The following is a 56,043-nucleotide window of genomic DNA, read 5'->3' as shown; positions in this document are numbered from 1 at the left end:
CGGCCAGGCCGCGTCGACGTTCGCCATCCTGAACCTGGCGGAGGCGGGCGACCACATCGTGTCGAGCCCGCGTCTGTACGGCGGCACGTACAACCTCTTCCACTACACGCTGCCCAAGCTCGGCATCACCGTCGAGTTCGTCGAGGACCCGGACGACCTCGACCAGTGGCGGTCGGCGATCAAGCCGAACACCAAGGCGTTCTTCGGCGAAACCATCTCCAACCCGCGCAACGACGTGCTCGACATTCCCGGTATCTCGGCGCTCGCGCACGAGCACGGCATTCCGTTGATCGTCGACAACACGGTCGCGACGCCCTACCTGATCCAGCCGCTCTCGCACGGGGCCGACATCGTGGTGCACTCGGCCACGAAGTACCTCGGTGGCCACGGCACCGCGATCGCGGGCGTCATCGTCGACGGCGGGTCGTTCGACTGGACACAGGGCCGGCACTCGGGCTTCACCACCCCGGACGCCAGCTACCACGGCGTCGTGTTCGCGGACCTCGGCGCGCCCGCTTATGCGCTCAAGGCACGCGTGCAGCTGCTCCGCGACGTCGGGGCCGCTGTCTCCCCGTTCAACGCGTTCCTCATCAGTCAGGGCATCGAGACCCTGAGTCTGCGTGTCGAGCGGCACGTGGCGAATGCGCAGCGGGTCGCCGAGTTCCTCGAGGCACGGCCGGACGTCACGGCGGTGGCCTACGCCGGGCTGCCGAGTTCGCCGTGGCACGAGCGTGCGCGCCAGATCGCACCCAAGGGCGCCGGCGCGATCGTGGCCTTCGAGCTGGCGGGCGGCGCCGAGGCGGGAAAAAAGTTCGTCAACGCCCTGACCCTGCACAGTCACGTCGCTAACATCGGCGATGTGCGTTCTCTCGTGATCCACCCCGCTTCGACCACCCACGCGCAGCTGTCCCCCGAAGAACAGCTCGCGTCCGGCGTCACGCCCGGACTCGTCCGGCTGGCAGTCGGCATCGAGGGAATCGACGACATCCTGGCCGACCTCGAGACCGGCTTCGCGGCGGCTGCGTCTTGACCCTCAGCTCCGTATCGGGCGCCCGTCCGGCAGGGTCTCCAAAAGGATTCCCGACGCCGGACGGGCGGCTGACGAGCGTCCCGGTCGGCCCCGTGACGCTCGAGAGCGGCGCCGTCATCGACGACGTCGTCCTCGCCGTGCAGTCCTGGGGCGAGCTCAGTCCCACCCGGGACAACGTCGTGCTCGTCGAGCACGCACTGACCGGGGACTCCCACGTCACCGGTCCCGCCGACAGCGACCATCCCTCCCCCGGCTGGTGGGACGGAATGGTCGGTCCTGGTGCACCGATCGACACCAACGAGTGGTGCGTGCTCGCCACCAACGTGCTCGGCGGGTGCCGCGGCAGCACCGGGCCCGCCTCCCTGGACGCGGAGGGACGTCCGTGGGGTTCACGGTTCCCCGAGATCTCCATCCGCGACCAGGTCGCGGCCGAGGTCGCGCTCGCCGACACCCTCGGTATCGAGCGGATCGCCTCGGTGATCGGCGGATCGATGGGCGGCATGCGTGCACTCGAGTGGATCGTCGAACATCCCGACCGAGTCGGCTCGGCCCTGATCCTGGCTGTCGGCGCGCGGGCCACGGCCGATCAGATCGGCACCCAGACCACTCAGATCGCCGCGATCGAGGCCGACCCGGACTGGCAGGGCGGCGACTACCACGGCACCGGGCGAGTACCCCGGACGGGGCTGGCCATCGCCCGCCGGATCGCGCACCTGACCTATCGCACCGAGGACGAGCTCGACGCGCGATTCGCGAACTCCTCGCAGCGCGGCGAAGACCCGTGGCAGGGCGGCCGGTACGCCGTGCAGAGCTACCTCGAGCACCAGGCCGACAAGCTGGTCGCGCGCTTCGATCCGGGCACCTACGTTCTGCTCACCGAGGCGATGAATCGGCACGACGTCGGTCGCGGACGGGGCGGGGTCGAGGCCGCGCTGGCGTCGACCCCGGTCCCGGTGATCGTCGGCGGCGTCGACTCCGACCGCCTGTACCCACTGTGGCAACAGGACGAGTTGGCGACTCATCTCGCGGGCTCGGGCCCGGTCCGAGTGGTGCACTCGAAGGACGGCCACGACGGTTTCCTCACCGAGGCCGACTGGGTCACCAGCCTGCTCGGCGAGACCATGGCGCTGGCCAGGGCCGGTCGCTCGGGGCCCGCGGCGGCGTTCCGCTCGGCGTAGGAACGGCGCTGATTCGTCGACCGTTTCGACCTCGCCCGGTACGCCGGTCGGAGGCTTCCGTTCGTCCGACGCCGGGTCGGTAAACTCTGCGGCGTGCAGTCGCCCGCGATCCGTCCCGCCGCAACACTCGATCCTCGACGCGACGGCAGGTGCTCGGCGGACGTACACCCGTTCCCGCCGACCGACGGGCGCCGGACTCGGATCGACATCGGGGACCTCCGACTGGAGAGCGGCGAGGTGCTGCCCGATGTCACCCTCGCCGTGCAGTGTTGGGGCACCCCCACCCCGGAGATGGACAACATCGTGCTCGTCGAGCACGCGCTGACCGGCGACTCGCACGTCACCGGACCGGCCGGACCCGACCACCTCTCCCCCGGCTGGTGGAACGGGATGGTGGGTCCCGGCGCACCCATCGACACCGACGAGTGGTGTGTGCTCGCGGCCAACGTGCTCGGCGGCTGCAGCGGCACCACCGGGCCCACCTCCCCGGCTCCGGACGGGCGCCCGTGGGGTTCGCGATTCCCCGCCATCTCGGTCCGCGACCAGGTCGAGGCGGAGGTTGCGCTGGCCGATGCGCTCGGAATCGCGCGGTTCGCGTCGGTGGTCGGCGGGTCGATGGGCGGCATGCGCACCCTCGAGTGGATCGTCGGCCACCCGGACCGGGTTCGCTCGGCCCTGGTCCTGGCCGTCGGTGCCTGCGCGACAGCGGACCAGATCGGCGCCCAGACGACTCAGGTCGCCGCCATCACCGCCGACCCGCACTGGCAGGGCGGCGACTACCACGACACCGACAGGACCCCGGACGACGGTCTGCGCATAGCCCGCCGGATCGCGCACCTGTCCTACCGCGCCGAGTCCGGCCTGGACGCCAGCTTCCGGAACTCCCCCCAGTCGGGCGAGGATCCGCGACGAGGCGGCCGCTACGCAGTGCAGAGCTACCTCGAGTACCAGGCGGACAAGCTGGTGTCACGCTTCGACCCTGGCACGTACGTGGTGCTGACCGAGGCCATCAACCGGCACGACGTCGGTCGCGGCCGTGGCGGCGTAGCGGTCGCCCTGGCGTCCACACCGGTCCCGGTGATCGTCGGTGCCGTCGATTCGGATCGACTGTTCCCCCTGCGCCAACTCGAGGAAGTCGCGCAGCACCTGCCGGGCTGTGACGGGCTGCGGTTGGTCCGGTCCACCGACGGACACGACGGCTTCCTCACCGAGGTCGCATGGGTCACCTCACTCCTCGGAGAGACCATGGCCCTGGCCAGGTCGGCCGGTGCGGTGCGTGAGTCGGCACCGGTGTATCCCAACTAGCGGGCAGCTGTTTCCAAATCCGACCGGTCGGTTCGATGAGATGCCGAGCTGACCTTGATATGCAATTAGGTAACTTTTCGATTAACCTCCGCGACTATGTCGGCGCGCTCTAACATCCTGGACATGCGTTCGTCTCTGAACCACCCCACCAAGCAGCTTTCCCGCCAGCAGATCACGACGGCGTCACACAGGGGCACCGTCGACGCGTTTCCGCCGACCGACGGGCGCCTGACTCGGATCGACATCGGGGACCTCCGACTGGAGAGCGGCGAGGTGCTGCCCGATGTCACCGTCGCCCTGCAATGTTGGGGCACCCCCACCCCGGAGATGGACAACATCGTGCTCGTCGAGCACGCTCTGACCGGCGACTCGCACGTCTTCGGCCCTGCCGACGACGAACACATCACCGCCGGATGGTGGAACGGCATGGTCGGCCCGGGTGAGCCGCTCGACACCAACGAATGGTGCGTACTCGCGACCAACGTGCTCGGCGGGTGCCGCGGCACCACCGGCCCCAGCTCGCCGGCCCCCGACGGAAAGGCCTGGGGGTCGCGTTTCCCGACGATCTCCATCCGCGACCAGGTCGAGGCGGAGGCCGCGGTCGCCGACAAGCTGGGCATCGCCCGGTTCGCATCCGTCGTCGGCGGTTCGTTGGGAGGCATGCGTGTCCTCGAGTGGATGGTCAGCCATCCGGAGCGGGTCGCGTCGGCCCTCGCGCTGGCGGTGGGCCCCCGCTCGACCGCGGACCAGATCGGCGGCCAGACCACGCAGATCGACGCCATCACCGCCGATCCGAACTGGCAGGGTGGGGATTACTACGGCACCGGCCGGAGCCCCGACACCGGATTGAGCATCGCCCGTCGGTTCGCGCACCTGTCCTACCGCGGGGAGGTGGCCCTGGACACGCAGTTCCAGAACGTCCCGCAGAAGGGCGAGGACGTGTGGCGCGGCGGTCGGTTCGCCGTGCAGAGCTACCTCGAGTACCACGCGAACAAGCTGGTCTCGATCTTCGATGCGGGTAGCTACGTGGCCCTCAGCGAGGCGGTCACCCTCTACGACGTCGGCCGCGGTCGCGGCGGGCTCGAGGCCGCGCTGACCTCGACCCACGTCCCGGTGGTCGTCGGTGCCATCGACTCCGACCGGATCATGCCGCTGCGTCACCTCGAGGAGATGGCCGAACTGCTGCCCGGCTGCGACGGTCTACGAGTGGTGCACTCCGCGGCCGGGCACGACGGCTTCCTCACCGAGGTCGCCTGGGTGACCTCGGTGCTCGGCGAAACCCTGGACCTGGCCCGGGCGAGCCGCATGAGTTCCGTCACGATGTGAGACTCCGGTGCTGCCGCCTCGGCGGCAGCACCGGAACCAGCAACTCGGCCCGAGGCTTCGCCCGAGGAGTCTCGGCTCAGTCGGTACCGAGCGGGTCGATCGAGACGGCGAGCCACACGATCGCCCCGCCCACCGCCGTCAGGGCCGCCACGTCGAAGGCCTGCCCGCGGACCGCGAGGAGCCCGACCTCCTCCTCGGGCAGGCACAGCCGGAACCCGGCTGCCAGCAGCGTCGCGAGACCGAAGACGAAGGCGCCGCGACGCCACCGCTCGGCCAACACGAAGATCACCGCGACCAGCACGACCGCGGCGACCGCCAGCAGCGGCAGATTCCGGCGGGCGAGGCGAACCCAGCGGTTCGCCGTGACGGCCGTCATCGGGGCTATTCCGCGTCCGCGGCGAGCTGCTCGGCGCGCTCGACCACGTTGCTCAGCAGGAACGCCCGCGTCAGCGGACCGACGCCGCCGGGGTTCGGCGAGACGAAACCCGCGACCTCGCGAACGTCGTCGGCGACGTCACCGCGCAGGCCTTCTGCCGTACGGCTCACGCCAACGTCGATCACGGCGGCGCCCGGCTTGACCATGTCCGCGGTGATCAGGCCCGCGACGCCGGCGGCGGCGACCACGATGTCGGCGCGGCTCACCTCGGCGGCCAGGTCCTTGGTCCCGGTGTGGCAGAGCGTGACGGTGGCGTTCTCACTGCGCCGGGTCAGCAGCAACCCGATCGGGCGCCCGATCGTGACGCCGCGGCCGACCACGGTGACACGCGCGCCGTCGATCGGGATGTCGTAGCGACGCAGCAGGTGAACCACGCCGCGCGGGGTGCACGGCAGGGTGGACTCCTTGCCGAGCACCAGCCGGCCCAGGTTGACCGGGTGCAGGCCGTCGGCGTCCTTGGCGGGGTCGATCCGCTCGAGCGCGGCGTTCTCGTCGAGATGCTTGGGCAACGGCAGCTGCACGATGTAGCCGGTGCACTCGGGGTTCGCGTTGAGCTCGTCGATCGTGGCCTCGAGCTCGGCCTGGGTGATGTCGGCGGGCAGGTCGCGTCGGATCGAGGTGATGCCGAGGCGGGCGCAGTCGTTGTGCTTGCCCCGCACGTAGGAGGCCGATCCTGGGTCGTCCCCGACCAGGACGGTACCCAGTCCGGGTGTGATGCCGTTGGCCCTGAGTGCGTCCACCCGAGCCTTCAGGTCGGTGAAGATCTCGTCACGGGTCGCTTTGCCATCAAGGATCGTTGCAGTCACGACCGTCATTGTTTCAGGTCAGACTGAGGACATGGCACCGACTCCGGAACTTGCACCCGAACTTCGCGGCCCGAGGGTGTTGTTGACGCCGTTGCGGCCCGAGCACCGCGCCCGACTCCGGGAGATCCACCGTGAGCCCGAGGTGCGCAGGTGGTGGCAGATGCCCGACGACGACTGGCCCGAGGTCGAGGAGCCGGACACCACCAAGTACACCGTGCTGGCCGGAGATCGGATCGTCGGGTTCGCGCAGTGGTACTTCGAGCCCGACCCCGACTACCGGCACGCGGGCCTCGACCTGTTCCTCGCCGCGGAGACGCAGGGCTGCGGCCTGGGCACCGAGGTGGTGCGGGTGCTGTGTGCACACCTGATCGACGACCACCACTTCCATCGTCTCGTCATCGACCCCAAGGCCGCCAACACCCCGGCGATCGCGTGCTACCGCAAGGTCGGCTTCAAGGACGTCGGGGTGATGCGGGAGTACGAGATGAACCACGACGGCAGCTGGGCCGACGGGCTGCTGATGGACCTGCTGGCGCGGGAGTTCGTGCGCTGACCCGTCCCGGCGACAGCGGTCGGTGCGGGGCTGCCGGTCACGGGTCGACGATCAACCCGTGCGCGCTGGCCATCGCGATCGCCTGGGTCATCTCGATCTTCGCCTGGTCGAGCTTGGCGGTGGTCCACAGCGCCGCGTCGACGTGCGCGCCGCGCAGGTCCGCGCCCTCGAGCCGCAGGTCGGAGGTCCGGGCGCCGCGCATGTCGACCGACCGCAGCACCGCCTTGCGCAGGTCCGCACCGACCAGGTTGGCCTCGCGCAGCCGGCTGTCGGTGAAGTCCACGCCGCGCAGGTCTGCCTTGCCGAGCGACGCCAGGGTGAAGTCCACCTCGTCGAACTCGATGGGCCGCAGACGACAGTCCTCGAACGTCGAGCCGAGCAGGCTGGAGCCGCGGAAGGCGCTGTGCCACAGCCGAGTCCGATTGAAAGTGCAGGACCGGAAGGCCGTCACCAGGTGACGGGAGTCGGTGAGATCGGCACCGGTGAAGTCGCAGTCGGTGAACACCACCTGCTCGGTGTGCAGCTCGCTCAGGTCCGCGTCCCGGAACGAGCACCCCGTGTAGTGGCGGTTGGTCCACTGCTGGCGTGGCAGCCCGGCGTCCGAGAAGTCCTCACCGATGAATTCCTGGATGTCGTCCTCAGCCATGCCTCGATCCTGCCCTCCACGACCGACAGCCCGGTCCATGGGGACCGCGCGGGTGGCGACGGCAGGTCTGCTACTCGGTCCTGGCAAGCTGACAGGTGTGTTCCGACTGATGTTCCACGAGCCACGTATCCCTCCCAACACGGGCAACGCGATCCGCCTGGTCGCGGGCACCGGATGCGAGCTGCACCTGGTCGGCCCGCTGGGGTTCGACCTGTCCGAACCGAAGCTGCGGCGCGCGGGACTCGACTACCACGACCTCGCCTCGGTCTCCGTGCACGAGGACCTGCCCGCGGCCTGGGCGGCGCTGGCCCCGCAGCGGGTCTACGCGTTCACCGCACACGCGGACACCTCGTTCACGGACATCGCCTACCAGCCCGGCGACGTGCTGCTGTTCGGCCCCGAGCCGACCGGACTGTCCGAGGAGGTCCTCGCGGACCGCCACGTCACCGCCCGGGTGCGGATTCCGATGATCCCCGGCCGGCGGTCACTGAACCTGTCGAACGCGGCGGCGGTGGCCGTCTACGAGGCGTGGCGCCAGCACGGGTTCGCAGGCGCGCAGTAGTCACGGCGACGGCTACCGTTCGGGCGCCTGGGATTTGGCGAGTTCGGCCCGCATCTGGGTGAACCGGAACAGCCCCGGCCTGCCGACGACGGTCTCGTAGTCGCGGACGACCTGGTCGACGAACTCCGCGCCCCGGCCGTCGTCGAGCCGGCCCGTCCAGGCCGTCGCACCGACCGCGAACCACTGCGCGAACGCCGCGCGGGAGCCGAAGTCCCAGTCCAGGTCGGCGACGCGCAGGCCGGCGACGGTCAGTCCCGCTGAGGACGCGAGGTCGGGGTAGCCCGCCGGGTCGACGTGCAGGAAGGGCGCCTCGAACCCCGTGAACTCGCCGGACCATTCGGGCCTGTGACACACCCGCATGGCCATCGCCTCGAGGCTGGGACGCTCACTCGCGCACACCACCTGGATCGTCGCCCGACCGCTCGCCCGCAGCGCCCGGGCGATCCCGGCGAGCGCGCTCCCCGGTTCGGTCACCCAGTGCAGCGCATTGAAGGAGACCACCACGTCGAACTCGTCGGCGAACGGAAGGTCGCGGGCATCGGCGACAAGGAACTCGAGGGCGGTCCCACCGGGCACCGTCCGCGCCCGCGCCGCGTCGATCATGCTCGGGGACGCGTCCACGCCGACCACCGAACCGCCGGGCAAGCGGGCAGCGAGCGCCGCTGTCACGAACCCGTCGCCGCATCCGACGTCGAGGAGGCGTTCGGCGCCACTGAGGTCGAGGCCGGACAGCGACCGCGCGGCGAGGGTGCGCTGCAGACCGCTCACCCTCGCGTAGCCCTCACCGTCCCAACCGGACATCCGTCAATCCTGCACCTCGAAGCGCTTGTGGCGCGAGGTTGCGCCGGAAATCAACCGCACCGCGCTCTTCGACAGCCCGAGATGACGTGCCAGTAGTTCCTCGGCGGCCTTGTTGGCCTTGCCCTCCACCGCCGGCGCGCGCACGTAGAGCAGCAGGGTGCCGTCGTCGAGCGTCTCGACCAGCGGGCCCTTCTTGCTGTTGGGCTTGATCTGCGCCGCCACCGTTCGCGTCATCGGCGCGCTCACCCCGCCGCGATGTCCAGGAACTCGCGGGCCGAGCCTCGCAGTCCGCGGTCTCGGTCCCACACCGCGAGCAGCCGGCGCGGGAGTCGCAGGTCCTGCAGCTCGACCGCGACCAGCCGACCGTCGACGAGGTCTGCGGCCACGGCCAGCGAGGACACCACCGCGGGCGCGTTGCCCGCGACCACCGCGGCCTTGACCGCCGTGCAGGAGGTGAGCTCGAGCAACGGGGCCACGCAGCCGGGCACGGCCTGCTCGAGCGTGGTCCTGGTGCCGGAGCCGAACTCGCGCTGGATCAGCGGGGTCCGGGCGAGCTCGGCGGGGGCGATCGGACCGGACCGCGCCCACGCGTGGCCGGGCGGGACGATCACGATCAGCTCGTCCCGGGCGACCTCCCGAGCGTCGAGCCCGGCGGGCACCTCCGGCCCCTCCACGAAGCCGAGATCCGCCTCACCGGCGAGCACCTGCGCGGCGACGTCGGTGGAGTTGAGCAGGCGGACCGAGGTGACCACGGTGGGATGCTTGCGGCGCATCGCCACGGTCCACCCGGGCACCAGGTACTCGGCGATGGTCATGCTGGCCGCGACCGTCAGGTTCGCCGCCCGCTCGCCGCGGAGCGCCGAGATTCCCGACGCGAGATGCTCCGCGGCGGTCAGGGTGCCTGCCGCCCACTCGAGCACCAGCCCGCCCTCGTAGGTCGGCGTCACGCCGGTGGTGGCGCGGTCGAACACCTTGATACCGAGCTGGCGTTCTGCGGACCGCACGCGGGCACTGATCGCCTGCTGGCTGAGGCCGTGTTCGCGACCGGCAGCGCCCATGCTGCCCAGCCGGGCGACGGAGACCAGCACATCGAGTGCGGCCAACTCGGGGACGCGGGGCGAGATCGGCATGCCCCCAGCCTAGCCGCGTCACAATCAACGGTTGTGGCCGGGCAAGGGCAACGCCTCTACCGGCAACGATCCGGTCGGGCGATGGTGGACACATGCTCACCACCGCCGCACCCCCGTCCACCGAGCCGACGCCGCACCGGGCGCTGGCACACGTGACGCCGAACTGGTTCGGCGTGGTGATGGGCACCGGCATCATCGCGGTGGGCGCCGCGTCGCTCCCCGTGGACCTACCCGGACGCGAGTCGCTCGCGCGGGTGTTCTGGCTGCTCGCGAGCGCGGCACTCGTGGTCGTGTCGGTGGCGTTCGCCGCACATTGGATTCGGCATCGTGAACACGCGCTCGGCTACGCCCGCAACCCCGCGACGACCCCCTTCTACGGCGCCTTGCCGATGGCGTTGCTCACCGTCGGCGCCGGGACGTTGGCGGTCGGGTCCGACCTGCTCGGCCCGTTCGCGATCGGCGTCTCCGCCTCGCTCTGGGTCGTCGGCACCGTCGCCGGAATCGCGGCGGCGGTCGCGGTTCCGCCCCGGATGCGCTGCGGCGGAACGCCGTCCCCGAGCTGGTTGATGCCCGTGGTGCCGCCGATGGTCTCGGCCACCACCGGCGCCGCGCTGATCCCGCACCTGCCCGAGGGCGCGCCCCGGCTCGCACTGCTGCTCGCCTGCTACGCCCTGTTCGGCATGGCACTGGCAGCCGCGCTCGCGACGGTGACGGTGGTCGCGACCCACACCTACCGCAACGGCCTGCCCGCGCTGCAGGCGTTGCCCACCTTCTGGATTCCACTCGGCGTGATCGGTCAGTCGGTCGCGGCGGCGAACCTGCTCGGGCGGGTCTCGGCGGGGGCGGTGGACCCGTCGGTGGCCGTCAACCTGCGCACCTTCGGTGTCGCGTACGGGATCGTGACGGGCGGGGTCGGGGTGTTGGCCTTCTGCTGCGCCTGCCTGCTCACCGCCCACGCGACCGGTCGTGGCCTGCAGTTCTCGATGACGTGGTGGAGCTTCACCTTCCCCGTCGGTGCCTGCGCAGTCGGTGCGGCGGCACTCGGTACCGCAACCGAATCGATTGCAGTGCAAAGGCTTTCCGCCGCGCTGCTGGTTTTGTTGATCGGCGCGTGGCTGGTGGTCGCCGCGCACACCGCCCGTGGAGTGTGGACGCGGGCACTGTTCGCCGGCTGAGGCGGCGGACGCTTCCCCTCCCGCCGCCGTCAGAGCAGCGCGAACGCGACCCCGGCGCCGATCAGGACCAGCACCGCCACGACCGCGGCCAGCGCGACGAGCACACTGCGCACGCGGTGCCCGGCCGGCTCGACGACGACCTCACCTTCCACCACCGACTCGGCATCGCCGGGAGTCGTCGTCACGAGAGTTGCACCCGCGCTGACGGACTCGGGTACAGCCACGACCTCCGCCGCGTCGGGCACCGGACGGATCCGCCCGATGGCCGTGAGTACCTCGGTGACGTCGTAGGAGGGCGGCAGTCCGATCGGCTTGTTCTTGCCGTGCGTCGAGGTCCGATACCCCGCCGCGAGGATGGCCGCACCGAGGGCGGCGGCCTGCTCCGGCCCCGGACCGACCACGCAGTGCACACCGAACTTCTCGGCGAGGGCGTTCGCCACACCGCGCAGCGCGGCGTCGTCCCGTGCGACCAGTCCGTCCGCGGTCACCACGACGGCGTCGAGGTTGGACGGCAGCCATCCGAATGCGCCGAGCGCACTGGACAACTGCGCGGTCGGTGAGGCGCCGCGACCGGCCGCGAATCGAAACGACCGCCCGCTGGAGACTCCGGAGCGCACCAGCGTGACCGTCGCCCCGGCGTCGTCCACGTGATAGCTGCCGATCAACTGACCGGGCTTCTCTGCCACCTCCGACTCGAACCAGGCGCAGGCCGCCTCCGCGTCCGAGACCAGCGACACCTCGGACAGCCCCGAGTAGTTCAGCGAATTGCGCAGCTCCGCCACCGTCTCCGAATCCCAGGACGACGGGTGGGTGGCCACCACCTTGGGAGCGCCGCCGTCCCGGCCACCGAAGGTGGGCAACGGCTCGCACTCGCGAACCAGGCTCCGCATCGCGGTGGCCACGACGTCCTCGGCCCGGTAGCGGGTGCCGTCGCTGGTCGCGACCCCCTCTGGATCACCTACCCGCGCAACGAAACCCGACAGGGTGCTGACGAACTCCGCATCCCCGCCCGGATCCGCACCGCCGAGCACGGCCTCACCGTCCGAGCACAGGTACAGCACTGTGTCGCGGACGATGACGATCGGGTCGGGAGTGCCCGGCTCGTTCGACGCCACCACCAGGGTGGACACCAGACTGCCGATCCGGATCCCAATTCCCACGGACATGCACGTTCCCCATTCGGTGTCGAACAGCTCGCAACCGCATGCCGCCGAGCGCGAATCGTTCGGCGGGATGCAGGGTTACATATTGCTATGCCGACGATCCCGCACGCACCACGCCCCGCCGGGGACCGGGCTGTTGTTTCAGTCGGCGAGCGAGTCGATCGCGTTCCGAAGTCGCGTCGTCGCCTCGTCGGCGACGACCGCGAGCTCGGCGTCGTCGGCGACCTCGACCATGAGCTGCGGGTTCATCGCCTCGACGACCACCGCCTCGCCGTCCTCCCGGACCACCACGTTGCAGGGCAGCAGCAGGCCGATCTGCCGGTTCAAACCCACCGCACGATGGGCGAGTTGCGGGTTGCAGGCACCGAGAATCAGGTACCGGTCGATGTCCTCACCGATCTTCGCCCGCAGCGTGGCCTGCATGTCGATCTCGGTGAGCACACCGAAGCCCTGCTGCTGCAGGGCGGCCCGGGTGCGTTCGACCGCGTCGTCGAAGGTGGTGGTCAGCGTGGTGGCGATGCCGAGTTCCATGATCTGTGTCCTCGTTTCGTGTTCGGTGTTTCTCACCGGTGCGGGGCGAGTCCCCACGGCCGCGCGTCGAGCAGGATGTCGACCGCGGTGCCGGCGTCGACGGTCCGGCACACGTGCTCGAGCGCATCGACGCGCAGCCCGTCGGCCGCTCGGGCGAGGTCGGCAATGGTGGGCAGGATCGCGGGGTCCGGCGGGCCGCCGACGCCGCGGTGGTAGTTCTCCAGCGAGTGCCCGAGGTAGAGCAGGCGGCCACCGGGTGCGAGCCAGCTCGCCGCGCGGGCGATCTGGGCCTGCAACTGCTCGATCGGCAGGTGCAGGAAGCTCAGCAGGACCAGGTCCACCGGACCGTCCGGCGACCATTCGGTGACGTCACCGACCTGCCAGTCGATCCGCCGCTCGGGATCACGCCCGCGGGCCTGCTCGATCGCCACCGCCGAGTAGTCGACGGCGGTGACGGTCCAGCCGGCGCGGTCGAGCCACCGGGCGTGCCGGCCGTCACCACAGGCGAGGTCGACGGCCCGCCCCGGCATCGCGTCGGCGAGCCGTTCGCGGATGGTCTCGGCGGGTTCGGCCCCCCACGGGTCCGGGCGGTCGCGGTACCGGTCGTCCCAGGCGCTCGCGTCCATTCCCGTCATGCCAGGGCGAGGAAGAGCTTCTCGAGCTCCGCCTCGGTCATCGGGGCCTGGTTGTCGCGGTCCTTGCCCTCGAGGCAGTCCCGCAACCCGGTCGCGACGATCTTGAAGCCGGCCCGGTCGAGGGCCCGCGACACCGCGGCGAGCTGGGTGACGACGTCCTTGCAGTCGCGACCGCTCTCGATCATCGAGATGACCCCGGCCAGCTGGCCCTGCGCGCGCCGGAGCCGGTTCAGCACCAGCGCAATGCTCTCCTCGTCACCGGTCATGGCGACACCACCTCTTCCCTTGGACATTTCGTCGATCTACCAGACCCCAGGGTACCCCGTGGGGTATCTTGCGAGTCGCCTCCTGGCGCCGGTGCGGTACCGCGGCCACACTGGAGGCACGGCCAGTTCACTTTCGACACCAGCGCAGGAGACATCATGAGCGAGAACGGGCCCTTCGGCTTCGACCCGGAGGATCTCGACCGGGTGGCCCGCGAGGTGGGCGAAGGTCTCAAGGACGCCCTGGGCAAGGTCGGCAGCTTCCTCGGCGAGGCCGGCATCGGCACGGTGTGGTCGAGCGGCCTGGGCGAGCACACCGTGCACCGGACGTGGCCGGCGGCGCGCCCCACGACCGCCGGCGACACCGGGGACGGGGTCTGGGCGATCTACCTCGTCGACGACGCCGGCGCCGCCCGAGTCGAACAGGTCTTCGCGAGCGAACTCGATGCCCTGCGTGCCAACAAGAGCAACACCGACCCACGCCGCCTGGTCCGCTTCCTGCCCTACGGCGTCACCGTGGGCGTCCTGGACGAGAACCCGACCCGCGAGCCGACGGACCAGCGGCCCGAGGACCGGCCCGACACCCCCGACTCCGACGCCTGACCCGCCGCTACACGGGGTCACCGACCCGGGCCTGCCCCGACTGCCAGGTGCGGTAGCCGCCGTCGAGGTTGCGGACCGAGCGCCCGAGCTGACGCAGCAGACGCGCCGCCGTGTGGCCGCGCTGGCCGACCTGGCAGTGCACGACCAGTTCCCCGTCCGGCAGCTCGTGCGCCCGCGCCCGCAGCTCGTCGAGTTCGACGTTCACCGCACCGGGAACGTTCCCGGCGGCGAACTCCTCGGGCGTGCGGACGTCGACCAGGACCGCACCCGCGGCCTGCAGGTCGGGCAGCTCGTGCCACTGCACGGTCGCGGCGGTGCCCGCGCGCAGGTTGTCTGCGATGTAGCCGAGCATGTTCACCGGGTCCTTCGCGGAGCCGAACTGCGGCGCATAGGCCAGTTCCAGGTCCGCGAGTTCGGAGGCGGTGATGCCGCCGACCATCGCGGTGGCGATCACGTCGATGCGCTTGTCGACGCCCTCGCCGCCGACCCCCTGGGCACCCAGGATCGCGTCGGTGTCCGGATCGACGAGCAGCTTGAGCGACATGCCCTCGGCCCCCGGGTAGTACCCCGCGTGCGATTGCGGGTGCGTATGGATCGCCCGGTAGGGCCGACCCGCCGCGCGCAGCCGCTTCTCGTTCCAACCCACCGCCGCCGCCAGCAGTGAGAACACGCCGACGATCGCGGTGCCGACCACTCGGCGCGGCCGCACCGGCAACCCGGCGATGACGTCGGCGACGAGCCGGCCCTGACGGTTCGCCGGGTTCGCCAGCGGAACCAGTCCGGGCTCGCCGGCGACTGCGTCGACCTTCTCGACCGCGTCGCCGACCGCGTAGACGTGTGCGGCGGAGGTGCGCATCAACTCGTCCACCGAGATGCCGCCGCGCGGACCGATCTCGATACCGGCGGCGACCGCCAGCGCGGTCTCGGGTCGCACGCCGATGGCCATCACGACGACGTCGGCGGGCAGCGTCCGGCCGTCGGCGAGCGTCGCGGTGTCCGCGTCGATCGACACCACCTGGGTGCCGAGTTCGAGCCGAACACCGTTGCCGCGCAACTCTTCCGCGACCGGTGCCGCCATCTCCGGATCGAGGGGCGCGAGCACCTGGTCGGCGAGCTCGACGACCGAGACCGCAAGTCCGCGCCGGCGCAGGTTCTCGGCGAGCTCGACGCCGATGAAGCCGGCGCCGACGATCACCGCGGAACGCGCCGCGCCCTCGATCGCGCCGACCAGCCGGTCCACGTCGTCCACGTCGCGCAACACCAGCGCGCGGCCGACGCCCTCGACATCGGGGACGATCGGACTCGCGCCGGGGCTCAGGACCAGGGAGTCGTAGGACTCGGTGAACTCGACGCCGGTGAGCAGGTCACGTGCGGTGACGGTGCGGGCCGCGGTGTCGATCGCCGTCACCTCGGTGCGCACCCGCACGTCCAGCCGGAACCGGGCGGCGAGGCTCTCGGGTGTCTGCAGCAGCAGGGCGTCGCGATCCTCGATCACACCACCCGCGTAGTACGGCAGGCCGCAGTTCGCGAACGAGACGTGTCCGCCCCGCTCGAAGACCACGATCTCCGCCGCCTCGTCCAGCCGGCGCAACCTGGTCGCGGCGGACATACCGCCCGCGACCCCACCCACGATGACGACCTTCACGTCGACTCCTTCCGTTCCCGGGGGACTATACCCCCTGGGGTATAGGAACCGGCCGGACGAGCCCGATGTTCCCGGTGTGACGCGGGTCGCCACCGTTCAGCGGAAGTCCCGCGACTTGCCCGTCATCCGCAGGTCCATTCGCTGCAACCGGTCGGCGACCACCGTCACCGCCCCCTCCGCGTTCTGCACCTTCCCGCGGACCAGCAGTGCCGGGGCGGTGTGCGCGAGGGTGCGATAGCGGGCCCACAACCCCACCGAGCAGACCACGTTCACCATCCCCGTCTCGTCCTCGAGGTTGATGAAAGTGACCCCGGCCGCGGTCGCCGGGCGCTGCCGATGGGTCACCGCCCCGCCGACGAGCACCCGGTCGCCGTCGGGCACGGCCAGCAGACCGGACGCCGGGATCACACCCAGCGCATCCAACTGCGGGCGCAGGAACTGGGTGGGATAGGTGTCCGGGGACACCCCGGTCGCCCACACGTCTGCCGCGGCCAGTTCCACGTCGCTCATGCCTGGCAGGGTCGGCGAGGTCACCGAGGTTCCCATGCCCGGCAGCCGGTCCGGTCGCTCCCCCGCCGCCGCACCCGCCGCCCACAGGGCCTGTCGCCGCGAACCGGAGAAGCAGGCCAGCGCGCCCGCGGTGGCCAGCGACTCCGCCTGCGCGGTGGTCAGTTCCACCCGACCGGTCAGGTCGAGCAGCGACGCGAAGCGCCCACCCTCGCACCGTGCGGCGACGATCTTCTCGGCCAGCGCCGACCCGACATGCCGGACTTCCCCGAGCCCGAGTCGCACCTCGGCACCGCCGCACTCGAGGCTCGCGTAGGCCAGGCTCGCGTTCACGTCCGGCCCGTGCACCGTCACCCCGTGCCTGCGGGCGTCCGCGACCAGTGACTGTGGCGAGTAGAACCCCATCGGCTGGGCCCGCAGCAGACCGGCGCAGAAGGCTGCCGGATGGTGCAGCTTGAACCACGCCGAGTAGAACACCAGCGAGGCGAAGGACTGCGAATGACTCTCGGGGAAACCGAAGTTCGCGAAGGCGTACAGCTTCTCGTAGATACGGTCCGCGACCTCACCGGTGATGCCGTGCAGTTCCCGCATGCCGTCGTAGAGCCTGCCCCGCAGCCGCTCCATCCGCTCCGGGGAACGCTTGGAGCCCATCGCGCGGCGCAACTGGTCGGCCTCCGCCGCGGTGAACCCGGCGACGTCCACCGCCATCTGCATCAACTGCTCCTGGAAAAGCGGTACCCCGAGGGTGCGCTCGAGGGAGTTCTCCAGTGCGGGATGGTCGTAGGTGACGGGCTCGATCTCGTTGCGGCGCCGAATGTACGGGTGCACCGACCCGCCCTGGATGGGCCCGGGCCGGATCAACGCAACCTCCACCACCAGGTCGTAGAAGGTGCGGGGCTTCAGCCTCGGCAGGGTTGCCATCTGCGCCCGGGACTCCACCTGGAACACCCCGACCGAGTCTGCGCGGCAGAGCATCTCGTAGACCGCGGCCTCGGACAGGTCCAGTGCCGCCAGGTCCACCTCGACGGCCTTGTGCTCGGCGACCAGGTCGATCATGTAGTGCAGCGCGGAGAGCATGCCGAGCCCGAGCAGGTCGAACTTGACCAGGCCCACCGCGGCGCAGTCGTCCTTGTCCCACTGCAGGACGCTGCGGTTCTCCATCCGCGCCCACTCCACCGGGCACACGTCCGCGATCGGGCGGTCGCAGATCACCATGCCACCGGAGTGGATGCCGAGATGTCGTGGAAAACCCTCGATCTCGCCGGCGAGATCGAGCACCGCGGGTGGAATATCCGTTCCCTGCTCGCCCTTCACGCCCGTCCACCGGCTGACCTGCTTGCTCCAGGCGTCCTGCTGGCCCTGCGAGTAGCCCAGGGCGCGGGCCATGTCCCGGACCGCCATCTTGCCGCGGTAGGTGACGACGTTGGCGACCTGAGCGGCGTAGTCACGGCCGTATCGGTTGTAGACGTACTGGATCGCCTCCTCACGTCGGTCGGACTCGATGTCCACGTCGATGTCCGGCGGCCCGTCTCGCTCCGGGGACAGGAAGCGCTCGAAGAGGAGCTTGTTGCCGACCGGGTCCACGTTCGTGATGCCGATGGCGTAGCAGATCGCCGAGTTGGCCGCCGAGCCACGCCCCTGGCAGAGGATGTCGTTGCGGCGACAGAAGGACACGATGTCGTGCACCACCAGGAAGTAGCCCGGAAAGCTCAGCTGCGCAACGACGGCCAGTTCGTGTTCGATCTGCCGGTAGGCGTCGGGTCGGCGCTCGGGGGTGCCGTAACGGCGGCGTGCGCCTGCCATCGCCAGCTCGCGCAGCCAACTGTCCTCGGTGTGCCCGTCCGGGACGTCGAAGGGCGGCAGCTTGGGCGCGATCAACCGCAGGTCGAACGCGCACTCACGGCCGAGTTCCGCCGCGCCCGGCACCGCAGTGGGATGCGCGGCGAACAGTCGCGTCATCTCCGCCCCCGAGCGCAGATGCGCTCCCCCGGTCGGCGCCAACCAACCCGCCGCCTCGTCCAGACTCCGCCTGGCCCGGACCGCGGCCATCGCCATCGCCAGCCGCCGCCGCTGTGGATCGGCGAAGTGCGCGGCGGTGGTCGCGACGACCGGTAGCCCGCATCGGAACGCGAGGTCGGCCAGCGCGGTATTGCGTTCGTCGTCCTCCGCGATCCCGTGGTGAGTGAGTTCGACGCTGACCCGATCGGCGCCGAATCGTTCGACGAGCCTGCGCAACTCGTCCTCCGCGGCCGCGACGCCGCCGTCCGCCAGCGCGCCGCGCACATGCCCCTTGCGGCAGCCGGTGAGGATCTGCCAGTGCCCGCCGGCCGCGTCGGTCAGCGAATCGAGATCGTAACGCGGTTTGCCCTTCTCGCCGCCGACCAGGTGCGCGGCCGCGATCTGCCGGGACAGTCGACGGTAGCCCTCGTGCCCGCGCGCCAGAACGAGCAGGTGCGTGCCGTCCGGATCCGGCACCCCCGCCCTCGAATTCGTTGAACCGAGCGACAACTCGGCACCGAACACGGTGCGCATGCTGAGCTCCTTGGCCGCCTCCGCGAACCTGACCACCCCGTAGAGTCCGTCGTGATCGGTCAGCGCGATCGCGTCGAGCCCCAACCGGACGGCCTCCTCGACCAGTTCCTCGGGCGAGGAGGCGCCGTCGAGGAAGCTGAAGGCCGAGTGCGCGTGCAGTTCCGCGTAGGGCACGACCGGGCCCTCGACCGGTCCCACGTGTCCCGCACGGTACTCGCCGCGCTTGCGAGACCAGGCCGGACTGTCGCTCCCGTCGCCGGGATACATCGCCTCCGGCGGGTTCCTCCCCGGACGCCCCGAGAGCACCCGCTCCATCTCCGACCACGTCGGCGGCCCGTTGCCCCAGCCCATTGCCCACACCTTCCCTGTCGCGACCGCCGCCGTGAGCCGGCGGCGATGCCCGAGCGGGGAAGTCGCATCGAACGTGTGTTCTAGAGTGCCGCGCAGCGCCGGCCGTGTCAACCGGAGCGAGCGTCGTCCGCCGTCGCCTCGTTCCCCAGTTCGCGACCCGCGGCCCGAATCCCCCGGCCCGATCAATGTGACTCGAATTCCTACCGACAGGTAGACAATTTCCCTACTCGAAAGTAAGTGGAATTGTTACCGGGAAGTAGAAAATGAATAGGTTCCGATAGTGAACCTATCGCAATTATTGCAAATGCCCAGCACGCGCCGACCGACCGGAGCCCGAAGGGGGCAAATCGGGAACCAAAGAGCTGCGACCTGGACATATGTCAAGCATTGGCGCGTTGGCGACAATTTCTTTTGTCGGTATATGCTGCGCCCGATCTGCCCCCCGGGCGGGAAATTCACGTGAATGCAGGTAACCGAAATCTGCCATTTGTATGCAATCCCGAACCCGGCGGCCGGATCGCCGCACAAGCAGCCGAAACAGATTCGACGAGCACTCGAATCCGCACACAGGGGGTCCACGAACATCAACACCACCGACAGCCAGGTCGCGCGCCGCGTCACCATGGCCGAACTTCCCGGGCTCGCAGGCAAGAGCCTCGGCGCGTCGTCCCGAGTTCTGATCACGCAGGAACAGATCAACCTGTTCGCCGACGCGACCAACGACCACCAGTGGATCCACGTCGACCCGGACCGCGCCCGCAGCGGCCCGTTCGGCGCACCGATCGCACACGGCTACCTCACCCTGTCTCTCGCCGTCGACCTCTTCTCGCACCTGCTCGACGTGACCGACTGCGCCCAGGTGATCAACTACGGGCTGGACAAGGTCCGCTTCCCAGCCCCGGTGCCGGTCGGCTCGTCAGTGGGCGCGGTCGCCGACGTGACGTCGGTCGAGCCGTGCGCCGGCGGTTACCAACTCGCGGTGACCCTCACCTTCGACGCACTGGGCGTCGACCGTCCGGTGTGCGTCGCGCAGATGATCGTGCGCTACCTCGGTGACGCCGCGGGCGCGGGTGCAACGGGAGGCGACCGTGCTTGAGCAGCTGAGGCAGCAACTGTCCGCCAAGGTCGATCCGGTCGGCTGGTTCTCCGCGAGCGCATCCGTCGCCAGGAGCGCGGCGCGCAATCCGGCGGCCGTCGCCGCCGCCACCGGCAAGCTCGCGATCGGGTTGGCGCAGATCCCGCCCGACACGGTGCGGGTGGCCGTCGGCGCGGACACCGAGCCGCCCGCCCCGGACGACTGCCGGTTCCGTGACCCCGCCTGGCGGGACAATCCGGCGTACTTCGCCGTGCTCCGCGCCTACCTGTGCGCGCGCTCGTACGCCGATCGCCTGGTCGACGCGGGTGCCGACGACGCCTTCAAGGCCGCCAAGGCCCGCCAGTTCGTCCACCTGCTGTTCGACGCCGCCGCGCCGACCAACAACCCCGTCACCAACCCGGAGGTGCTGACCCGCGCGATCGCGACGGGCGGCAAGAACCTGGCCCGCGGCGCCTCGTACCTGGTCGAGGACATCGTCAAGCGCGGCGGCCGACCGCAGCGGATCGACGAGAGCGCCTTCACCCTCGGCGAGAACATGGCCGCCACCCCCGGCAAGGTGGTATTCCGGAACGATCTGATCGAGGTGATCCAGTACGCGCCACAGACCGACCAGGTGCACGCGACGCCGCTGCTGGCCTGCCCGCCGTGGATCAACAAGTACTACATCATGGACATCGCCCCGGGCCGCAGCTTCGTCGAATGGGCGATCGCACACCGCCGGACCGTCTTCCTCATCTCCTACCGCAATCCCGACGAGTCGATGCGCGAGGTCGGGTTCGACGACTACCTCGTCGACGGCGTGAAGGCGGCGATGGACGTCGTCGAGGAGATCACCGGGGCGCCGAAGATCGACGTCGTGGGACTCTGCCTGGGCGGGGCGATGGCCTCGATCGCGGCCGGTTACCTGTCCGGCACGAACGATTCCCGACTGGGCACGTTGACGTTGGCAAACACCCTGCTCGACTACAGCAACCCCGGCGACCTCGGCCTGCTGACCGATTCCGACACCCTCGGCAAGTTGGACGTCCTGATGGCCAGGGAGGGTTACCTGGCGGGCGAGGACATGGCCCTGACCTTCGACCTGCTGCGGGCGAACGATCTGATCTTCCGGTACTGGGTCAGCCGCTGGATGCTCGGGGACAAGCCGCAGGCGTTCGACCTGCTGGCGTGGAACGAGGACTCGACCCGGATGCCCGCCGCGATGCACAGCACCTACCTGCGCACGCTCTACGGCGAGAACCAGTTGGCACAGGGCGCGTTCACGATTGCCGGACAACCGATCTCGCTGGCCGACGTAGACAGTGACGTGTACATCGTGGGCGCGATCGACGACCACATCGTGCCCTGGGAGTCGTCGTACGCCGGCGCCCTGCTGTTCGGCGGCAAGGCGCGCTTCGTCCTCTCGAACGGCGGACACATCGCCGGCATCGTCAACCCGCCGGGGAAGAAGAGCTGGGTCGAAACGCTCGGCGCACCCGAGGACGCGGACACCCCCGCGTTGCCGACGGATTCGGCGACCTGGCGGACGTCGGCGCAGCGCCGCACCGTCTCGTGGTGGGACGACTGGGCCGCATGGGCAGGGCCTCGGGCCGGCGAGCTGCAGGCGCCGCCGCCGATGGGAAGCGTTGAGCACCCGGCTGCCGGAAATGCGCCCGGCACATACGTTTTCAGCTGACCAAGCCGCAAACACTGGACCGTTAGCAGTCATCGTGCTAACTTGCTAACAGAAGTCCGAACCACACGAGGAGACACCACATGGCCGCACAGGCAACGTCCACCACCGGCGCCACCGCCGGCACCAAGAACGTCGTCGCCGAGGGCGTCGAGTCCATCACCAAGTCCTTCGACGAGAACCTCGAGCGCGTGCAGGGACTCAACGAGAAGTTCGTCGATGCCGCGAAGCTGAGCGGCAACCTGTCGCTCGACACCTACGAGAAGGCGATCTCCTCCGTCCTCGACTTCCAGAAGTCGATCGCCGGCGCCGCCAAGCTGGACTGGCTGACCGCCGTCGTGGACGCGCAGACCTCACTGGTCATGGGCGTCAGCACCGCCGCCACCACGGCCGCCCGCGAGATCCTCAAGTAGCCCGACCGCGTCACCGATCGGCCCTCGGACGGTTCCTCGAACCGACCGAGGGCCGATCGTCGTCACCACGAGAACCGGGGGGTACGGGTTGATGTTCGGAACTCACGAATTATTCTGGGCCGCAACAGAAATACCGAGGAAGTTGGTGGCGTCGACGGCGGCCGGCTGGAACGGATACCTGCGCTCGGCCGCCCGGCGCGGCGCCACCCCCGCCGGGATGGCGCTCGACTGCGTCGAGTTCTGGCGGGCCGCGACGCGACGCCGGCCGACCCGATTCGCGCATCCGAACACCGTCAGGCGCGTGTGGCCACTGGCCCGGTTGCGAGAGTTCTCGCCGATCGCGGACGGTTCTGTCGCCACCCTGGTGCTGCCACCGATGTCGGGACACGCATCGACCGTCGTCGACCTGACCGCCGACCGCAGCCTGATCGCGACCGTCCGCGATGCGGGCCTGACCGGAGCACACTGCCTGGAATGGCTGTCGACCGGAGCACAATCCTCGCCCACCGGCATCGACGACGTCGTTGCGGTGATCTCCGCCGCGATCGAGGATCTCGGCGGCACGGTAAACCTGGTCGGCTACTCGCAGGGCGGTTGGCTCGCGACTGTGTACGCCGCGCTGCACCCGGCACAGGTGCACACGCTCACCGTGGCTGCGGCACCGATCGACTTCGCACTCGGCATTCCGGGGACGCGCAACATGCCCGGCGGCCGACCCGACACCGAGCTGCCCGGCCTCGCGACCGCGTGCCGCGCGACGGGCGTCCCACCCGCGAGCGCCGCTGCGACCGCGCTCCGGCTGGCCGAATGGCCCGAGGAGTGGGCCCGGTTGATGGACCTGTGGGCACACATCGGCGACCCGGCGCGAGTAGCGGCGCACGTCGCGTTCGAGAGCTGGCTCGATGCGCCGCAGAAGGTCCCACCGGACTTCTACCGGTGGACTGCGCTACACCTGTTCCTGCGCAACGAGCTGGTGCGCGGTGAGCTGGAGGTGAGCGGCCGGGTCGTCGATCTCGGTGCCATCGCCTGTCCCCTGTTCCTGCTCGCCGGAACCCGCGATCGAATCGTCCACGCCCGGCAGTTGTGGGTGCTGGCCGACCACGTCTCGACCTCGCGGAACCGGATCACCCGCCGGGCGATCGACACCGGCCACCTCGAGATGATCACGGACCCGGGCGTGCTCCGAGAGCACTGGCTGCCGATCCTTCGCGAGGTCGCGGAACTGTCCGGGACGTGACTCACGCACCGTCGCCGGGCTGGTCCGGGTCCGAGGACGCGGACCGGTCGCGGGGCGACACTCCCCCGCGTCGCCGTTTCGCGACAGTCACCTCGCGGAACGTCTCGTACATCTCCTCGAGCGTCGCCCGCTGCGCCTTGGTCAGATCCGAGTCGCGGCGGATCGCGGCCACCACGTCCGGCAGCTGCAGCGCATCGGCCCGTTGCACCTGGGCTGCGAGTATGTCGGCGGAGGTGTGCAGGTGCTCGGCGATCGCCTCCAGCACCTGCTCACTCGGTTCCCTCAGGTTTCGCTCGATCTGCGAGAGATAGGGATTCGAGATCCCGACCAGCTCGGCGAACTTGCGCATCGGAACCGCCGCCAGCTCGCGCTGTTGCCGGATGATTTCGCCGAGTGTCGAGGGCCGGGCGTCGTCGTCCACCATGCTCGCAAGCCTACTGAACCGGGCGCCTCCGGCCGTCCCGCGCAGCACCCGCCGCGCGCGGGGAACCGGGAGAGTCAGCGAATGTCGCGCCTGTCGAAGGCGATCAACGTGGCGACGAGGAGCAGCCCGGTCGTCGCGAGCAGCACCGTGAGGGAAAGCCACGACAAGCCCTCGTCGAGCTGGTTGTCGCCGACCGCGTAGTAGAACAGCGACGCGTACTTCGCCGAGTGCAGCCAGGCGATCGCCGGCGCGAGGGAACTGACCAGATAGGACGCGGCGGCGACCGCGCTGGCAACACCGATCGCCGCTCCCCGGCTCGCCCCGGCCGCGGCGACGACCATCGCGAGCATGCCGAAGGCCAGGCCCAGCAGCACCACGCCGAGGGTGGTGCCCACCAGGTTCCACAGGTCGACGTCCAGGCTGAAGCCGCGCCCGACCAGGACACACAGTCCCGTGACGATCGGCACCGGCAGACTCAGCGCGACCATGGCGGCGGCCTTCTGCAGTGCGATCCACCGGCGCTCGACCGGCAGTGTCGCAATCAGCGCCAGCGTCCCGTCCTCGTCCTGCCCGGCGATGCAGGACGCCCCGTAACCGACGGTCACCATCAGCACGATCAGCGGGAGGAAGTTCGCGTACAGGTTCGCGTTCAACCACCCGGAGGGAGAGGTCAACGAACCGGCGATGCCGAACAGCGCGCCGAAGGTCGAGTTGCTCGAGAACAATTCGTCGAGGCCGGTGTCGTTCTTGAACGACGGGTACAGGACCACGATGATCAGCGCGTAGAGGGCCATGCCCAGCGCGTAGAAGAAGATGGACCGCCTGCGCAGCCGAAGATCGAGGCCGGCCAGGTCAATCGACATGCGCATCCTCCTGCGGCGAGTCGTCCCGGTAGTACCCGAGGAACAGTTCGTCGAGATCGGCGCCCCGCGCGCTCATCTCCACGGGTTCGAGCTCGGCGGCGACCCGCAACAGCGGCGCCACCGAGCCCGCCACGGACAGCACCACGCCGTCCGCGGTGGAGCTCACCACGCGCACCCCGTCCAGGTCCGCGAAGCTCCCCGCGTCGACCGCGCGATCGAAGCGGAACTCGACCGTGCTCGGCGCGCTGCGCCGCAGGTCGGCCACGGTGTCGGTGACCACCAGCCGGCCCTCCTTGATGATCGACACCCGGTCGGCGAGCCGCTGGACCTCGTCCAGATCGTGCGAGGACAGGAACACCGTCCGACCCTCGGCCGTCGTCTCACGGACCAGCGTGACGAACTCGTCCTGCAGCAGCGGGTCGAGCCCGGACGTCGGCTCGTCCAACACGAGCAGATCGGGGCGGTGACCGAACGCCAGCACCACACCGATCTTCTGCGCATTGCCCTTGGACAGCATGTGGACCGGCCGATCGAGTTCGACGCCGAACCGTTCGACCAGCTCGTCGCGGTAACGGCGGTCCCGCGCCCCTTGGAGCTTGCCGAACCGGTCCAGGTGTTCGCGGCCGGTGAGTTTCGGGAAGAGGGTGAGTTCACCGGGCAGGTACCCGGTCCGGCGATGGATCCGCGCCGCCTGGGTCGCCGTGTCCAGACCGAACACGGTCGCCGTCCCCGACGTGCGCCGGTAGAGCCCGAGCAGCATGCGGATGGTGGTCGACTTGCCCGCACCGTTGGGGCCGAGGAATCCGAAGATCTCCCCCTCGTCGACCTCGAACGAGACGTCCTCGACGCCCCGTCGAGGACCGAACCGGCGAGTCAGCCGATCCACCGCAATCACCGTCGTCATCGGCGCTCCCAGTCTGCGAGGATCCCGTGTGCCCGCGACGTCCGTCACCGGCGGGGACGACGCGCATCCCGATGGTGCCCGCCCGGGTCGAGCCCTGCATCACCTGCCACGGGTGACACGCGCGGGAACCACGTCAACCGAGGATCAGCACCGCGGCGCCGGTCACCCGGCCCTCCTTCAGGTCGGTGAGCGCGCGGTCGGCCTCGTCCAGCGTGTATCCCTTCGCGGTCACCAGTAGGCGATGCGTTCCCGCGAAGTCCAGGAACGCACGGGCGTCGGCGCGCGTGTTGGCGGTGACCGAGCGGAGCCGGCGCTCCTCGAAGAGGTGTCGCTGGTAGTTCAGCCGTGGGATGTCGGACAGGTGGATGCCCGCGACCGCCAGCGTCCCCCCGCGGTCGAGCGCCTCGAGCGCGGGCGGGACGAGCGTGCCCACCGGGGCGAACAGAATCGCCGAATCCAACGGCACCGGGGGCGGATCCGTCGGCCCCTGCACCGAGGCGGCGCCGAGTTCGAGCGCCAGCGCCCGAGCGTGGTCGCCGCGGGTCATCACATGCACCTCCGCACCGCGAGCGATCGCCACCTGGGCGGCCAGATGGGCGCTGCCACCGAACCCGTAGATCCCCAGTCGCCCACCCTCGGGCACGTCCGCGCAGGCGAGCGCCCGATAGCCGATGATGCCCGCGCACAGTAGCGGCGCCAGTTCCTCGTCGAGGTACCCGTCGGGCAGCCGGTGCGCGAACGCCGCAGGCACCACGGCGTACTCGGCGTACCCGCCGTCCTCGTCCCACCCGGTGTATCGCGAACCGGGGCAGAGGTTTTCCCGCCCGCGTCGGCAGTAGCGGCACTCGCCGCAGGTCTGGCGCAGCCAGCCGATGCCGACCCGGTCACCGAGCCCGAAGCCGGTTCCCACCGCGTCGCCCCACCCGACCACCTCACCGACCACCTCGTGACCGGGCACCACGAACTGCCGGTGTACGGGCAGGTCCCCCTCGGCCACGTGCAGGTCGGTCCTGCACACACCACACACCAGGACGCGGACGAGAAGCTCGGCGGGACCCGGCTCTGGAACCGACATCGACACCGACCGGAGCGGCCGGCCGCGGATCGGTCCGGGCTGACTCACCTGCCATCCCGTCATCACGCTCGGAATGCCCATGGGTCAACTGTCCGCGCTCGGCCGGCCGCACGCCAGGGATCGGGCTACTTCACGGTGACCTCACCCGACTCGGTGGCGTCCACCGACTCCCTCGTCAGCGGATCGGACTTGCACTGGAAGTTCCGGTACATGTCCATCTGGTCGCTGTAGTGCGGTGACCGGGTGCCGTCCGGTGCGATGAACCCGCTCTGCCCGGGCGGCGCCACCGTGCACAGATCGGCGATGCCGGGACCGAGGACGATCCGGTCGTTCTGGGTGCCCCGATTCATGTACGGGGACAGGCTCAGCACCTCCCCCGCGCCCGCCTGCGGAACGCCCAGGTAGTTCTTGTAGTCGAACTTGTTGGCGCTCACCGGCATCTTCCAGTTCGCCGGGTCGGGACCCTGCTCGGTTCCGAGCTTGGCCAGCGCCTGTCCGAACGTGTCGCGCAGCACCGTCATCGGGTCGGCGCCGTTGAAGAAGTCGGTGGTCTGCGGCACCCCGGCCTTCGCCCCGAGCAGGGCGTTGTAGATCAGCTTCGTGGCCTCGGCGGGGCGTGCGGTTCCGGCCGCGGGGTAGATCCTCGCGGCGTAGTCGGCGTACACGTCCGGCGGAAGATCGTCCGCGAGCACGGTCTGGAACAGGATCGGCAGCCAGGTCCGCATGATCGCGGCCTGCGGCCCGTCGTAGTTGCCGTCCGAGTCGTTGTCGGTGGCCTGACCGCTCCAGTTGCGGAGCAACGCGACACCGCCTGCGACGGGATCGGTGGCCGGGAGCTGCGCGGTGGCCTTCTCCAGGTACGGCAGCAGGTAGTCGATGTTCAGATCGGCGAAGGACGCCTGCCTGTTGATGTCCCAGATCTCGCCCGGGGTCAACTTGTCCTTCGCCTCGAGGCGACTGGTCAGCGCCCGCACCCGGTCGACCGGCGACCAGTTGTAGCCGTCGGCGAGCGCGCCCGGTGCGGACTGGTTGTTCCAGTTGGCGAGGTATCCCTGCTCGGGGTTGTACGCCTGCGGGTTGTCCGAGAAGGGTCGGATGCCCGACCACTCCATGGTGCCGTCGCCGATCGCGGGCAGCCGCAGGTCCTGACCCGCGGGCCGGACGGGCAGCCGGCCGGGCGAGACGTAGCCGATGTTCCCCTTGTCGTCGGCGTAGTACCAGTTGATGGTGATGGCGACCTTCCGCGCCTGGGCGAGGAACTCGTCCCAACTGGTGGCCTTCATGATGTCGATCCACGCGACCAGGGACTGGATCTCGTACCCGGCCCAGCTCTCCTTCAGCGAGTAGGCGCTGCCGTTCGCGGTGTCGAAGCTGGTGACCCGCCCGTGCACGGTCGAGTAGATCGGGTAGTCGACGTCCGAACCGCCTCGCACCTTGATGGTTTCGGGCCGAACGTCCATCGGCTTGTACGTGCCGTCGAACTTGTACTCGTGCTCGTTCGCGGGGTTGAGGACCTCCTGGTAGACGTCGTTGACGTCGAGCGGGCCTGCGGTTGCACCCCAGGAGATCGTCTTGTTGGTACCGAACAGCACCGTGGGAGCCGCGAACGGCGTGTTGCCCGCGACGTCGAACCCGGCGCCGTGCAGGCCGACGCCGTACACGTAGGACGGGTTGAACCAACCGAACTGCGGTCCGTTCATCAGGATCGAGGTTCCGTTGGTGGTCCTGTCCGCGCCGACCATCCAGAGGTTGCTGGCCTCGGGCTTCATGTGCGGCCAGTCGCCACCGCCCGCTTGCTTCATCCGGGTCAGGTTCGCGTCCGGCAGCGCCTGGGTCACGCCGGAGAGGCCGGCTTCCTGGGACATGGCCTGCGGCAGCTCACTTGCCGAGTGGCCGGCGCGGGGCACGGTGGTGGGGGCCGTCGGGTCCTCCTGCGGCCACACCAGCTGGTCGAACAGCTCGCGGCCCTTCCGGTCACCGTTCGCGGCCTGCAGGCTCCTGAGCACCTTCAGGTTGGCCAGTTCGCTGCTCGACTGGGAGAACCGGTTCGCCATCGTCTGCACCCAGACCATGGCGACGTCGTAGCCGGTCCAGTGCTCTGGCTCGAAGCCGTTGTCCAGGAACTGCTTCGGCATCAGCGCCGACGGATTCGCCCGCACCTCGTCGATCCGCCGGTTGCACCCGTCCGCGTACCCGTCGAAGATGTCGCGGTCCTGCTGCGGCAGCTTCGCGAGCTGATCGCGAATCGACTGCGGGTCGATGCTGTTGCGCGCTGTCTTGTCGGTCTCCAGGTAGTCCGGTCCCAGGACCTCCGCCGCGGTCCCGATCGACGACCGCTTGGCCATCTCCATCTGGAAGAGCCGGTCCTCGGCGACCGAGTAGCCGTAGCCGTAGTACAGGTCGCGGACGTTGTCGGCGTACACGTTCGGGATGCCGTACCCGTTGCGCTTGACCGTCACACCCGTCGCCGCGGCCGGCCCGGTCGAGGCGCTCGAGCAGCCGGCGAGGAGCAGACCCGCGGCCAGACCGAGCGCGAGCAGTGACTTTCGCTTGTCCATCGAACCCCTCAGATCTATTACCGTACGTTCGGTAGGTAATTGTGACGTGGGCCAGCCCGTGGCGTCAAGGTCCGGGCCCGACCCTCATCCACGGGAAGCCGGTCACGGCGCCGGCCGCCATCGGTAGAGTCGTGGCGCCGTCCCGACCCCACCTGAAGAGAGCAGCTTCCATGTCGCGCTGGGCCTCGTTCGTCGCATCCCGGAAATGGTGGGTGCTGGTCCTCGCAGTACTGGCCGTCCTCGTCAGCGGACTGTGGGGGCTCGGGGTCTTCGGCAAGCTCAGCCAGGGCGGCTACTTCGACCCGAACAGCGAGTCCGCCAAGGTGAGCCTGCTCATCGACGAGAAGCTCGGACAGCAGTCGCCGGACATCGTCGCGATCTACACGGCGCCCGAGGGCAAGACCGTCGCCGACATCGGCCCCCAGGTCCAGCAGACCCTCACGGCGTTCCGGGAGCAGTGGCCCACCCGGTCGGTCACCTCCTACTGGTCGGTGGACCCGTCGTCGGCGAAGCTGATGCTGTCCAAGGACGGCCGCAAGGCACTGGCGACCGTCTTCGTCGACTGGGACGCCGGACCCACACTCGCAGACCTGGATTCGATGACCCGGGCGCTCAGCCCGCCCGGCATCGAGACTCAGTTCGGCGGCGGCACGGTCGTCGGGCACTCGTTCAACCAGCACCTGCAGCAGGACCTGGTCAAGGCCGAGGCGATCGCCCTGCCGATCACCCTGGTGCTGCTCGTGCTGATCTTCGGCACCGTCGTGGCCGCCGCGGTCCCCGTCTTCGTCGGAATGCTCACCGTCTTCAGTGCTTTCGCCACCCTGCGCCTGCTGACCATGTTCACCGAGGTGAGCTCGTTCGCCCTCAACGTCGCCTCACTGCTGGGCCTCGGCCTCGCCATCGACTACGGACTGTTCATCGTCAGCCGGTACCGCGAGGAACTGGCCGGCGGCAGCGAGCCCGCCGAGGCGGTGCGTCGCACCGTCTGCACCGCGGGCCGGACGGTGATGTTCTCCGGGCTGCTGCTGGTGTGCGCGTTCGGCGGCATGCTGATCTTCCCGCAGCCGGTGATTCGTTCGCTCGGCTACGGCGCGATCGCCGCCGTCATCAGCGCGGCCGTGCTCTCGCTCACCGCGGTGCCCGCCTTGCTGGCGATCCTCGGTCGCCGGATCAACTCGCTGGCCTGGCGCCGCGGGGCGGTCGAGCGCGGCGAGGAGCGGGCGGCCCGGTTCTGGGGTGGCGTCGTGACCCGCGTGATGCGGCGCCCGGTCACCTTCGCGGTCACCATCGTCGCCGGACTGCTCGTGCTGGCGTCGCCGCTGCTGAGCGTGACACTCGGCGAGATCACCTACACCGCACTGCCCGCGAACGATCCGTCCCGGGCGGCCTCGCAGACGCTCGCCGAGGACTTCACCAGCACCGGCGACGGCGCGAACCTGATGCTGCGCGGCGAGAACGGCGCGCGGCCCACCACCGCGCAGCTCGGCGAGTTCACCGCCGAGGCGCGGGCCGTGGACGGCGTCGCGCAGGTGCGGCTGGTCGCCTCGACCGACGACTTCGCCGTCCTGCAGGCCGTCTACGCCGAGGGCACCGCGCCCGCCGACACGGTACGCGCGCTGCGCGCGATCGAACCGCCCGCGGGCACCACCCTGGGGGTCGGTGGCGGCGTGGCCCTGACCGAGGACACCAACTCCTCGATCGTCGCGCACCTGCCGTGGATGATCACGATCATGGTCGGCTCGACCCTGGTTCTGCTGTTCCTCGCGTTCGGATCGGTGGTGCTGCCGATCAAGGCCGTCGCGATGGCCGGCCTGAGCCTGGCCGCCACGTTCGGCGTGCTGACCTGGATCTTCCAGCAGGGACACGGCGCGGCAATGCTCGGTGTGACACCCAACCCACTGGAGCCGACGTTCGTGGTGCTGATCCTGGCGGTGGTGTTCGGGCTGTCCACCGACTACGAGGTGTTCCTGATGTCCCGGATGGTCGAGGCCCGGGAGAACGGTGCGAGCACCGAGGAGGCCGTGCGGATCGGTACCGCCCGGACGGGCCGGATCGTGACGGCCGCCGCGGCCCTGCTGATCGTCGTGACCGGCGCCTTCACCCTCTCCGGCCTCTCGATCATGCGGTTCCTGGGAGTCGGGATGATCCTGGCACTGATCATCGACGCCACCGTGGTCCGCATGCTGCTGGTGCCCTCCCTGGTCAAGCTGATGGGCGAGGCCAACTGGTGGGCGCCAGCATGGATGCGGCGGGTGTACGAGAAGGTCGGCATCGGACACTGACGCCCGCGCCGGATCCACGCCGGACCATTGAACCGAGGGCTGGTTGGTGGTGGAGTGGAACTCGGCGCGCATTGCCCTCCGACGACGGCCGCGGGACCGCGCGCGAGCCGGGAGGTGTGGGCGATGGGCCTGTGGGGCAAGCGCGAGGACATGGTCGTGCACGAGGCGGAGCCGTACAACGCCGAGCCGCCACCGGACGCGCTGGCCGGTCGGGCGCTGACCCCGGTGGACACCTTCTACAGCCGCAACCACGGACCGATCCCCCGGCTCGACCGACGCACCTGGCGACTGTCCGTCGACGGCGAGGTCGAACACGAACTCGCACTGTCCCTGTCGGACCTGCAGTCGGGGTTCGAGCACCGGACGATGGCGGCGACGCTGCTGTGCGCCGGCAATCGGCGGGCGGGACTGATCGAGGTCCGCGACATTCCCGGCGAGGCGCCGTGGGGCTCGGGCGCGATCTCGACCGCTGAATGGACCGGTGTGCGGCTCGCCGACGTTCTCGGCGCCGCGGGACTCGGGCCGCGCGCCGCGCACGTGGCGTTCGGCGCCCCCGACGTTGCGGTGGAGGCCGATCCGCCGCAACCGTTCGGCGGGTCGATCCCGGTCGCCAAGGCCCTCGCCGACGAGGTGCTGCTGGCCTGGGACATGAACGGTGCGCCCCTGCCCGCACTGCACGGTGGGCCGGTCCGGGTGGTGGTGCCCGGCTACATCGGCGCGCGCAGCGTCAAGTGGCTGCACCGCGTGACGGCGCAGCAGCGACCGTCGGACAACTACTTCCAGGCCACCGTGTACCGCCTGCTGACCGCAGACGCCGACCCGTCGGCAGCGGAGCCCGGCGACTGCCTGTCGCTCGGGCCGGTCGCGGTCAACGCCGACATCCTGCGACCAGGTGACGGTCAGGTGCTCGAGGCAGGCGCGACCGAGATCACCGGCTACGCGTTCGCCGGGGAACGCGGCGTCGCCCGCGTCGACGTCTCCCTCGACCTCGGCGAGAGCTGGGTGCAGGCCGACCTCGACGAGCGCGTCGATCCGTGGGCGTGGCGGGTGTGGCGGGCGACGCTCGACCTCCCCGTCGGACCGGCCGTGATCACCGCCAGGGCCTGGGACACGGCGGCCGCATGCCAGCCCGAATCCGCTCGGCACCTGTGGAACCCCAAGGGCTACGTCAACAACTCCTGGGCACGCATCCAGGTGATCGGGCGCGGCTGACCGGAGGCACTCGTCCGCTACGGGTTCCCACACTTCTTACTTTGAAGTAAGTTGACTGACGTTCTCGGGCGGAGCCTCGGGTGATGTAGCCCTAGCCCATTCAGGAGGAGAGCTGATGTCGACCTTCATCGTGACCGGCGGGACCGGATTCCTCGGCCGCAACGTGCTCCCGCTGCTGCTCGCCCGGGTGCCCGACGCGCAGGTCCACGTCCTGGTCCGACCGGCATCGGCCGCTCGGCTCGGACGGCTCACGGCCGGCTGGGACGGCGGCGATCGTGTGCACCCGCTGATCGGCGACCTCACCGCCCCCGGACTGGGACTCGCCGGTCCACCGCCCGCCGCCGAGCACGTCCTGCACCTCGGCGCCGTCTACGACCTGACCGCGGGCGACGAGCAGGCGAGCACCAACGTCGAGGGCACCCGCGCGGTGGTCGAGATGGCCGAAAGGCTCAGCGCCACAATGCACCACGTGTCCTCGATCGCTGTCGCCGGCGACCACCGGGGCGAGTTCACCGAGTCGGACTTCGACCGAGGCCAGTCCTTCCCCACCGCGTACCACCGGACCAAGTTCGAGGCCGAGCGGGTGGTCCGCGAGACCCCCGGCCTGCACTGGCGCGTGTACCGCCCCGCCGCGGTGGTCGGCGACTCGACGACCGGCGAGATGGACAAGATCGACGGTCCGTACTACCTGTTCCCGGCCATCGCCGAGCTGGCGAAGCTGCCGTCGCGACTGCCGGTCGGGGTGCCGAGCCTGGGCGCGACCAACCTGGTCCCGGTCGACTACGTCGCACAGGCGATCGTCGAGCTGATGCTGGCACCCGACCGCGACGGCGAGGTGTTCCACCTGGTGAATCCCGAGCCGCAACCGATGCGGGAGGTCTACGCGGCGCTGGCCCGCGCTGCGGGTGCACCGCGTCCGGTCGCGGACCTGCCCGGCGTCGTCGCCGCACCCGTCCTCCGCCCGCCCACCCGCGCGGCCACCGCCGCCCGCGATCTGGTGCTCGACCGGCTCGGCATCCCACCGGTCGTCGTCGACCACCTCACCCTGCCCACCGTCTTCGACTCGACCCGGACCCGGCAGGCCCTTCACGAGAGCGGAATCACCGTGCCGCCGTTTGGTTCCTACGCGGACACCCTATGGCGGTACTGGCGCACCGACCTCGATCCCAACCGGCACCGCCGCGCCGACCCGTCCGGCCCGCTCGTCGGACGACACGTGATGATCACTGGCGCTTCCTCGGGGATCGGCCGCGCCTCCGCGCGGGCGGTCGCCGCGAAGGGCGCGACGGTGCTGCTGATCGCCCGCGGCGCCGAGGAGCTCGCGTCGACGGTCGCCGAGATCCGGTCCGAGGGCGGACGGGCGTTCGGCTACCCCTGCGACGTCACCGACGGCGAGGCGGTGGACCGGACGGTCGAGGCGATTCTCGACGAGCACGACCACGTCGACATGCTGGTCAACAATGCCGGCCGGTCCATCCGCCGCGGGGTGTTCGCCTCCACCGACCGGATCCACGACTACGAACGCACCATGGCGGTCAACTACTTCGGGGCGGTGCGGCTGATCCTCGGACTGCTCCCCCAGATGCGTGCGCGCCGGTTCGGGCACGTGGTCAACATCAGCAGCGCGGCCGTGCAGAGCCACACACCGCGGTTCTCCGCCTACGTTGCCAGCAAGGCCGCCCTCGACGGATTCACCGATACCGTTGCGTCCGAGACACTCTCGACCGGCATCACCTTCACCACGATCCACATGCCCCTCGTCGAGACGCCGATGATCACGCCCTCGGGTAAGGCCAACATCGGCCGGGTGATCAGCCCGGAGAAGGCGGCCGCGATGGTGGTCCGCGGCCTGGTCGAGCGACCGAAGCGGATCGACGACCCGCTGGGCACCCTCGGCGAGTACGGGCACGTGTTCGCGCCCGGCGTCAAGGACCGGGTGCTGCACCAGATGTACCGCGCCTTCCCCGACTCGCCCGCCGCCAAGGGACACGCGCCTGCGACGCAGGACGATTCGACCGCGTTCGAGCGAGCGGTCGCGCCGGCCGCTCGGCGCCCGCACCGGCAATCGGGGGCACGGCGGGTCGGTCGCCGGCTGGCCCGCCTGGTCCCCGGCACGCACTGGTGAGGCCGCGCGCTACCGCGGGGTGACCGCCCCGGCGACGAGGGCCACGGCGGGTTTGGGCACCGCACCGCAACTCGCCGGCCTCGGCTCGAGCTCGACCCTCGACACCTCGACCGCCCAGGCCCGGCCGTCGCGGTGCCGGACCACCGGCGCGGCCCCGGTCTCGTCCACCGCGAGGTCGTCGGCGGCCGCCGGAACCCGCTGCCGCACCGCGATTTCCGCGACCTGACCGGGCGGCGTCCAGCAGCTGCGCCCGCGCAGGCCCGCCGGGTACACCTCGCCGCGGCCGGCGGCCAGCACCGCCTCGACGCTCTGCGGGGCGGTCAACCGGCCGTAGGTGTAGCCGGTGGGCAGCACGATCACCGACGGCGCGAAACGGTGGCCACCGGTGTGCGAGCACTCCCACACCGCGTCCCCGAACCGGTCGGACAGCTCGGCGGCGACGGGGCGACCCAGCACCGCGCAGCACTGGTCGCGTTTGCCGTGCGCACAGACCAGTGTCACCGGGTCTGTGACCGGCCGCCCGATTCCCGGCGCCGCCGCGGGCAGGGCCAGGTCCAGGTCGAGCAGGTCCGCCGGCCGCGACACCTCGAACCGCTCGCACCACGTCCCGTTCGGGTCGGAGCGGGCAAGCAGGACGGTGCGGCGCGGCGGCACCGCGGCCACCCGGCCGGGCCTGCGGATCAGCAGCAGCCGGAGCCCCGCCTCGTCGACGCGTCGTTCGAGGGCGTCCGAGAGTTCCGGGCCGAACGCCTCCCCGGAGAACACGTCGCGCCCCCAGCCGCCCGGGTGCTCGAGGCACAACCAGCCGGTGACGTGCGCGGCCGTACCGGGCAGCGGCTCGTCGACGGCCGAGCGGGCGGAACAGGTCCACGGGCCGAGTGGCTCCTCGGTCCGGTCGCGTTCGTCGGTTCGGATCGGGTCGGTCACGCGCCCCATTCTGCCCGCGAGCTCACCCGTGGATCTTCCTGCCCTCGGAGAACATCTGCACGTACGTCTCGATACGGCGGGCCCGGGTCTCGGGCTTCTTGGCATCCTGCAGCCGGTAGGCCACCGCGTACCGGTTGGCCTTGTTCAGCGTGGCGAAGAACTGCTCCGCGGCGGGGACCTGCGCCAACGCGTCGAGGAAGTCCTGCGGCACGGCCGCCGTCGACTGCCCGTCGTAGGCGCGGTCCCAGCGCCCGTCGGCCTTGGCCGCCTCGATCTCGGCCAGTCCCGGCGCAAGCACGAGCCGCTGCGCGAGCAACCGCTCCGCCTTCTCCCGGTTGCGTTTGGACCAGGGACTGCGGGCTCTGCGGGCGGTGAAACCCTGCAACCAGAAGTCGTCGTCGAAGCTGCGCTTCTGCCCGTCGATCCACCCGAAGCACAGCGCGGCGTCCACCGCCTCGTCGTAGCTGACGCTCGACTGTGCGCGGTCCTTCTTGGCGATCTTCAGCCAGATCCCGGGTGAGCTGTCGTGATGCGCGGCAAGCCAGTTCCGGAAGTCCGTCGCGTCGACGAAGTGCTCGGTGGTCCGTTCCGCTCCCATCCCTCCACGCTATGACGGGGGAACGGCAGGCGCTTGAACAAACGCGACTCAGATACCGCCCGAGGCTTCGCCCGAGAAGTCAGATACCGCCCGAGGCTTCGCCCGAGAAGTCAGATACCGCCCGAGGCTTCGGCGGAGAGGTCGCGGCGACCGCTCGCCATCCGCGCCCACACCCGCACGAAGCCCTGCGTCAGATAGGCGAGGGTGCCGAGGCTCAGGATCCACTTCGTGATGCTCACCGTGGAGATCGACCTGACCCGGGCGTCGGTGATCGCCTCGCGATGGTCGAGCAGGTGCAGGTCCACCACGTTCTCCACGTAGTCGGCGGCCGCCGCGACGACGGGCGCCGCGTAGAGCGCGCGCCTGGTCGCCGGGGACAGGTCGGCTAGCTGCCCGAGCCGCTTCGCGCCGGTGCACAGGGCAACCGCGTAGATGACCGGGTGCACCATGTCCGGGCCGAAATGGCTACGGAACCGCGCGGTTTCCGCCTCGTCCATGCTGTCGAGGACGGCGCGGTAGGAGCGCGCCGACATCGCGGTCTGGGTCGCGAGGAGCTTCGGACCGGTGGGGCCGAGCAGTCGTGCGATGTTCGCCTGGGAGACCACGTAGGCGACGGACCAGCCGAGGAGCTTGCCGTCGAGAGCTGTCGGTGCCATGCCGAGATCCTAGGCCTACTATCTGGGACATGACCGAACCCCGCGGCCTGCCGGAGGCGATCGTGCGTCCCGACGAGGCGGCTCGGTCGATCGACGTCTCCCGTCGCCTGCCGCGGGAATCGTTGCGGGCGTTCGTGGAGTACCTCTGGATCGTGCACTGGCGTGTGGACGGCACCCACGACCAGCAGGTGTTGCCGCAGCCCAAGATTCACCTCGCCGCCGAGGACGGCCGACTGCTCGTGCACGGGGTCAGCCGCGATCCGTTCCACCGGCACCTGGCCGGCACCGGGCACGTGATCGGGGTCGCGTTCCGGGCGGGCGGATTCCACCCGTTCCTGCGGTCGAGCGTCGGCGACCTCGCCGGGCAGATCCTCCCCGCCGGTCCGTTGCTCGGCGTGGACGACGCGCCGGTGGCCACGGCCGCCCTCGCCACCACCGACGACGACGCGATGACCGCCGCGGTGGAGGATTACCTGGAATCACTGTCACCCCAACCGGATCCGGCCGTCGACCGGGTCTCCGAACTCGTCGACCTGATCGAACAGGACACGTCGATCCACCGGGTGGACGAGGTCGCGGCACTGGCCGGGATGAGCGTGCGCACCCTGCAGCGACTGTTCACCGAGTACGTCGGGATCGGCCCGAAGTGGGTGATCCGACGGCACCGCCTGCTCGACGCCGCGGAGCGCGCGCACAGCGGCACCCCGATCGCCTGGGCGGAACTGGCCGAGGAACTGGGGTTCAGCGACCAGGCCCACCTGATCCGAGACTTCACCGCGGCGGTCGGGACCCCACCCGCCACCTACGTCCGGCAGATCGGCAACTGGCGCCCGACAGGCGGATAGGGTCCGGAGTGTGCGTCACGGCGACAACGTCTATTTCGTCGTGACCGACAGCGGCCGCTCGGTCAGGAGACCGTGAGGAACGCCGTTACCTCGGCCTCGAACTCGTTCGGGCGGTCGCGGTGCACGCTGTGCCCGACCTCGATTGTCACCGCGCGGGCGTCGGGGATGGCGGCGAGCGCGGCCGCGAGTCGACCCGGGTCGACCATGCCGCGGGGCCCGCCCGAGATCACCAGGGTCGGCGCGGTCATCGACGGCAGGCCCGCCCACCAGTCCGGGTGCGCGGCGTGGAACTGCGCGAGCGCGGACCGGGTCATCGACCGGTCGAACGCGATCACGGCCCGCGGACTGCGGGCCATGCTGGTCACCGCGTGCCACAACTCCACCGGCGACGGCAGCCGTCGCGTCAACGACCCCATCGCCTCGTCGGGGCGCAGTGGCAGCGGCGCCTCCTCGAGCACCAGCCTGCGCACCAGGTCCGGGCGCGCCTGCGCGACGAGTGAGACGGCGTGCCCGCCGAGCGAGTGCCCGACCAGGTCGGACTGCCCTAGGTCGAGGTGGTCGATCAGCGCGACCAGGTCGTCGCCGAAGTCGGCGAACCGGTACGACTGCGCGTGCGCGCTGCGACCGTGGCCGCGCAGGTCCACTGACACCACACGCCGTCCGGCGCGAATCAGGGTCCGGGCGAATCGGTCCCAGGTGTGACTGTCGCCGCCCATCCCGTGCACGAGCACGACCGGCACCGGGCCGGGTCCGCCCGAGTCGCGATAGGCGATGTCGATGCCGCCGAGGGTGGCCGTCGTCGTCGTCATTCGTCCTCACGCCACCCTTCGGGACCTACGCATTCCCGTCGGCCAGGCTAGTAAACAGCGCCCGAGGCTTCGCCCGAGAGGTCTAGTCAAACAGCGCCCGAGGCTTCGCCCGAGAGGTCTAGTCAAACAGCGCCCGAGGCTTCGCCCGAGAGGTCACCGTCGATCCGAGGATCGCATCGGGCCGCAGGTCGAGCCGACGCAGCAACTGGGCGTTGACCGCCACGACCACGGTGGACGCGGACATCAGCAGGGCTCCGACCTCCATCGGGAGAGTGAATCCCCACGGCGCGAGAACGCCCGCCGCGAGCGGCACCGCGACGGCGTTGTACCCGGCGGCCCAGGCCAGGTTCTGCACCATCTTCCGGTAGGCGGCCCGGGACAACTCGATGACCGACAGCACCGAACGGGGGTCGTCGCTGGCGAGGACCACCCCCGCCGACGCGATCGCGACGTCGGTACCCGCCCCGATCGCGATGCCGACGTCGGCCTGCGCCAACGCGGGCGCGTCGTTGACGCCGTCGCCGACCATCGCGACCGTCCGGCCCGCGGACTGCAGGGCCTTGACCTTGGCGCCCTTGTCCTGCGGCAGCACTCCCGCGAAGACCTCGTCGATTCCCAGGCTGCGGGCGACGGACTGGGCAACCGCCTCGGCGTCGCCGGTGATCATGGCGACGTGCACGCCACGCTCGTGCAGGGCGTCGATCGCCTGCTTCGATTCGGGCCTGATCTCGTCGGCGAGGGCGAGCGCCCCGATCACCCGGCCGTCGCGGATCACGTGCAGCACCGTCGACCCCTCGCCGGCCCAGCCGTCGGTCTGCGCGAGCGCGGTCACCCGATGGTCGGCAAGCATGCCGGGACCGCCGACACTGACCCGCACCCCGTCCACGGCGGCGGTGACCCCGACCCCGTTGCGGGCCTGGAAGCCGGTGGCCACGGGCACTGCCGACCCGCGGAGTCGGGCGGCATCGACGATGGCCCGGCCGAGCGGATGCTCGCTGTCGCCCTCCACCGCAGCGGCGAGGGCGACCACCGCGTCCTCGGTGTGCCCCGCGACGGCCACGACCCCGACCACCCCGGGCTCGCCCTTGGTGAGGGTGCCCGTCTTGTCGAACAGGACGGCATCGACGGTGCGCATCGCCTCGAGCGAGCGGCGGTCGGTGACGAGCACGCCGGCGCGGGCCGCGCGTTCGGTGGCGATGGACACCACCAACGGAATCGCCAGGCCGAGCGCGTGCGGGCAGGCGATGACGAGCACGGTGATCGTGCGGGTGACCGCGTCCTCGGGGGTGCCCAGGAGCAGCCAGGCGAGCGCCGTCAGTACCGCGGCGCCGAGCGCGAACCAGAACAGCCAGCCCGCGGCCCGATCGGCGAGAACCTGTGCGCGCGAGGACGAATTCTGGGCCTCGGCGACCAGTCGCCGGATACCGGCGAGCGCGGTGTCCTCGCCGACCGCGGTGATCCGCACCCGCAGCGCCGAGTCCGTCGTGACGGTTCCCGCGACCACCCGGTCGCCGGGCGCACGGCGGACCGCCAGCGACTCGCCGGTGATCATCGACTCGTCGACGTCGGCGGTGCCCAGGGCGATGGTGCCGTCCGCGGGGACTCGCCCACCGGGCCGGACGATGACGAGGTCGCCCGCCGCCAGCTCCGAGATCGGTACGGTCACCGCGTCTTCCGCTGCGCCGTCGGCGACGTCGAGGCGCTCCGCCTCGTCGGGCAGCAGCGCGGCGAGCGACTCCAGCGCGCTCGACGCCTGGCCGAGCGAACGCATCTCGATCCAGTGCCCGAGCAGCATGATGACGATGAGAAGTGCCAGCTCCCACCAGAAGTCGAGTTCGTGGCTGAGGATGCCGAGGCTCGCACCCCAGGACGAGACGAAGGCGACCGTGATGGCCAACGCGATGAGCAGCATCATCCCGGGCTGCCGGGCCCGGATCTCCGAGACCGCACCGACGAGGAAGGGCTTGCCGCCCCAGACGTACATCACGGTGCCGAGCAGCGGTGAGATCCAGGTGACCGAGCCGTCGTGCGGGAGCGTGTACCCGATGAGGTCGGCGAACATCGCGTTGGCGAGCACGACCGGCACCGCGACGGCGAGCATGATCCAGAACAGTCGCCGGAACTGGCCGGCGTGGTCGCCGTGACCGGCGTGGCCGGCGTGGTCCGGGTGCCCCTGGCCGGCTTGTTGGTGCCCGGCTGGGTTCATCTCACGGTGGTCCGCGTGCTCGGCTGGTGGAGCCCCGAGGTGCGAGCCGTCCGCGCGGGGCCGATGGTCGACGTGGTCGGGATGAGTTCCTCGCTCGGAGGTCATGGGCCGACGCTATACCCCCACTGGGTATAGCGCAACCGCTGGGCGGGCCCTCGACCTCACTCGTACACCCCCTCCACATTCCACCCGGCCCCACCGAAGACCAGCAGCAATGCCCGTGGCTCGTGCTCGCCCGGACCGCGGTGGCGTCCCTGGGCGAGCAGTACCTGCGCCCGGGCCGACCGCCGCGCCTCCACCGGATCCCACCACCGCTCGTCCACCAGCCACGGCCCCGCCCAGCCGGACAACTCCCAACTCCGCGTCCCCCACCGCAACCGCGACGGCGGAGCGGTGAAGGCGCCGCGGGCGGTGACCGCGACCGCCACACCCTCCACATCCTCGAGCGCCACCGCCGGCCGACCCGGCAGCACCGCCGAGGGCGCAGGCTCGGGCAGCCGGCCCGGCCACGGCGCCGACGGATCCGATTCCGGCACCAGCTCGTCACCGAGCGGCAGCAGCGTGACCCGCTCCCCCGGGCCCCGTCCACCACTGAGCACCCCCACCCGCACCGCGTCACCACCGAGCAGACCCTGGACCCGGACCAGAGCCCTTCTGGCCCGCTCGTCCTCGGCGCCGACCCCGCCCCACAACCCCAACTGCAGCGCCCCGGCCGCGACCACCTCGACCGGCTCGAGTCGCAACACCTCGATCCCCGTCGTCGGCCGGGCCTCGCTGCGACCGGTGAGCCAGCCGTCCAGCTGCCAGCGCACCCGGTCTGCCGTGCCCTCCGGGGTGAGCGGTTCCGCGCACCGCCAGGTACGCGAAAGATGCTCTCCGTTACCGGTACTGGCGCGGACCAGCAGTCGGGTGCAGGCCACCGACGCCGCGGACAACTTGACGTGCAGCCGCTCCGCCAGCGCCCGCCCTGCGAAGGCCGCCGCGTCGACCCGGTCCACCGGCGGGTCGCAGCGTTGTTCGACCTCGAGGTCCGGCGGCAGCGGCCGGGCCGACGGTGGTCGCTCCGGCTCGCCCCGCGCACTGCGGTGCGCCATCACCGCGTCGGTCCCGAACCGGGACGCCACCGCCACCGGGGCCAGGGCCGCGAAGTCGCCCACGGTACGCAGGCCGAGCCGGTGCAGCAGATCCACCAGATCAGCACGCTCGGCGGCCGCGAGACTCGGCTCGGCGGCCAACTCCGCCACCGGCAGCGGCGCCAGGAACCGAGCGCCGGCGCCGGGGGGGACCAGCGCCGACCGGCGGGCCGCGATGACCGCGGTGGACAGCTCGTCCGCCACCCCGACCTGGCATTCCACCCCGGCCGCCGAGGCCTCGTCGACGAGGCGCTCCGCGGCGGCCTCCTCGGAGCCGAAGTAGCGACCGACGCCCCCGGCTGCGAGCACCAGCAGCCCGGGGCGCAGCACCTCCACCCCCGGAGCCACCGCGTCGATCGCCGCGGCGACCGGCTCGAACACCCGGGCGTCACGCGCCGGGTCCGCGGTGAACACTCTCAGTCGCGGGCACCGGCCCTGCGCCTCCCGCCTGCGCAGCCCCCGTCGCACCCCGTCGGCGCGGGCGGTCGCCGAACACGCGACGACCCGATTTCCCGACGTCACCGCCACCGGTTCGGTCGGCGGCAGATCCGAGACCGCCGCGGCCGCGATCGCGGGCCAGTCGGGGCACCACAGCGCCAGCACCCGCGAGGCGGACCCGGCGGTCATGCCACACCGCTGCCGCGGCCGAACGCACCCGCACGCTCGGGCGACCTCAGCTCCCGGGCGGGCGGGTCCGGCAGCCATTCCACCCGGCCGCCCACCGGCCGCACGTCGAGCCGGGCGGTCCGCCGCTGGAACGCGCGGCCCTCGGCGCTGACCGCCAGCCGCAGCCCGCGCAACCGGCCGCGCCCCGACTCCGGGCCGCGACCCAGCCCGTCGTAGTCCCGGACCTCGGCCTCCAGCCGGACCTCCGCACCACCCCAGCGGCCGTCCGTCACGACCAACGTCGCCCCCTTGCTGCGCGCCCGCGCCACCACGGCCCGCGCCCGCGAGGGCGGTACCGAGAGTCCGCCGAGGCCCAGCACCACCATGTCCATGCCGTCGAGGAGCACCGCCGCCACCTCCACCGGGTCCGGCCCCGGATCCGGGATCAGCGCCAGCCGGCCGAGTTCGGCCCCCATCTCCACGGCCGAGAGCAGGCCCAGCCGAGGCAGTCCGATCACCGCCGCATGCCCGCCGGACTCCGTCACCGACGCGAGCAGGCCCAGCAGCAGCGAGCCGGCACCGGACACCGAGACCACCGTGCCCCGCACGAGTCCGCCGCGGGGCAGCAGCGCCGCCAGCGCGGTCGGGACCGGGAGCACCTGCCTGCCGTCTCCGGACTTGCCGCCGTCGGACTCGTGGACGGGTCGGGCCGCCACCGCTTCGCCGCGCGCGGGCACCGCCGCCATCCGGCGCCGGAGCTGGTCGAGCCGTTCCTGCCTGGACAACCCGACCAGGCCGAACTCCGGCGCGACAGCGCTGTCCGCGGCAACGCCTTCCGCGTCCACAACATCCGGGGCGACACTCGTCACCACTGCCTCCCTCCGCCCGGCACCCGGCCGGTCGACATCCGCGGGGAAGGCGCGGCCACGACTGAAACAAACTCGAACACATATTCGAACTCGTCCCAGTAAAGCCGCTCCCGCGGCACGCGTCAAGGCGCCGCCGTACCGCAGCCCACGGCGGGCCTGAACGGATGTCCACTACCCTCACGGTGTGGCGGAGCAGGAGCAGCGAATCGTCGGACCGGACTACCTCGTGGCGGGCCGCTACCGGCTGCGCTCCAAACTGGGCGGCGGCGGCATGGGATCGGTCTGGCTCGCCCACGACACCCTGCTCGACCGCGAGGTCGCCATCAAGCAGGTGGTCTCCACCGCGGGCCTCACCGAGGTGGCCGCCCAGGAGATCCGGGCACGGGCCATGCGCGAGGGCCGGATCGCGGCCCGCCTGTCCCACGACCACGCCATCGCCATGTACGACGTCGCCCTCGAGGGCGGCGAACCCTGGCTGGTGATGGAGTACCTGCCCTCACGCAGCCTGGCCCAGGCCCTCAACATCACCGAGGCGCTGCCCCCACTGCAGGTCGCCCAGATCGGCGCGCAGGTCGCCGACGCGCTCGCCGAGGCACACGCCGCGGGCATCGTGCACCGCGACATCAAGCCCGGCAACATCCTGATCGCCGATCGCGGCCGGGCCGCCGGGACCGTCAAGATCAGCGACTTCGGCATCTCCCGCGCCAAGGGCGACGCGCAGCTCACCCGGGCGGGCGTGATCACCGGCACCCCCGCGTACTTCGCCCCGGAGGTGGCGCGCGGCGACGATCCCACCGAGGCCTCGGACGTGTTCTCCCTCGGCGCCACGCTGTACACCGCCACCGAGGGCCAGCCGCCGTTCGGCATCGACGACAACACCATCGCGCTGCTGCACAAGGTGGCCAAGGCGGAGATCTTGCGCCCGGTGCACAGCGGCGACCTCACCGACGTGCTGCTGCACCTGCTCGAACCGGACCCGGCACGGCGGCCGACCATGGCGCAGGCCCGGGACCTGTTGGCACAGGTCGCCGCCGGGGCGGGGGGCAGCGTCAGCTACGTCCTGGACACCCCCCTGCGCGGAGCCGACGGCACCGTGCCGTTCTGGGCCCGCCGCTCCGCGACCAGCGGGCCGCCGCGGACGTCGAACCGATTGCCCACGAGCACGATCACCGGCCTGCCCGCCGCCCAGAACAGCGTCCCGCTGCAGAGCGTGCCCCGGCCCGGTCCGCGGGTACCGACCGCTCCGGCGATCGAACCGCAGCGAACGCCCGCCGCGCACTCGGCCGTTCCGCTGGCCGTCGCCATCGTGCTGCTGTTCGTCGCGATCGCCGTCGTCGTCGCCGTGGTGCTCGTAATCGCGTTGTGACGCCGACGATCACTCGATCTGACGTCGATGGGCCCAGCGGGTCAACGCATTCCGGTTGGACTGCTGGGTCTTTCGCAACACGTTCGACGCGTGCGTCTCGACGGTCTTCACCGAGATCACCAGGTTCTCGGCGATCTCCCGGTAGGTGTAACCGCGTGCGAGCAGTCGCAGCACCTCGAGTTCGCGCGGGGTCAGCGAGTCGAGTTCCGGGTCCAGCGGCGGTTCCGGGGCCGCGGACCGTCCGGTGAACGAGTCCAGCACGAAGCCCGCCAGCCGCGGGCCGAACACCGCGTCGCCGCCCGCGACCCGGCGCACCCCGTCCGCCAGCTCGGACCCCGAGATCGTCTTGGTGACGTAGCCTCGCGCGCCGGCCCTGATCACGGCAATGACGTCCTCGGCGGCGTCGGACACGCTCAGCGCCAGGCAGACCGGGCCGGGCTCGATCCCCCCGAGCACCGCGACGCCGCCGCCGTCCGGCATGTGCACGTCCAGCAGCACGACGTCGGGCTTGCACGCGTTGATCCCCGCGACCGCCTCCGCGACCCCTCCGGCCTCGCCGACCACCTCGATGTCGGGTTCGGAACCGAGTTCGGCGCGCACCCCGGACCGGAACACGGCATGGTCGTCGACGAGAAAGACGCGAAACGCGGTGCGGCTCGTCGTGTCGGTTCCGGGCGTTGTCACCTGGGCTGCTCCTTCGGTTCGGCGGCGGGGTGCTCGGCGGACGGCGGTACGGACTCGCCCTCGGCCTCGGCGACCTCGTCCGAGCCGTGCCCGTTGCCGCCCAACGGTATCCGGATCCGCACCTCGGTCCCTCGCCCGGGCGCGGACTGCACCTCCACCTGCCCGCCGCGGCGCTCCACCCGTGCCCGGATCGACTTGGCCAGCCCCTGCCGGTCCGCGGGCACCGCGTCCAGGTCGAATCCCGTGCCCCGGTCCCGAACGAAGACGTTCACCTCCCGCGCCTCCGCCTCGGCGAACAGGTCCACGTTCGTCTCCCCCGAGTGCTTCGCGGCGTTGACGAGCGCCTCACGGGTCGCGCCCAGCAACGCGGTGAAGGCCTCCTTGGACAGCCCGCAGTCCGGTTCGTCCAGTCGCACGTCGCCGACGGTCACCGGCCGCACCGTGACGCAGTGCTGGTCCTCGACCTCGCCTGCGATGGTGCGCAGCGCCTCCGCCAGGCTCGCGTGCGCCGCCTCCCCGCCACCGAAGAGCCACTTGCGCAGTTCACGTTCCTGGCTGCGCGCCAGCCGCACGACCTCCTGCGGACGGTCGGCCTGCTTCTGGATCAGCGCCAGCGTCTGCAACACCGAATCGTGCAGATGCGAGGCGATCTCCTCGCGCTCGTCGTTGCGGATGCGCGCCGCGCGTTCCTCGCCCAGCGCCCGCCACATGCGGAGCCACAGCGGCACTGTCAGCAGGCCCGCGCCGATCAGCGTCACGATCACCGCGAGCAGCGAGGACCGCAGCGCGTCGATGTCCACCCGCGCCAACACCACCACGCCGAGGCCGAACACGATCAGCGTCGCGCCGCCCAGTACCCGTGCCCAGGTCAGCACGGTCGGCCGCTGCGGCAACCCGAGCGCCGAGCGCGGGCCGTCGTCGTCGTACTCCCGCCACACCAGTGCCGCGCCGACCGCGACCACGATCACCGGCGCGATCACCGAGGCGGCCGTGCCACTCACCAGCCATGACAGGCCGGTCGACAGTGCGAGCCCGATCACCGCCAACCCGAGCGCTCGCCTGCGTTCGGCGGGGCTCGGCCGTTCGGTGTCGGTGCCGGGCGGGGTGAAGATCCACAGCAACCCGTACGCCACGATGCCGATGCCGGTGAGTGCGGACAGGACCACGAACGCCACCCGCACCTTGGTCACGTCGATGCCGAGGTGATCGGCAAGGCCGCCCGCGACACCACCGATCACCCGACCGCCGACACGGCGTTCGAGACGAGGCTGGGGCACCTCCGCCGGGACGAAGGCATGCGAGAGTGGCTGCACACCACGATGGTGGCACGAGCTCGCGCCGCCACGCATCAGGGCAGACCCTGATCCTCCCGGGCGACCGGGCGGTCGGAAAGATCAGGGTTTGTCCCGATGTGTCGGCGGGCCGGTGGCCGCCACGATGGTGACATGAGCAATCCGAGCTTCCCCGATCAGCTGCACGAGCTGTGGCGCACCAGGCCGGTCCGCCTGCCTCACCGGGGGCCGCTGGCCGGCGTCGCGGCGGGCATCGGCTACCGCTACTCCGTCGACCCGGTCCTGGTTCGGGTCGCGTTCGCCGTCTCGACGATCTTCGGCGGCGTCGGCATCGTCCTCTACCTCGCGTGCTGGCTGCTGCTGCCACAGGCGGGCGACCAGGTCTCGGCCGCCGAGTCGATGATCGGGCGGGGACAGAGCTCCGAGTCCGGCACGAAGAAGGTGGTGTTGGCGGTGGCCCTGGTCATCGCGGTGAGCACCCTCGGCCCGGTCGGCGTCGGGCTCGGCGGCTCGGGCCTGATCAGCCTCGCGCTCATGCTCGGCGGACTGTGGCTGCTGCACGAGCGGAGGCCGGTACCGCCCCCGCTGCCCGCAGGCACGGACGTGGGCTTCACGTACCCGACCCAACCGACCGGGTACCCGGGCACCGTGACCCCGGCCACCGAGTACGGCGGGTTCACCGCGCCCGGCGTCTACGCGACGCTGCCGAAGACCTACGAACCGACGACCGCGACGACGCCGACGGTGGCCGAGCCGGCCGCGACGCCGCCGTCCACCTCCACCGCGGCACCCGAGGCCGGCGCGACCACGGACGCCGCACCGGCCGAGCCGCCGCCCGGCCCGCAGCCCCCGTCCTGGGATCCGCTGGGTGTCGCGCCGTTCGCCTGGGACCTGCCCGAACCCGCGCAGCCCACCGTGCCCGCGCTCCCGGCGCGACCGAAGTCCCGGCTCACCTCCACGGTGCTCGGGATCGCCATCATCGCCTCCGCCGCCACCTGGGGCGTCAGCGCGGCCAGCGGGGCGGAGTGGTTGTCCCCCGGTCGAATCGGTGCCGTCGGGCTCGCCGTGATCGGCATCGGACTGGTCGTCGGGGCGTTCCTGCGCCGCGGCTACGGACTCCTCGTCGTCACGGGACCGCTGATCGGCTTCGTCATGCTGGCTTCCCTGGTCGGGCCCGTGGACTGGAACAGCCAGAACGTCGGCACCCGGGAGTGGCGACCGGCCAATGCATCCGAGCTGCAGTCCTCGTACTCCGGACAGCTCGGCGACTTCACCCTCGACCTGCGCTCGGTTCAGCTGACCGAGGACAAGACCGTCGACATCACCTCCGGGGTGGGCAGTTTCACGGTCCTGGTCCCGCCGACCATGAACGTCGTGAACCACTGCTCGATCACCGTCGGCGACCTGGCGTGCCTGGCCGACGGGCTCAGCGTCGGCACGGAAGGCGCCGACAAACCGAAACTGACCCTCAACATGACCGGCAAGGTCGGAGACATGGAGGTGCGCCGTGGCTGACAACAACGACATCGACAGCAAGCCGAGCCGACGACCGTCCGCGCTGCTGCTGCTGAGCGGACTGACCGCGCTCGTCGTCAGCGCATGGGCGATCATCGGACCCGACCGGTTCACCGCGCTGGGCGGCGCCCAGTTCCGGTGGATCTTCGTGATCGTGGCGGTGGCGGTCGGGGTGATCCTGGTGTTCGCGCCCGGGCGCCGAAAGTAGTGCCGCCACCGCGGATACCCGTCGCAACTCGCCAGGGTGCGGTCCTACGGACCGCACCCTGGCGAGTGGCCCGCACCCAGATCCGGAGGGGTGCGCAGCGCGGTCAGCGCTCGATGCTGCTCGACGCGCACTCGGCCGGGAGCGATCCCGAGAGCCACCGCGGTCTGCTCCACGCTCAGCCCGACCGCGAGCCGCAACGTCAGCACCTCACGTCCGCGTCGCGAGACACCGTCCAGCACCGCCGGGCGATCCCGGCTCGCGTCGTCGAGGGCCCGGAGCGTCGCCTCGTAGACGATGCGCAGCCGCGGCCCGCGGCGGGCGGTCACGACGGCGACTGCCACCGCGGAACAGATCCCGGCTGCGCGTTCGTCCGCCGCTCCGCCCGAGCCCAGGTTTGCACGGCACAGTCGGGTCACCAGCGGCCGGAGGATCGTGATCACCCGCGCCGTCGCGTGCCGGTCGCCGGCAGCCGACGCGATGGCGGCATCGTCCAGTTCGTCGATGCCGGGGAGTCCGTCGACCGAGGCGGTCGTGCTGGTCGTGTGCACCGCATGACTCATCGTCGATCTCCTCTCGCCACACGATCCCGCCGAATCGGAACGTCGAACTCAGTGAACTCCCCCAACCTGGGTGTCGGCTGGCAGAAAGACGTCGAACCACACAGCGATCTCACAGGGAACGCCCGCACACTGGCCGCGTGAATTTCAATGCCACCGGAAGCTATCACCAGGGTGTGTCACTGCTCGGTGGATGGCTGCCGCTCACCGTCGAGATCGTCACGGTCGCGGCCGTACTCGCGGTCGTCGGGTGGCGCAGCGCCCGTTGGCGACTGCTCTGGCTGCCGCTCTGCGTGGCGATCGGGGCGGCGGGTGCGCTGATCGCGCACTGGTACATGGATTCCCAAGGATTGTCCTCCGATCCCGCCCCCACGCCGCTGTGGATCTGGGTGGCCGTGGGTGTGGGCTCGGTTGCCGTGGCGGTGTTCGGTTGGCGGGGCAGTCGGTGGTGGCGCCGCGGCCTGTCGCTGCTCGCGATACCGCTGAGCCTGCTGTGCGTCGGCCTGGTCCTGAACCAGTGGGTCGGCTATTACCCGACCGTGGCGGCCGCATGGGGCGCGGCTACCGCGGGACCGCTGCCGGACCAGGTGTCCGCCGACGAGCTGCCGGGCCTGCGCGACACGACCCCGTCCACGGGAAAGGTCGTGCCCGTGGACATTCCCGACACCGCGAGCGGGTTCACGCACCGAACCGAATACGTCTACCTGCCCCCCGCGTGGTTCGCCGGCGCCGCCCCGCCCACGCTGCCCGCCGTCATGATGATCGCGGGCGAGTTCAACACCCCGGCTGACTGGATGCGCAGCGGCAACATCACCTCGACGGTGGACGCGTATGCGAACAGTCACGGTGGCCAGGCCCCGATCCTGGTGTTCGTCGACGCTGGCGGCAGCTTCAACAACGACACCGAATGCGTCGACGGTCCACGCGGAGACGCCGCCGACCACCTCACCGCGGACGTCCGGCCGTACGTGGTGTCCACCTTCGGCGCCTCGGCGAGCCCGGCGAACTGGGGGGTCATCGGCTGGTCGATGGGCGGAACCTGCGCCGTCGACCTCACGGTCATGCACCCCGAACTGTTCAGCAGCTTCGTCGACATCGCCGGCGACCTCGGACCCACATCCGGGACCAAGGAGCAGACCGTCGACCGTCTGTACGGCGGAAATGCCTCGGCCTGGGCCAAATTCGACCCGACCACCGTCATGGCCGCGCACGGCCCCTACACCGGGGTGTCCGGTCTGTTCGAGGACAACGCGGCGCCGCCCCGACGCGGCAACCCCGGAAACTGGCACCCTCATCCGCAGTCACAAACCAACTCCGCGGGCAGTGGGTACGGCGGGCAGGACGGCACCCCCGACACCGACGAGGCGGGTGCTGCCGACGCGCTCTGCAAGTCCGCCGCCGCCCAGCAGGTGAGCTGCGAGGTGCATACCAGCCCTGGCGGGCACACCTGGCAGTTCGCCACCGCCGCGCTCACCGACGGCCTGCCCTGGCTGGCCGCCCGGATCGGGATACCGCATGCCACGACCGCCCCGCCACCGACGTCCTAGCGCGGGACGTCGGTGTCGGGGCGGACCCGGATCCGCGCGATCACGAGCTGCCGAACAAGCTGAACAGCCCTCCGAATGGGTTCTGATTCTGGTTGTAGTTGTAGTTGTAGTTGTTGTTCTGGTTGTTGTTCTGGTTGTTGTTCCAGTTCCGGTTCCAGTTCCGGTTCCAGTTCCGGTTCCAGTTGTTGTTCCAGTTGTTGTTCCAGTTGCGGTTCCCGTCGCGGTTCCCGTCGCGATCGTGGCCCCAGTTGTTGTTCCAGTTCCCGCCGTGACCATCGGCCTGCACCACTGGCAGCGGCGACGGCGTCACCGTCGAAGCCAACGCCGGACCCGCAGCCGCCGCCATCGGGATCGCAACGATCGCACCTGCGACAGCCAACCTGATCAGCACCCGGCCCGAACCGCGCACTCCGGATTTCTCGTTCATCGTCACACCTTCCTCGTACCGCGGAGCGGCTGCGGTGAGGAGTGTCGTCAACTACATCTTGTCGCAGGTGCGGTCAGTTCGCTCCGAGCCCAGTTCCGTACTCCGACGGCTCTTCTGCGGTTGTCGACGTCGCGCGTCGCGTGCCGTCGACTCCAGTCAACTCCTGATCCGAGCGCGGCGAGCTGACAGTTCGCTGTGAATCGCCGCCTGACCGCTCAACCCTGATACCCGGAGAGGTCGTACACGGTGGTCGACCCCACGGTGGTCGGCGTGAAATGCGCCGTCACCCAGTCCGCGATGTCCTTGTGCGCGCTCTCCCGCCCGCCCGGGGCACCGCCGCGACCGGACTGGCTCTGACCGCCGGCGCCACGACCACCGTCCTCCGTACGGTTCTGCACCAGGTAGTACGTCACCTGGCCGTTCCTGACGTAGTCGACGAACTCGGCCAGTGTCGGCGTCGGGTCCGAACCGGTGAACCCGCCGATCGCCATCACCGCGGTGTCGCTCGACAGTTCGAGGCCCGCCGCAGTCGAGGACCGGTCGACGGCGGCGGACCAGGTCGTGTCGGTGGTCGCGAGCATCGAGTCCAGCTGCGGATTGGGCTCGCTCGCCCCGAACATCCCGCCGGGCCCGCCCGACCGGTGCGCGGCCGCGGGCCCCACCGTCGGACCCCCACCGGCGTGCGGCTGCCCGAGGGTCGCGATCGTGTAGGCGCCCGAACCGAACAGTGCCGCAACAATTCCCACCGCGACGGCGACCGTTCCGAGACGACCGTCCCGGCCGGCCCTTGGCGTCAGTACCGTCGCCGCGGACACCACCGACACCGCGAGAACGACCCATCGCAGCGCGGGCATCCAGTCCGCGTTGCGGCCCAGGATCCAGAAGCTCCACGCTCCTGCCGCGAGCACGATTCCGGCCAGCCCCGACCGGCCGAACCACGTTGTCCGCCTTGTCCACATCTCGTGCACGCCGAGGGCGAACATGCCCGCCACCGCGGGTGCGAGCGAGAGGCAGTAGTAGGGGTGAATGGTGCCGCTCATGTAGCTCAGGACCAGCCCGTCCACCACCAGCCAGCCGCCGAACACGATCGCGCCGGCCCGCACCAGGTCGGTGCGCGGCGCCCGCCACCGCGACACGACCACCAGCACCATGGCCAGCAGGGCGGCCGGGACGAGCCACCCGATCTCGAACCCGAACTCGCCGGTGAACAGCCGGCCGAGTCCCTGGCTCTGGCCGCCGAATCCGCCGAAACCGCCACCGTGTGCGGCGGATCCGGCCGCGGCGGCGTGGGCAGCCTGGCCGTTCGGCGGCATCGCGGCGCCCTGGCCGGGGCCCGGACCGCCGGCACCGCCGGGATGGTTGCGCCCGAGCACCCGCGCAAAACCGTTGTAGCCCAGCACCAGATTCATGAAGTTGTCGTCGGTGGACCCGGCCAGGTACGGCCGGGAACTCGCCGGCCAGACCAAGGTCAACAGGACGAACCATCCGGACGAGAGCAGGAAGGCCGCCAGTGCGCCGAGCAGTCGCACCAGCCGGGCACGCACCGGCGTCGGCGCGGCGACCGCGAACGCGATCACCAGTGCGGGCATCACCATCAGGCCCTCGAGCATCTTCGCCAGGAAGGCGAAACCGAGCGCGGCCCCCGCGAGTGCGATCCACCGTGCACTCGCCCGTTCGAGCGAGCGCACGGTCGCGTAGGCCCCGGCCGTCATCAGCAGGACCATCACCGCGTCCGGGTTGTTGAACCGGAACATCAGCGCCGCAACCGGTGTCAGCGCAAGCGCCGCACCGGCCAGCAGGCCCGCGCCGCGGCCGCTGATCCTGCCCACCGCGCCGTAGAGCAGCGCGACGGACGCGACCGCCATCAGCGCCTGCGGGATCAGCATGCTGGCACTGCCGAAGCCGAAGATCTGCCCGGACAGGCCCATCACCCACTGGGAGACCGGTGGCTTGTCGACGGTGATGAAGTTGGCGCTGTCGAGCGAACCGAACAGCAGCGCCTTCCAACTGCGCGAACCGGCCTGCGCCGCGGCGGCGTAGAACTGGTTGCCCATGCCGTTGACGGTGATGTTCCACAGGTACGCCACCGCGGTGCCGGCCAGCAGGACCGCGAGCCCGATCCGCTCCCACCGGGTGGCCGGGAGCCTCGTGCCCGGCGCGGCGGTCGGGCCTGACGGCTGCGCCCGCGGGACGGTCGTCGGGTCGGTCAACTCTGTGCGGGTCTGGGTCACCCCGCCATTGAGTCACGCTCCCCGGCGATGTCCCTGGGGTGTTCCTGCGAATCTGCTGGGAATCCGGGGCACCGCCCGTTCCTGAATGGCCCATTCATTCGATCTGACCGAATGAATGGGCCATTCAGGAAGTCACTCCCACTCGATGGTTCCCGGCGGCTTGCTCGTGACGTCGAGGACGACGCGGTTGACGTCGGGCACCTCGTTGGTGATGCGGGTGGAGATCCGCTCGAGCACGTCGTACGGCAGCCGGGTCCAGTCCGCGGTCATCGCGTCCTCGCTGGAGACCGGCCGCAGCACGATCGGGTGGCCGTAGGTGCGGCCGTCGCCCTGCACGCCGACGCTGCGCACGTCCGCGAGCAGCACCACCGGGCACTGCCAGATCTGGCCGTCGAGACCGGCTGCGGTGAGCTCCTCGCGGGCGATCGCGTCCGCCTGCCGCAGCAGCTCCAGCCGGTCGCGCGTCACCTCACCGACGATGCGGATCGCCAGACCCGGACCCGGGAACGGCTGGCGCGCAACGATTTCCTCGGGCAGACCCAGCGCCCGCCCGACCGCGCGGACCTCGTCCTTGAACAGCAGCCGCAGCGGCTCGACGAGGGCGAACTGCAGGTCCTCGGGCAGGCCGCCGACGTTGTGGTGGCTCTTGATGTTCGCGGTGCCGGTGCCGCCGCCGGACTCGACCACGTCCGGGTACAGGGTGCCCTGGACGAGGAACTCGACCGCCTCGCCGTGCGCCGTGGACTCGCCGAGCACCTCGCTCACCGCGCCCTCGAAGCTGCGGATGAACTCGCGGCCGATGATCTTGCGCTTGCTCTCCGGGTCGGAGACGCCGTCCAGTTCGCCGAGGAAGGTGTCGACCGCGTCGACGGTGATCAGCTTCGCGCCGGTCGACGCGACGAAGTCCTGCTGGACCTGCTCGCGCTCCCCCGCCCTCAGCAGGCCGTGGTCGACGAACACACAGGTGAGGCGGTCGCCGATGGCGCGCTGCACCAGTGCGGCCGCGACCGCGGAGTCCACGCCGCCGGACAGGCCGCAGATCGCCTTGCCGTCGCCGACCTGCTCGCGGACCTGCTCGATCAGCGCGTCGGCGATGTTGGCGGCGGTCCAGGTGGGGGCGATCCCGGCGATCTCCCGCAGGAAGCGAGTGAGCACCTGCTGGCCGTGCGGCGAGTGCAGCACCTCCGGGTGGTACTGGACGCCCGCGAGCCGGCGCGCCCGGTCCTCGAACGCGGCGACGGGTGCACCGGCGCTGGTCGCGGTGACCTCGAAACCGTGCGGGGCGTCGGTGACGGCGTCGCCGTGGCTCATCCACACCGGCTGCGTCGCCGGCAGACCCTCGTGCAGGACGCCGCCGTCCACGCTGAGCTGGGTGCGGCCGTACTCGCGGGTGCCGGTGTGCGTGACGGTGCCGCCGAGCGCCCCGGCCATCGCCTGGAATCCGTAGCAGATGCCGAACACCGGGATGTCGTGATCGAACAGCCGGGCGTCGAGCTGCGGGGCGCCGTCGGCGTAGACGCTGGACGGTCCGCCGGACAGGATCACCGCCGCGGGCTTGCGGGCCACGATCTCCTCGACGGTCGCGGTGTGCGGCACGACCTCCGAGTAGACGCTGGCCTCGCGCACCCGTCGAGCGATCAGCTGCGCGTACTGCGCCCCGAAATCGACGACGAGGACGGGATTCTGCTGTGAGGGGCCGGAATGCTGGGTGTCTGCCACCAGCTCAGTCTAATCTGCCCAGCTCCGGCACCTCGCACAGCCCGTGGGCCACGGTCACGACCCGGCGCACGGGCCCATCGGCGCCAGCGGTGCGACGTCACCGGGCTCACCGCCGTCCGCCCGGCGAACCAGCGTCAGCGCGTCGGGCCCGAACGCGGACGAGTAGGAGACCGAGTCCGTGCAGCCGCCCTGTTCGAGCCCGCCGATCACCGCGCCGACCCCCGACGCGTCCACCCAGGGCGCCCCGCTGGTGCCGCCGCTGAGACCGTCGCACGCCAGGGTCGGGAAGCCGGTGGTCGAGGTGACCCCGCCGCTGCACGTGACCGGACGGTCGTCGCCCGCGGGGTACCCGGTCACCGTGACTCCCGCCCCCGCGGCCGGCGCGACCGTCATCGGCAGCCCTCCCCCGACCGCCGCCTCCACGGCGCCTGCGTCGGCACGCCGCACGCGTACCACCGCGTAGTCGCTGCGGGGATCCTGCGTCGCGACCCACCGCGGGTCGAGGTACACCTGCGTCACCGCCCACTCGCCGAACGGCGCCGCGCCGCGGTCGAACCCCGGCACGAAACTGACCCCGACGCCGGTGCCCGCCAGGCAGTGCGCGGCGGTCAGCACGAGGTCGCCGCCCGCGCTGTCGAGGACCGCCCCGCTGCAGAAGTGCACCGGGGTGCCCGCGACGAACAACGGACCGATCCGCGAGTCGGGGGGGGGGGGGGGGGGGTGGCGCGCCCCCCGCGGCGGCCCGCGGCGGGCGGGGGCGGGGGGGAGGGGCGGGGCGGGGGCGGGGGCGCAGCAGCGCGGGGCCGCCG

At 70.8% G+C, this 56,043-nt stretch carries 51 protein-coding genes (1 of these 51 only partly in view); 20 read left to right on the top strand and 31 right to left on the bottom strand.

The window, feature by feature from the left end:
• From ACFVH2_RS03450 to ACFVH2_RS03435, 4 genes are all read left to right on the top strand, one after another.
• A protein-coding gene (locus tag ACFVH2_RS03450; RefSeq protein ID WP_378422290.1) for a bifunctional o-acetylhomoserine/o-acetylserine sulfhydrylase crosses the window boundary here: on the top strand, nt 1-1,030 show its 3' portion. The gene continues 284 nt to the left of window position 1, outside the view; only the last 1,030 of its 1,314 coding nucleotides appear in the window; its start codon lies off the left edge, out of view; the stop codon is at nt 1,028-1,030.
• Nucleotides 1,027-2,208, top strand: a complete 1,182-nt coding sequence (locus tag ACFVH2_RS03445) for a homoserine O-acetyltransferase (protein ID WP_378422288.1) — start codon at nt 1,027-1,029, stop codon at nt 2,206-2,208. The genes ACFVH2_RS03450 and ACFVH2_RS03445 overlap by 4 nt, the downstream gene beginning before the upstream one ends.
• Before the next feature lie 201 nt (nt 2,209-2,409).
• Nucleotides 2,410-3,513 (top strand): homoserine O-acetyltransferase, encoded by a 1,104-nt coding sequence (locus ACFVH2_RS03440; RefSeq protein WP_378422649.1) that lies wholly within the window; start codon nt 2,410-2,412, stop codon nt 3,511-3,513.
• 123 nt (nt 3,514-3,636) lie between these two features.
• Entirely contained in the window at nt 3,637-4,839 is a 1,203-nt protein-coding gene (locus ACFVH2_RS03435; protein WP_378422286.1) for a homoserine O-acetyltransferase, read from the top strand.
• A gap of 76 nt (nt 4,840-4,915) precedes the next feature.
• Here the strand turns inward: ACFVH2_RS03435 and ACFVH2_RS03430 are convergent, their stop codons facing one another.
• The gene (locus ACFVH2_RS03430; RefSeq protein WP_378422285.1) at nt 4,916-5,215 is read right to left on the bottom strand and encodes a DUF3017 domain-containing protein; all 300 of its coding nucleotides are present in this window, start codon (nt 5,213-5,215) and stop codon (nt 4,916-4,918) included.
• Nucleotides 5,216-5,220: 5 nt separating this feature from the next.
• Complete coding sequence (locus ACFVH2_RS03425) at nt 5,221-6,081, bottom strand: bifunctional methylenetetrahydrofolate dehydrogenase/methenyltetrahydrofolate cyclohydrolase (protein WP_378422283.1); 861 nt, start codon at nt 6,079-6,081, stop codon at nt 5,221-5,223.
• A 31-nt stretch (nt 6,082-6,112) separates the two neighbouring features.
• Here ACFVH2_RS03425 and ACFVH2_RS03420 point away from each other — a divergent pair, with 31 nt between their 5' ends.
• Nucleotides 6,113-6,634 (top strand): GNAT family N-acetyltransferase, encoded by a 522-nt coding sequence (locus tag ACFVH2_RS03420; protein ID WP_378422281.1) that lies wholly within the window; start codon nt 6,113-6,115, stop codon nt 6,632-6,634.
• Nucleotides 6,635-6,671: 37 nt separating this feature from the next.
• Here the strand turns inward: ACFVH2_RS03420 and ACFVH2_RS03415 are convergent, their stop codons facing one another.
• Nucleotides 6,672-7,280 (bottom strand): pentapeptide repeat-containing protein, encoded by a 609-nt coding sequence (locus ACFVH2_RS03415; RefSeq protein ID WP_378422279.1) that lies wholly within the window; start codon nt 7,278-7,280, stop codon nt 6,672-6,674.
• Between the two features lie 97 nt (nt 7,281-7,377).
• Here ACFVH2_RS03415 and ACFVH2_RS03410 point away from each other — a divergent pair, with 97 nt between their 5' ends.
• The gene (locus ACFVH2_RS03410; RefSeq protein ID WP_378422277.1) at nt 7,378-7,842 is read left to right on the top strand and encodes a tRNA (cytidine(34)-2'-O)-methyltransferase; all 465 of its coding nucleotides are present in this window, start codon (nt 7,378-7,380) and stop codon (nt 7,840-7,842) included.
• A 12-nt stretch (nt 7,843-7,854) separates the two neighbouring features.
• On the opposite strand, the gene ACFVH2_RS03405 is transcribed toward ACFVH2_RS03410, so the two are convergent.
• From ACFVH2_RS03405 to ACFVH2_RS03395, 3 genes are read right to left on the bottom strand one after another with little or no spacing between them, the layout of a single operon-like run.
• A complete protein-coding gene (locus ACFVH2_RS03405) occupies nt 7,855-8,643 on the bottom strand; it encodes a class I SAM-dependent methyltransferase (protein WP_378422276.1) in 789 nt (262 codons plus the stop codon).
• Nucleotides 8,644-8,646: 3 nt separating this feature from the next.
• Nucleotides 8,647-8,877, bottom strand: a complete 231-nt coding sequence (locus ACFVH2_RS03400) for a DUF167 domain-containing protein (protein WP_378422647.1) — start codon at nt 8,875-8,877, stop codon at nt 8,647-8,649.
• A gap of 8 nt (nt 8,878-8,885) precedes the next feature.
• Entirely contained in the window at nt 8,886-9,773 is an 888-nt protein-coding gene (locus tag ACFVH2_RS03395; protein WP_378422274.1) for a LysR family transcriptional regulator, read from the bottom strand.
• A gap of 92 nt (nt 9,774-9,865) precedes the next feature.
• Here ACFVH2_RS03395 and ACFVH2_RS03390 point away from each other — a divergent pair, with 92 nt between their 5' ends.
• Nucleotides 9,866-10,948 (top strand): TDT family transporter, encoded by a 1,083-nt coding sequence (locus ACFVH2_RS03390; RefSeq protein WP_378422272.1) that lies wholly within the window; start codon nt 9,866-9,868, stop codon nt 10,946-10,948.
• 29 nt (nt 10,949-10,977) lie between these two features.
• Here the strand turns inward: ACFVH2_RS03390 and ACFVH2_RS03385 are convergent, their stop codons facing one another.
• The 4 genes from ACFVH2_RS03385 to ACFVH2_RS03370 all read right to left on the bottom strand — a co-directional run bounded on the left by ACFVH2_RS03385 (nt 10,978) and on the right by ACFVH2_RS03370 (nt 13,543).
• Complete coding sequence (locus ACFVH2_RS03385) at nt 10,978-12,114, bottom strand: hypothetical protein (protein WP_378422270.1); 1,137 nt, start codon at nt 12,112-12,114, stop codon at nt 10,978-10,980.
• A 138-nt stretch (nt 12,115-12,252) separates the two neighbouring features.
• Nucleotides 12,253-12,642 (bottom strand): DUF302 domain-containing protein, encoded by a 390-nt coding sequence (locus ACFVH2_RS03380; protein WP_378422268.1) that lies wholly within the window; start codon nt 12,640-12,642, stop codon nt 12,253-12,255.
• 32 nt (nt 12,643-12,674) lie between these two features.
• Nucleotides 12,675-13,268, bottom strand: coding sequence for a class I SAM-dependent methyltransferase (locus ACFVH2_RS03375; RefSeq protein ID WP_378422266.1), 594 nt, complete (start codon nt 13,266-13,268; stop codon nt 12,675-12,677).
• Nucleotides 13,269-13,273: 5 nt separating this feature from the next.
• A complete protein-coding gene (locus ACFVH2_RS03370) occupies nt 13,274-13,543 on the bottom strand; it encodes a metal-sensitive transcriptional regulator (RefSeq protein ID WP_378422264.1) in 270 nt (89 codons plus the stop codon).
• A 156-nt stretch (nt 13,544-13,699) separates the two neighbouring features.
• On the opposite strand from ACFVH2_RS03370, the gene ACFVH2_RS03365 reads away from it, so the two are divergent.
• Nucleotides 13,700-14,143, top strand: coding sequence for a hypothetical protein (locus ACFVH2_RS03365; RefSeq protein WP_378422262.1), 444 nt, complete (start codon nt 13,700-13,702; stop codon nt 14,141-14,143).
• A 7-nt stretch (nt 14,144-14,150) separates the two neighbouring features.
• On the opposite strand, the gene ACFVH2_RS03360 is transcribed toward ACFVH2_RS03365, so the two are convergent.
• Complete coding sequence (locus ACFVH2_RS03360) at nt 14,151-15,788, bottom strand: FAD-dependent oxidoreductase (RefSeq protein WP_378422260.1); 1,638 nt, start codon at nt 15,786-15,788, stop codon at nt 14,151-14,153.
• A 96-nt stretch (nt 15,789-15,884) separates the two neighbouring features.
• Nucleotides 15,885-19,178 (bottom strand): error-prone DNA polymerase, encoded by a 3,294-nt coding sequence (locus tag ACFVH2_RS03355; protein WP_378422258.1) that lies wholly within the window; start codon nt 19,176-19,178, stop codon nt 15,885-15,887.
• A gap of 622 nt (nt 19,179-19,800) precedes the next feature.
• Between ACFVH2_RS03355 and ACFVH2_RS03350 the strand changes: the two genes are divergently transcribed.
• The 4 genes from ACFVH2_RS03350 to ACFVH2_RS03335 all read left to right on the top strand — a co-directional run bounded on the left by ACFVH2_RS03350 (nt 19,801) and on the right by ACFVH2_RS03335 (nt 23,596).
• Complete coding sequence (locus ACFVH2_RS03350; protein WP_378422645.1) at nt 19,801-20,274, top strand: MaoC family dehydratase; 474 nt, start codon at nt 19,801-19,803, stop codon at nt 20,272-20,274.
• A complete protein-coding gene (locus ACFVH2_RS03345; protein WP_378422256.1) occupies nt 20,267-21,949 on the top strand; it encodes a PHA/PHB synthase family protein in 1,683 nt (560 codons plus the stop codon). The genes ACFVH2_RS03350 and ACFVH2_RS03345 overlap by 8 nt, the downstream gene beginning before the upstream one ends.
• An 80-nt stretch (nt 21,950-22,029) precedes the next feature.
• Nucleotides 22,030-22,359, top strand: a complete 330-nt coding sequence (locus tag ACFVH2_RS03340) for a hypothetical protein (protein WP_378422254.1) — start codon at nt 22,030-22,032, stop codon at nt 22,357-22,359.
• A gap of 145 nt (nt 22,360-22,504) precedes the next feature.
• Nucleotides 22,505-23,596 (top strand): alpha/beta fold hydrolase, encoded by a 1,092-nt coding sequence (locus tag ACFVH2_RS03335; protein ID WP_378422253.1) that lies wholly within the window; start codon nt 22,505-22,507, stop codon nt 23,594-23,596.
• A gap of 1 nt (nt 23,597) precedes the next feature.
• On the opposite strand, the gene ACFVH2_RS03330 is transcribed toward ACFVH2_RS03335, so the two are convergent.
• The 5 genes from ACFVH2_RS03330 to ACFVH2_RS03310 form a co-directional block, all read right to left on the bottom strand.
• Nucleotides 23,598-24,020: a helix-turn-helix domain-containing protein gene (locus ACFVH2_RS03330; protein WP_378422251.1), complete on the bottom strand. Its 423-nt coding sequence runs from the start codon at nt 24,018-24,020 to the stop codon at nt 23,598-23,600.
• 74 nt (nt 24,021-24,094) lie between these two features.
• Entirely contained in the window at nt 24,095-24,883 is a 789-nt protein-coding gene (locus tag ACFVH2_RS03325) for an ABC transporter permease subunit (RefSeq protein WP_378422250.1), read from the bottom strand.
• The gene (locus ACFVH2_RS03320) at nt 24,873-25,787 is read right to left on the bottom strand and encodes an ABC transporter ATP-binding protein (RefSeq protein ID WP_378422249.1); all 915 of its coding nucleotides are present in this window, start codon (nt 25,785-25,787) and stop codon (nt 24,873-24,875) included. The genes ACFVH2_RS03325 and ACFVH2_RS03320 overlap by 11 nt, the downstream gene beginning before the upstream one ends.
• Nucleotides 25,788-25,920: 133 nt before the next feature.
• Nucleotides 25,921-26,925 carry a zinc-binding alcohol dehydrogenase family protein gene (locus ACFVH2_RS03315; protein WP_378422643.1) on the bottom strand — a complete coding sequence of 335 codons (1,005 nt, stop codon included), beginning with the start codon at nt 26,923-26,925 and terminating at the stop codon, nt 25,921-25,923.
• A 62-nt stretch (nt 26,926-26,987) separates the two neighbouring features.
• Complete coding sequence (locus tag ACFVH2_RS03310; RefSeq protein WP_378422247.1) at nt 26,988-29,420, bottom strand: penicillin acylase family protein; 2,433 nt, start codon at nt 29,418-29,420, stop codon at nt 26,988-26,990.
• Between the two features lie 170 nt (nt 29,421-29,590).
• Here ACFVH2_RS03310 and ACFVH2_RS03305 point away from each other — a divergent pair, with 170 nt between their 5' ends.
• The 3 genes from ACFVH2_RS03305 to ACFVH2_RS03295 all read left to right on the top strand — a co-directional run bounded on the left by ACFVH2_RS03305 (nt 29,591) and on the right by ACFVH2_RS03295 (nt 35,039).
• Entirely contained in the window at nt 29,591-31,702 is a 2,112-nt protein-coding gene (locus ACFVH2_RS03305; protein ID WP_378422244.1) for an MMPL family transporter, read from the top strand.
• 123 nt (nt 31,703-31,825) lie between these two features.
• Nucleotides 31,826-32,914 carry a sulfite oxidase gene (locus tag ACFVH2_RS03300; RefSeq protein ID WP_378422242.1) on the top strand — a complete coding sequence of 363 codons (1,089 nt, stop codon included), beginning with the start codon at nt 31,826-31,828 and terminating at the stop codon, nt 32,912-32,914.
• A 115-nt stretch (nt 32,915-33,029) separates the two neighbouring features.
• Nucleotides 33,030-35,039, top strand: coding sequence for an SDR family oxidoreductase (locus ACFVH2_RS03295; RefSeq protein WP_378422240.1), 2,010 nt, complete (start codon nt 33,030-33,032; stop codon nt 35,037-35,039).
• 9 nt (nt 35,040-35,048) lie between these two features.
• Here ACFVH2_RS03295 and ACFVH2_RS03290 read toward each other — a convergent pair whose 3' ends face one another.
• From ACFVH2_RS03290 to ACFVH2_RS03280, 3 genes are all read right to left on the bottom strand, one after another.
• The gene (locus ACFVH2_RS03290) at nt 35,049-35,966 is read right to left on the bottom strand and encodes a sucrase ferredoxin (RefSeq protein WP_378422238.1); all 918 of its coding nucleotides are present in this window, start codon (nt 35,964-35,966) and stop codon (nt 35,049-35,051) included.
• Between the two features lie 22 nt (nt 35,967-35,988).
• Entirely contained in the window at nt 35,989-36,564 is a 576-nt protein-coding gene (locus ACFVH2_RS03285) for a YdeI family protein (RefSeq protein ID WP_378422236.1), read from the bottom strand.
• Between the two features lie 110 nt (nt 36,565-36,674).
• Nucleotides 36,675-37,220 carry a hypothetical protein gene (locus ACFVH2_RS03280; protein WP_378422234.1) on the bottom strand — a complete coding sequence of 182 codons (546 nt, stop codon included), beginning with the start codon at nt 37,218-37,220 and terminating at the stop codon, nt 36,675-36,677.
• Between the two features lie 29 nt (nt 37,221-37,249).
• On the opposite strand from ACFVH2_RS03280, the gene ACFVH2_RS03275 reads away from it, so the two are divergent.
• Complete coding sequence (locus ACFVH2_RS03275; protein ID WP_378422232.1) at nt 37,250-38,065, top strand: DUF6597 domain-containing transcriptional factor; 816 nt, start codon at nt 37,250-37,252, stop codon at nt 38,063-38,065.
• A 62-nt stretch (nt 38,066-38,127) separates the two neighbouring features.
• On the opposite strand, the gene ACFVH2_RS03270 is transcribed toward ACFVH2_RS03275, so the two are convergent.
• The 4 genes from ACFVH2_RS03270 to ACFVH2_RS03255 all read right to left on the bottom strand — a co-directional run bounded on the left by ACFVH2_RS03270 (nt 38,128) and on the right by ACFVH2_RS03255 (nt 43,664).
• A complete protein-coding gene (locus ACFVH2_RS03270) occupies nt 38,128-38,874 on the bottom strand; it encodes an alpha/beta fold hydrolase (protein WP_378422230.1) in 747 nt (248 codons plus the stop codon).
• A 118-nt stretch (nt 38,875-38,992) separates the two neighbouring features.
• A complete protein-coding gene (locus tag ACFVH2_RS03265) occupies nt 38,993-41,185 on the bottom strand; it encodes a heavy metal translocating P-type ATPase (RefSeq protein WP_378422228.1) in 2,193 nt (730 codons plus the stop codon).
• Between the two features lie 56 nt (nt 41,186-41,241).
• Entirely contained in the window at nt 41,242-42,840 is a 1,599-nt protein-coding gene (locus ACFVH2_RS03260) for a DNA polymerase Y family protein (RefSeq protein WP_378422227.1), read from the bottom strand.
• Nucleotides 42,837-43,664: a hypothetical protein gene (locus ACFVH2_RS03255; RefSeq protein ID WP_378422641.1), complete on the bottom strand. Its 828-nt coding sequence runs from the start codon at nt 43,662-43,664 to the stop codon at nt 42,837-42,839. The genes ACFVH2_RS03260 and ACFVH2_RS03255 overlap by 4 nt, the downstream gene beginning before the upstream one ends.
• A 208-nt stretch (nt 43,665-43,872) precedes the next feature.
• Here ACFVH2_RS03255 and ACFVH2_RS03250 point away from each other — a divergent pair, with 208 nt between their 5' ends.
• Nucleotides 43,873-45,054, top strand: a complete 1,182-nt coding sequence (locus ACFVH2_RS03250; protein ID WP_378422225.1) for a serine/threonine-protein kinase — start codon at nt 43,873-43,875, stop codon at nt 45,052-45,054.
• A gap of 9 nt (nt 45,055-45,063) precedes the next feature.
• On the opposite strand, the gene ACFVH2_RS03245 is transcribed toward ACFVH2_RS03250, so the two are convergent.
• Together ACFVH2_RS03245 and ACFVH2_RS03240 are read right to left on the bottom strand one after the other, a co-directional pair.
• Nucleotides 45,064-45,738, bottom strand: a complete 675-nt coding sequence (locus ACFVH2_RS03245; RefSeq protein ID WP_378422223.1) for a response regulator — start codon at nt 45,736-45,738, stop codon at nt 45,064-45,066.
• The gene (locus ACFVH2_RS03240; RefSeq protein WP_378422221.1) at nt 45,735-47,051 is read right to left on the bottom strand and encodes a PspC domain-containing protein; all 1,317 of its coding nucleotides are present in this window, start codon (nt 47,049-47,051) and stop codon (nt 45,735-45,737) included. Before ACFVH2_RS03240 ends, ACFVH2_RS03245 begins: the two co-directional genes overlap by 4 nt.
• A gap of 132 nt (nt 47,052-47,183) precedes the next feature.
• Between ACFVH2_RS03240 and ACFVH2_RS03235 the strand changes: the two genes are divergently transcribed.
• Together ACFVH2_RS03235 and ACFVH2_RS03230 are read left to right on the top strand one after the other, a co-directional pair.
• Nucleotides 47,184-48,545 (top strand): PspC domain-containing protein, encoded by a 1,362-nt coding sequence (locus ACFVH2_RS03235; protein WP_378422219.1) that lies wholly within the window; start codon nt 47,184-47,186, stop codon nt 48,543-48,545.
• Nucleotides 48,538-48,753 (top strand): hypothetical protein, encoded by a 216-nt coding sequence (locus ACFVH2_RS03230; RefSeq protein WP_378422217.1) that lies wholly within the window; start codon nt 48,538-48,540, stop codon nt 48,751-48,753. Before ACFVH2_RS03235 ends, ACFVH2_RS03230 begins: the two co-directional genes overlap by 8 nt.
• Nucleotides 48,754-48,797: 44 nt before the next feature.
• Here the strand turns inward: ACFVH2_RS03230 and ACFVH2_RS03225 are convergent, their stop codons facing one another.
• Nucleotides 48,798-49,313 (bottom strand): sigma factor-like helix-turn-helix DNA-binding protein, encoded by a 516-nt coding sequence (locus tag ACFVH2_RS03225; RefSeq protein WP_378422216.1) that lies wholly within the window; start codon nt 49,311-49,313, stop codon nt 48,798-48,800.
• A gap of 137 nt (nt 49,314-49,450) precedes the next feature.
• Between ACFVH2_RS03225 and ACFVH2_RS03220 the strand changes: the two genes are divergently transcribed.
• Nucleotides 49,451-50,857 carry an alpha/beta hydrolase gene (locus ACFVH2_RS03220; protein WP_378422214.1) on the top strand — a complete coding sequence of 469 codons (1,407 nt, stop codon included), beginning with the start codon at nt 49,451-49,453 and terminating at the stop codon, nt 50,855-50,857.
• A gap of 40 nt (nt 50,858-50,897) precedes the next feature.
• Here ACFVH2_RS03220 and ACFVH2_RS03215 read toward each other — a convergent pair whose 3' ends face one another.
• From ACFVH2_RS03215 to ACFVH2_RS03200, 4 genes are all read right to left on the bottom strand, one after another.
• Complete coding sequence (locus ACFVH2_RS03215; RefSeq protein WP_378422212.1) at nt 50,898-51,290, bottom strand: hypothetical protein; 393 nt, start codon at nt 51,288-51,290, stop codon at nt 50,898-50,900.
• Nucleotides 51,291-51,499: 209 nt separating this feature from the next.
• Nucleotides 51,500-53,515, bottom strand: coding sequence for an ArnT family glycosyltransferase (locus ACFVH2_RS03210; protein ID WP_378422210.1), 2,016 nt, complete (start codon nt 53,513-53,515; stop codon nt 51,500-51,502).
• Nucleotides 53,516-53,647: 132 nt separating this feature from the next.
• Entirely contained in the window at nt 53,648-55,234 is a 1,587-nt protein-coding gene (gene guaA / locus ACFVH2_RS03205) for a glutamine-hydrolyzing GMP synthase (protein ID WP_378422209.1), read from the bottom strand.
• A 54-nt stretch (nt 55,235-55,288) separates the two neighbouring features.
• On the bottom strand, nt 55,289-55,918 hold the full coding sequence (locus ACFVH2_RS03200) for a trypsin-like serine peptidase (RefSeq protein WP_378422208.1): 630 nt from the start codon (nt 55,916-55,918) through the stop codon (nt 55,289-55,291).
• Nucleotides 55,919-56,043 lie beyond the last annotated feature (125 nt).

The organism is Rhodococcus sp. NPDC127527 (assembly GCF_042672245.1).
Taxonomy (GTDB): Bacteria; Actinomycetota; Actinomycetes; order Mycobacteriales; family Mycobacteriaceae; genus Rhodococcus_G.
The sequence above is the reverse complement of the archived record's forward strand: the minus strand, read 5'-3'. Positions and strand labels throughout refer to the sequence as shown.

Excerpts from the sequence above, each read along its gene's own strand:
- ACFVH2_RS03340 (WP_378422254.1), top strand. The coding sequence starts at position 22,030 with ATGGCCGCACAGGCAACGTCCACCACCGGCGCCACCGCCGGCACCAAG.
- ACFVH2_RS03320 (WP_378422249.1), bottom strand. The coding sequence starts at position 25,787 with ATGACGACGGTGATTGCGGTGGATCGGCTGACTCGCCGGTTCGGTCCT.
- ACFVH2_RS03415 (WP_378422279.1), bottom strand. The coding sequence starts at position 7,280 with ATGGCTGAGGACGACATCCAGGAATTCATCGGTGAGGACTTCTCGGAC.
- ACFVH2_RS03390 (WP_378422272.1), top strand. The coding sequence starts at position 9,866 with ATGCTCACCACCGCCGCACCCCCGTCCACCGAGCCGACGCCGCACCGG.
- ACFVH2_RS03405 (WP_378422276.1), bottom strand. The coding sequence starts at position 8,643 with ATGTCCGGTTGGGACGGTGAGGGCTACGCGAGGGTGAGCGGTCTGCAG.
- ACFVH2_RS03315 (WP_378422643.1), bottom strand. The coding sequence starts at position 26,925 with ATGACGGGATGGCAGGTGAGTCAGCCCGGACCGATCCGCGGCCGGCCG.
- ACFVH2_RS03275 (WP_378422232.1), top strand. The coding sequence starts at position 37,250 with ATGACCGAACCCCGCGGCCTGCCGGAGGCGATCGTGCGTCCCGACGAG.
- ACFVH2_RS03225 (WP_378422216.1), bottom strand. The coding sequence starts at position 49,313 with ATGAGTCATGCGGTGCACACGACCAGCACGACCGCCTCGGTCGACGGA.
- ACFVH2_RS03400 (WP_378422647.1), bottom strand. The coding sequence starts at position 8,877 with ATGACGCGAACGGTGGCGGCGCAGATCAAGCCCAACAGCAAGAAGGGC.
- ACFVH2_RS03355 (WP_378422258.1), bottom strand. The coding sequence starts at position 19,178 with ATGGGCTGGGGCAACGGGCCGCCGACGTGGTCGGAGATGGAGCGGGTG.
- ACFVH2_RS03420 (WP_378422281.1), top strand. The coding sequence starts at position 6,113 with ATGGCACCGACTCCGGAACTTGCACCCGAACTTCGCGGCCCGAGGGTG.
- ACFVH2_RS03435 (WP_378422286.1), top strand. The coding sequence starts at position 3,637 with ATGCGTTCGTCTCTGAACCACCCCACCAAGCAGCTTTCCCGCCAGCAG.
- ACFVH2_RS03265 (WP_378422228.1), bottom strand. The coding sequence starts at position 41,185 with ATGACCTCCGAGCGAGGAACTCATCCCGACCACGTCGACCATCGGCCC.
- ACFVH2_RS03310 (WP_378422247.1), bottom strand. The coding sequence starts at position 29,420 with ATGGACAAGCGAAAGTCACTGCTCGCGCTCGGTCTGGCCGCGGGTCTG.
- ACFVH2_RS03305 (WP_378422244.1), top strand. The coding sequence starts at position 29,591 with ATGTCGCGCTGGGCCTCGTTCGTCGCATCCCGGAAATGGTGGGTGCTG.
- ACFVH2_RS03270 (WP_378422230.1), bottom strand. The coding sequence starts at position 38,874 with ATGACGACGACGACGGCCACCCTCGGCGGCATCGACATCGCCTATCGC.
- ACFVH2_RS03370 (WP_378422264.1), bottom strand. The coding sequence starts at position 13,543 with ATGACCGGTGACGAGGAGAGCATTGCGCTGGTGCTGAACCGGCTCCGG.
- ACFVH2_RS03280 (WP_378422234.1), bottom strand. The coding sequence starts at position 37,220 with ATGGCACCGACAGCTCTCGACGGCAAGCTCCTCGGCTGGTCCGTCGCC.
- ACFVH2_RS03375 (WP_378422266.1), bottom strand. The coding sequence starts at position 13,268 with ATGGACGCGAGCGCCTGGGACGACCGGTACCGCGACCGCCCGGACCCG.
- ACFVH2_RS03380 (WP_378422268.1), bottom strand. The coding sequence starts at position 12,642 with ATGGAACTCGGCATCGCCACCACGCTGACCACCACCTTCGACGACGCG.
- ACFVH2_RS03235 (WP_378422219.1), top strand. The coding sequence starts at position 47,184 with ATGAGCAATCCGAGCTTCCCCGATCAGCTGCACGAGCTGTGGCGCACC.
- ACFVH2_RS03395 (WP_378422274.1), bottom strand. The coding sequence starts at position 9,773 with ATGCCGATCTCGCCCCGCGTCCCCGAGTTGGCCGCACTCGATGTGCTG.
- ACFVH2_RS03285 (WP_378422236.1), bottom strand. The coding sequence starts at position 36,564 with ATGGGAGCGGAACGGACCACCGAGCACTTCGTCGACGCGACGGACTTC.
- ACFVH2_RS03295 (WP_378422240.1), top strand. The coding sequence starts at position 33,030 with ATGTCGACCTTCATCGTGACCGGCGGGACCGGATTCCTCGGCCGCAAC.
- ACFVH2_RS03350 (WP_378422645.1), top strand. The coding sequence starts at position 19,801 with ATGGCCGAACTTCCCGGGCTCGCAGGCAAGAGCCTCGGCGCGTCGTCC.
- ACFVH2_RS03385 (WP_378422270.1), bottom strand. The coding sequence starts at position 12,114 with ATGTCCGTGGGAATTGGGATCCGGATCGGCAGTCTGGTGTCCACCCTG.
- ACFVH2_RS03330 (WP_378422251.1), bottom strand. The coding sequence starts at position 24,020 with ATGGTGGACGACGACGCCCGGCCCTCGACACTCGGCGAAATCATCCGG.
- ACFVH2_RS03365 (WP_378422262.1), top strand. The coding sequence starts at position 13,700 with ATGAGCGAGAACGGGCCCTTCGGCTTCGACCCGGAGGATCTCGACCGG.
- ACFVH2_RS03260 (WP_378422227.1), bottom strand. The coding sequence starts at position 42,840 with ATGACCGCCGGGTCCGCCTCGCGGGTGCTGGCGCTGTGGTGCCCCGAC.
- ACFVH2_RS03325 (WP_378422250.1), bottom strand. The coding sequence starts at position 24,883 with ATGTCGATTGACCTGGCCGGCCTCGATCTTCGGCTGCGCAGGCGGTCC.
- ACFVH2_RS03430 (WP_378422285.1), bottom strand. The coding sequence starts at position 5,215 with ATGACGGCCGTCACGGCGAACCGCTGGGTTCGCCTCGCCCGCCGGAAT.
- ACFVH2_RS03300 (WP_378422242.1), top strand. The coding sequence starts at position 31,826 with ATGGGCCTGTGGGGCAAGCGCGAGGACATGGTCGTGCACGAGGCGGAG.